A 43,562-nucleotide genomic window follows, 5' to 3' on the forward strand; every position below is an offset into this window, starting at 1 on the left:
CTGTGGAAACACGAGAATAAATACCGAACCTTTCCCCGGTTTTGAGCGGAACGTAATGGTTCCCCCGGAGTTTTCCACGATCTTCTTTACGATAGGCAGCCCCAGACCCATCCCCGAAGTCTTTGTGCTGAAATTGGGAGTAAATATCTGTTCCTGTTTGTCCGGTGGAATCCCTACGCCATTGTCGGTAATTTCCAGCCGCACCAAAGCTCCATCCGTCCGCAACTGAAGGTGAATGATCCCCTCCCGGTTTTCCGGTATTGCCTGGAGAGCATTTTTCACCAGGTTATTCAGCACCCGCGAAAACTGATTTTTATCAGCGTAAATATAAACAGGATGTGGCTCAGTGGTGCAGGTTACGGTGATGCCCCTGGTATTTCCATAAAGCGCAGCAATGTCCCTTATTTCACGGTTCAGTTCCAGTTGCTCGTTGCTGCCTTCCGGCATTTTTGCAAAGGCAGAGAATTCAGTAGCGATTTGGGAAAGCGTATCAATTTGACTGATCAGGATTGCGGTAACCTTCGGCAACAGTTTGTCGAGGCTCTCAGGGTGGTTTTGCCAGGCCCTCTGCAATTGTTGAATATTAAGCTTCATTGGCGTGAGCGGATTCTTGATCTCATGCGCCACCTGCTTGGCCATTTCGCGCCAGGCGCCTTCGCGCTCTGTGCGTGCCAGTTTGTCGGCACTTATCTCCAACTCCTGCAGCATCGCATTATATTCCTGTACCAGTTGCCCGATCTCATCCTCGCCCTTGTAGTCAATCATTTCATTCCACTTGCCTATTTGGGTGCGCCTCATTTTTTCGCGGATGATGGCCAACGGACGCGTTACCGTAGAAGAGATCACAATTGAAATAAAACTCACGAGGATAAACAGGAACACATAGAGATTGATAAGCGTAACCAGAAAGGAGGATATTTCGGTCTTCAGCTCTGTTTCCTGTGAGAAGAACGGAAGGTTAAGAAAAGCGACCACCTTCCTTTCATTGTTTCGGATAGGCGCATAGGCTGCACGATACTCTAGGCGGTTAATATTTTCATTTTGAATAGCGATGGATCTTTTGCGGTATTTAAGATCAAAATACGCCCGGCCATTCATTTTACCTGAGATCAGGTTGCGTTCAAAAATCACGGGTTGAGAGGAGGTAATGAGCGTGCCGGAGGTGTTATACAGATTAATATCGCTTTGATATAAATTGCTCAGATTCAAAACTTCTGCGAATAGCGCATCATTATCCAAAAAGGAAATCTTATGGTTATTCAGCTCTGTTTCCAGGCGGTTCAGTACGCCCCGCGCTTTGTTGCTGAGCATCTCGTTCTGCTCTTCATTATAGCGGTAGCGGATATACCGGGAGGTTGCGAAACCAATGATCAACAATGAAATGAAAATAACGAAGATGGTGGCGATCCGGATCTTGGTGCTGAACAGCAAATTGCGAAACGGATGTATATCTCCTTTGCTGAAATCCCGGAACAGTTCCTTCCGCTCGCCAGGTTTCAGCGAAAGCAGAAAGGATAGGCCGAAGGTGACCAGTAACATGGCTGAAAACAGAAGGAACAGAGAAGAAAAAGTAGCCAACGGGTAAAGCAGGTTTTTCTCTTCTACGCTCACAACCACGAAAGTATGAGGATTCACAGGGTGCAGGAGGTGAGAATATCCATGCGAATTCCAGTGATTGAATGCTTCACCGGGATCATACGGCATATTGCTCTCTACCGGATAAGAATAGTTGCCTGATTGCGAAACCAGCTTGTTATGATTATAAATGGCGGAGGAGTAATTCTGCAAATGCTCTTTTACAGTTGTGCGTTTTTCCAGCAATAATTCGGGGTAAATGCTTTCTTCGAAAAAAGCTTTTTGCTTGAGCAGGATCAGCATCTGTCCCAGTTCAGCAGGACCACGATACACAGGAATTGTGGCAATGTAGGAGGGCACGGCATTGAGATCATTAATAAACCACAACCTGTTCGGAATTACGGGGGTAGCTTTTGCCTGCAGGTTTCGCAGGTAAGCCTGGAGTGGTAGAATGTTGGATTCTTTGAAGGGCTCACCTTCCTTTCCATAAGTCAGCACTTTTGCATCATACTTCCCGAAGTAGCCGCTGAAGTACAATTGCTGGAATCGCTTCGCAAGCATTTCCTTGCCCAGATGAAGACTGGTGAAGTAGCTCTTCACAAAGTTGTCGCTCGCCAGGCGGTCCAGCATATCCTGGAATACATATTCAGCGATCACGTCCCTTTCTGTAGCCAGAGAGGAGGCCAGTAGTTTCTGGTTCTCCAGTTCCTTTCGCTGGCTGAAGGCGGATAATTCGTAAGCCGCAAAGCTGGAAGTGAGGAAAAGCATCAGGATAATGAAGTTAAACTGATACACATGCCTTTCATAACGCACTACAAGCAATAGCGACAACCACATTGCAAGCGGGTAGATAAAAACGAAAATGTCAGGAAATCCGGTAAAAATGAGCACGAGCAGATAAAGGATTCCGGCACTGATGAAGTAGGCATAGCCGCCTTTTCTCCGGGCTACGGTTGCAGCATAGGAGCGATATACCCAAAGCGTGAACAGCACATAGTCCAGAAAAAGCAGGAACAACGCAGCAAAACCTGCAATGCTCAGCCAGTTAAGAGAATAAACATTGGATATATCAAAGGATATATTAGAGTTTAAAATTAAACCTTCAAAAAGGAGGTAAATGCCATACACTCCCAGAAAGGAAATGAAAAGCAGGATGCTGAAGAGCAGGTAGTTTGTCCACCGGCTGGGGAAGTGCGGAAGCGGATAATACCTCACCAGCATATAGACGATCCAGGTGAGCATCAGGTTGAAAATAATGAGATCGCCCAATGATGCAAAAAGGAACGAACTGGCATAATACTGAGGACTGAAAATGGAAAGGCCGAAAACAGCTTCCGGCAGGCGAAAGACCTTCCAGAACAACACCAGTACAAAAAGCGAAATAGAAAGAGACAACCATGCTTTCCCGAATTTCCCTTGAGAAAAGAGCCTTGAAATAAACCGGTAAACCATGAATAGTACCAGGCAGAAACCGAGGAAGTAAAGAAAGGCGATGAAGCTGTCAATATCCGGCCCTGCAATCTGTCGCAGATAAAATAAGTGTTCTCCCTCAATGGATTCAATGGTAAAATCACTTTCAGCAGCTTCAGTTGTGGTTTGGAACATCTGGTCATCCTTTACCACCACGATCTCGTTGCGGAGGTATTTATTCTCAATGGGAAAATTGAACTGAATGGGCGCCAGCAGTGAAATAGCAATCCCATCCTCCCGCAATAAAGATCGCTGCATATACAGGCCATTAGGATAGACCTGAACGGTGAAAGCACCGGTATCCTCGGCTGACGGGGCTGGCGGAACCACCAGATTGTCGCTCCAGAGCTGGAGCTTGCCTTCGCGGTATACGAAGATCAGGAGATCGCTTGACCGTCCGATCCGGATGTAGCTGTCGAACTGGCGATAAAGGTCGCTTGCTCCTTTTGCCGCTAGTTCTGCCAGAAAGCTGCTGGAAATGCGCTCTTTATATAGCACCGCTTCCTGGATCTTCGCAGCCTGCACACTGGCCAGGGATGGAGATACAATATTGCTGCGGCCCAAATCCAGCAATATTGCCGTGAGCAGCAGCAACCCTCCCACAATGAGCAGGATGGTGTTATTTTTTAGTCGCTTAAGCAAAAGTTGAATTTAGCACCTCGCGAAGTTAGAAAACGAGGTAAGATGACCGGCTCCGGCAAGGATAAAGCCGCAGTACATAAAGGATTCACTCCCATATTCCCGGTTGCACAATTTCTACAACGTGTCGGTCAGGATCCCGGAAATACGCGGATTGACGCCCATTTTTCCAGTCTTGCTCGTGTTCTATCGTTATCTCCTTTTCTTGTAATAATTCTTTCCAGGCTTTGTAGTCTTTCGCTTTGCATTCAAAAGCAAAATGCTGATTCCCACTTGCAAAATGGGGAGGCAGATTTTCTTCATTCCTGGTGGCTCCTGCAATAAAGCACAGCAATACAGAAGCACCTGCCCTGAAGAAGATGTGGCGGCCTTCCACGCGGCTGATCACCGGCAAGCCCAGCTTTTTATGATAAAAATCCCAAGCGGCATCCAGATCAGAAATATACAGGCAGGTTTCTTTTATTTGAGTAAAATGTAAAGACATAATTTCAAAACATTAATAATTGAAATTTTTAAACCGGTTTTAAATACCAGAATCTAAAAAAGATCACCGGGCGGGGCTGGTCCATTTGCAGTCCTTTATCCTGAAACGCCAGGGCCATGAGGCATGTTCTGCGGCATAGGCTACGCCAACACGGGCACTGGAAATGATTTGATTTTCGATTATAGTTTCGCCTTCTGCAATCCACAGTTCGCTGCTCCGCAAAGAAATTCCGGTGTGGCTGCGGTTAATGCCCAGCGCCTGAGATAAAGCTCCGGGTCCGGAGGTGAGCGTGGTTTCCAGCTTTTCTTTACTACGTCTTTGCAACATCACGGAAATCCCGGCCAGCGGATCAACCGCCCGAACCAGCACAGCATGTGGAACGCCCTCCCTATTTGTAACAATATTAAAGAGGTGATGAATACCATAGCATAGATAAACATAGGCCACGCCTCCTTCAGCATACATGATCCGGGTGCGGTTGGTGAGCCGCCCATTCCAGGCATGAGAAGCACGGTCAATTTTTCCGGCATAAGCTTCGGTCTCCACGATCTTTCCGGTTGTCAGCTTGCCGTCAAACCGGGTACACAGGATTTTCCCAAGCAAATCCTTGCTTACCTGCACCACATCTTCTCTCAAATAAAAATCTGTTGGCAGCGGTGGTAAATTCAAGCCACTACAATTTTTCCATCTAAAAAAACGGGAACGACCTCTGTCTGGTCAGGCGTGAGGCAGTAGCGAATATCCTTCTCAAGATCAAGGTGGCGCAGGCGGTAGGCATGGGAGGATTTCAGTAGAGCGCCATACAGATCCGCTTTTGAATGCAGGTAGAGTTGTTCGGCAGCAATGGCCGAATCGCAGTGTTCCATGTAGAATTCATCTTTGAGCCTGTGGACGAGGGAGCCGGCAAACAGCGTATCTTCAAGATTGAATTTATTCTTCCAGCCGGCACAGAGTAATATCGTATCCTGATGGCCCTTTTCCAGGTGCCGGATAAGCGCTTCCTGATTAATGAAGGAACCCATAATGCGCTCCTTGGCTTGGGTAGCTTTCAGCAATGCCCGTGTACAATTAGAGGTAGTCAAAACAATGGTCTGGTTCCTGAGATGGGCCTGCCGGAACATCAGCGGGGAATTTCCCAGATCAAATCCTTTTACGATCTCACCGCCTCTTTCGGCTGCAGCCAGGTATCCCTGAGCTTTGTATGCCAGTGCTTGCTGTACTGTCTTTACCGGAATAATGGCTTCTACTCCATAGTCCAGAGCAGCACATATCGCAGTGCTGGCGCGGAAAATATCTATTACCACCACGCGCTTTCCTGCTAAATCATAAAATGGAAGGAGCGCTGGTGTAAAAATAACTTCGAGTTTGCGGGGCGTCTCGATAGAAGGAATATTTTAAAAACGATTGAACGGCAAAATTAACCCGCCTGAGTTGAAGAGGAGGAGCGCTTGTAATATTTGATAAAACCAAATAACAACCGTCTGCTCGTATCAAGAGATTCTATGATCTCCTCAAGTTCCTGCTCGTTTATGTAACGTAGCTTTTCGGCCAGGTAAAGCAGCGTTTCAGTTTCATAAAGAAACGCTTTGGCCTTGGATAGATATTTCAGAGATTCCTTGCCATACTTCCGGCTGGCGGCTGCGGCAATATTGGAAGGTATATAAGTAACGGCTCTCCGGAGCTGAAAGCTCAAGCCATTCGATTCATTTGCAGGAAACTTTTCGGAAAGATCAAAAACGCTCTTTGAAAGATCCAAACCAGCTTTCCAGACTTCAAGTTCGGTAATTTTCATAGATCCAACGGAATTAGTTACGGCCTGTAAAAGGGCAATTTTACAACCACCGCATTAATCCATTTGTTGCGCACTTTAATTCTAATTTTCGTTCCAGGCTCTCCATATCCTTTATCTACATAGCCCAGGGCAATGGGTTTATCCAATGATGGGGAATGGGTGCCGGAAGTAATTTCCCCGATGAGCCGGTCGTCCTCGCCAAAAATCTCGTATTGCTGGCGGGCAATGCTTTTGCCCTCAATTTCAATGGCCACGAGTTTGTTTTTTGTGCCTTCCAGCTTCTGTGCTTCAAGCCAGTCCTTTCCCACAAAGTCATCTGTTTTCAGCTTTGTGATCCAGCCAAGACCTGCTTCCAGGGGAGAAGTCTCATCCGTGATGTCATTTCCATACAGGCAAAATCCCATTTCCAGCCGAAGCGTATCGCGAGCGCCCAGCCCTATCGGTTTTATTCCTGCGCCTTCCCCGGCTTTCATTATAGCGTCCCAGATTTCAGGAGCTGCATTATTGGAACAGTATATTTCAAAACCTCCGGAACCTGTGTATCCGGTGGCGGAAATGATCACGTTGTCATGCCCTGCAAATTCACCTACTTTAAAATGGTAATAAGGAATTTCTTTCAGATCCAGGGGCGTCAATTCCTGCAGGGTACCTAAGGCTTTTGGGCCTTGTACTGCCATCAGCGACATTTTTTCTGAGATATTCTTGAGCGTTACATCCTCAAATGTGTTGTGCTCATTTATCCAGTTCCAGTCTTTCTCAATATTAGAAGCATTGACCACCAGCAGGTATTTGTCTCCACCCATGCAATACACCAGCAGATCATCCACTATACCGCCACGGGTATTGGGCAGGCAGCTATATTGCGCTTTGCCGGGCTCCAGCTTCTTCACGTCATTGCTCGTTACGTACTGAACAAGGCGCTGGGCATCCTTTCCCTCCACAATAAATTCGCCCATGTGGGAAACGTCAAAAATGCCCACGGCACTCCGCACCGTTTGGTGTTCATTTTTAATACCGCTGTAGGAAACCGGCATAATATAACCTGCAAAAGGAACCATCTTAGCTCCCAGATCAATATGTTTTTGGTAAAGGGCTGTCTTCTTGTCCATCGGTTGTTGGTGGCTTTATGAATTTTGTGCGAAGTAAAGGAGAAATTAAAATACCTGAAAAGAAAAGCAAGGGATCAGAGACAATTCTGCGGCAGTTGTAGCAGAAAAATTGTTATGTTTTAAACTAAAATTTGCGGGGGTGAAAACAGATTTGCCTTTTAATAAACAGGTAATTTTGTAAAGTCTTCTTTTATTCCGCCAGCAATCCGAACGAGTTCCCCGCAATCTACACGGGAGGATGAAAGATCATTTAAAAGCAAATTATTCCAATGGAAGTTGTGTATTTTTTTTTAATAAAAACAAAAGTTTATGGGACTACTAGTGCTCATTTTCCATTTTTTGTGAATTTTCAATTATGCCGGTAATCTCATCTACTTATAAAGCTCCGCGCCTTTTTCGGAATGGCCATCTTAATACCATTGTTGCTGCGCTTTTTCGCAAGGTAAAGGGCGTGGTATACGAGCGGGAGCGGATGCAAACCGGGGATTCCGATTTTATTGACCTGGACTGGCACCGGCATGGAAACCGGAAGCTGGTACTGCTCTGCCACGGCCTCGAATCCAGTGCAAACGAAATGTATATGCGCGGCCTTGCCCAAGCTTTTCGTAAGCGCGGCTGGGATGCGGTGGCGATGAATTTCAGAGGGTGCAGCGGAGAACCCAACCGGCAATTCCGCTCATATCACAGTGGAGCCACCGATGATTTGCATGAGGTATTGGAGCATATTCGTAAACGGCAGGAATACCGGCACCTTGCATTGGTGGGCGTGAGCCTTGGAGGAAACGTGGTGCTGAAATATGTTGGGGAGCAGGGGGAAGAAATTGCGTCAGACATTGTGGCTGCAGCCGGACTCTCCGTTCCCTGCGACCTGAAGGCTGCTGCATTGAACATGGCCCGCCCAATCAATCGCATTTATATGAACCGGTTTTTGAAACGGCTCAAACGAAAGATCCTGGAAAAAAATGCAGCCCATCCTGGAAATTTGAATACTTCACAGGTTCACTTGATTACCGATTTTCGCGGTACGGATGATCTTTATACCGCCCCCGCACATGGTTTTGCAGATGCAGAAGATTATTGGGCAGCGTGCAGCAGCAAATTTTTTGTTGAGGAAATAGCCATTCCAGCTTTGCTCATCACTGCGGCTGACGATCCTTTCTTTACGCCCGCCTGTTTCCCCTTTGTAGCCGCTGAAAAAAAACCAAATTTCTACCTGGAGATTCCTGAGCACGGAGGCCATGTAGGTTTTGTAACCAGGAACTTTCCGGAAGAATGGTGGCATGAGACGCGTATTGCAGAATTCATAGAAAAATGCTTTTCAGAAAGAAATGCTTTTATAAATAAAACGGTTAAAAATATTAAATAATGGAAAAAATAAATTTGAAGGAAAAACTCGAACAATTTCAGGAACAATGGAATCCTAAGATTATTGGAGAATTGGACGGAATGCAAATAAAGATTGCAAAGCTAAAAGGGGAATTCGACTGGCACAGCCATGAAAATGAGGACGAAATGTTCCTTGTGTTAAAAGGTCAATTGCAGATACGATTCCGCGACAGGGAGGAGCGATTGAAAGAAGGTGAAATGATCATCATCCCCAAAGGCGTTGAGCATCTTCCCATAGCAGGAGAGGAGGTACACGTAATGCTGATTGAAAAAGCAACGACAGTCAACACCGGAAATTTACGTAATGATCGAACGCGGAATAATTTGGAGAGAATATAAAGAAATAGCAGATCCAGATTGGTTCTTCGCTATTTGCAGAACTGTTCTTTTTATTTTAAATTAATAAAGCTATATATTGTTAAATTAAAACTGGAATTGAAGTAATGGAGATTAATATCCGGCAGGAAATACCTGCTGACTATCGCTCAGTTATTTTGGTAATTGGAAGTGCATTTAAAAATGCAGAATGGAGCAACCAAAAGGAGCATTTGATGGTGCAGCGTCTGAGGAACTCTGCGGCATTTATTCCGGAGCTATCGTTGGTTGCAGAAACGGAAAACAGGGTCATCGGCCATATATTATTGTTTCATATAAAAATTAAGCGTAATCAAAATGAATATCCGGCCTTGGGGCTTGCACCTGTATCGGTGCTGCCGCAATACCAAAGAAAAGGAATAGGCGGAAGGTTAATAAGGAAGGCGCATAGCATTGCCTCGAAGATGGGATTTAATGCTGTAATTTTGGTGGGTCATGCAGGCTATTACCCTCGTTTTGGCTACCGGAAAGCGAGGGATTTTGGAATTTATTTGCCCTTTGAAGTGCCGGATGAATATTGCTTCGTGATAGAATTAAAGGAAAAAGGATTGGAAGGCGTTTCGGGCATGGTGGAATACCCGGATGAATTTTATCAATAGTTCAGGGTTATTAAATTGCGCATATTATTTAAAAATTAAGATAGAATTTTGGGCTCAAATTTATTCAGTTATGATGCAGATTGATGAGGTAAGGGATTTTTGCCTGGCGCTTCCGGGTACAACGGAGGATTTTCCTTTTGACCGCGAAACGCTGGCTTTTCGGATTGGCGGGAAGATTTACGCGCTGATGAATATTGAGGTACGTCCGCTTCGCATTAACCTGAAGTGCACGCCTGATCGGGCTGAGGAGTTGAGAGCTGAGCACCCGGAGATTATTCCCGGTTATCACATGAATAAGCGTCACTGGAATACTGTAGGTCTGGAGGCAGGGCTGGATGATGAATTGTGCAGGGAGCTAATTCGCCATTCCTATGAGTTGGTGCTGGCAGGCTTGCCGAAGAAACTGCAGGACGAGATAAGCCGGGAAACGTCCTAATTTCCTGGATTTTATCAGGGGTCCTTTGAAAGATGCTCCATTCGGTGCTTATGATTCCCGATCACGTTTTCCAGTCGCCATTCCAATCTTTCCACATAAGGATGCTGCCGGACTGCGCAATCGCTTTTTTCGCATAGCGGGCAGGATGAGGGAACGCAGGGATCGGTATGAATGAACAGTTCCACGGAGGTGCTCATCTCGCTGTTGACGAGCGCCTCTATTTTGTCAACGGAATGATGTACCATTTTCAGTTCATAGTACCAGGGCAGGGTCATGTGGCAATCAATGTGAAGATTAGAGCCGTATTGAATGATGCGCAGGTTATGGAAATCTATCCAATCCTCCTCCCGGTTTTCGTTCAGTATCCTTATTACTTGCTGAACAAGTTTTTTGTCGGCTTCATCCATTACGCCAGAAACGGATTTGCGCAGCAGCTTATACCCGGACCAGATCAAGAGGAGGCCGAACAGGACAGCAATCAGGCTGTCAAGCCAATGCAGGCCGGTAAAATAAATTACGGCCAGTCCTGCTACCAGTCCGGCACTGGTCCAGGCATCACTCAGCAGGTGCTTACCGTCAGAGGTAATGGTGATGGAATTCCATTTTCTGCCATTATTTATCAGGATGAGGCCCATCGTCAAGTTTGCAGCACCGGCAAAAACTGAGATGATGATCCCGGTATCCAGGTGCGTAAGAGCGGTTGGTTCAAGCAAGTTATAGATTGATTTTCCTGCCATAGCCAGCCCTGCTACCAAAATAAGGAGCCCTTCCAGGCCAGCCGAAAGAAATTCGATTTTGCCGTGCCCGTAAGGATGACCGGCATCGCGCGGCTTTGCGGCCAGGCTAACACTGTAGAGCGCAAAGCCTCCTGCGGCAATATTCACCAGTGATTCGGCAGCATCTGTCAAAATTGCATTTGATCCGGTAATAATCCAGGCCACAGTTTTGAACAGCATCAGCAAAATGCCCACAGCCAAAGTTGTTTGGAGCAGCCGGATCTTGCGTTTTTCATGCGGGTGAATAATAGAAGCCATGCCGGATATATAAAGGAATGGCAAAAGTAAAGGCTGCAGACTGGATTAACCGGCACCTCCCGGCCGGCAGGAAAATGGGCAGGGCTTTTGGTTTTCACTTTAATTTCCTTTTAACTTTCGGCCGGCAAACTCTTTCTCTCCGACATTCGTCTACCAGAGAGTTATGGCATGAAAATTTTAGAAGGGAGTTAGCCATGTTTGAAGACGAGCAATAAAATTAAAAATCATTAAAAAGAAAGTACTGTTATGAAAAGATTTGCACACTTGCCCTTGCTTATGTTGATGCTGCTTGCAGCGCCTTTAGCGATGGCTCAGTCACAATCCAATGCATCAGGCAAAGCTGAGATTACATTTGAGAATGATGCAATTGACTACGGAAGTATAGAACAAAACGCTAATGGCGAACGGGAATTCCAGTTTAAGAATACCGGTTCACAGCCCTTGATCATTACCGGTTGCAACGGTTCGTGTGGATGCACAGTTCCCGAATGCCCGAAAGAGCCGATTAAGCCAGGCGAATCAGGAGTGATTAAGGTTAAGTATGATACAAACCGGCTGGGTCGGTTTTCCAAAACCATCACTGTTAATTCTAATGCCTCTGAGCCTGCAAGGCTGTTGCGTATCAGTGGTGAAGTGCTGGAGCCGGGTAGCAAGGAAAACGTCAACTAAAAGGGTGGAAGGAAGTTTCCTCTGATCCGAAGTTTTTCAGAAAGGGAAGTATTCTCGTATTTGCGGGAGTTCTTCCCTTTTTTGTTTAGGGTGCCGCCAATGATTTCAATACTAAAACAACTGATTCTTTGACTGATATCCATCAAATCCTGAAGAAGTATTGGGGCTATGATTCCTTTCGCTCGATGCAGGAGGAGATCATCCGCAGCATAGAGCAAGGAAAGGATACGCTGGCATTGCTTCCCACCGGTGGAGGCAAATCAGTCTGTTTTCAGGTCCCGGCACTGGCACAGGATGGATTGTGTATTGTGGTAACGCCCCTCATTGCACTGATGAAGGACCAGGTGGAGAACTTGCAGGCGCTTGGTATAAGAGCGATGGCAGTCTATTCCGGCATGAGCAAAAGAGAGGTGGATGTGGCGCTGGACAATTGCGTGTATGGAAAGGAGAAGTTTCTGTATGTTTCTCCGGAAAGGTTGCAGACCGAGCTTTTCAAGGCCAGGGCTGGGAAGATGCGCATAAATTTGATTGCGGTTGATGAGGCACATTGTATTTCAGAATGGGGCCATGACTTCCGGCCCGGCTATCTCCGGATTGCTGAATTGCGTGAGCTGTTTCCGGACGTTCCGCTTTTGGCACTTACGGCTTCAGCCACTCCGCGCGTTCAGGAGGATATCATGTTGCATTTAAAGTTCAAGGAGAAGCATGTCCTGAAGAAAAGCTTTGAGAGAGAAAACCTCGTATATGGCGTGGTGCATGATGAGGATAAGCGCAGCAAAATGCAGCAGGTGCTGAAAAAAATACCTGGAACAGGAATTATTTACGCCCGCACTCGTATGGGAGCCGTAAAGGCTGCGGAATTTCTACAAAAGCATGGGATCAGTGCAGATTACTATCACGCGGGCCTCAGTAATGAAGAACGCAACAAAAAGCAGGATGCCTGGAAAAAGGGCCGGACGCGTATAATTGTGGCCACCACGGCCTTTGGAATGGGAATAGACAAAGCGGACGTACGCCTCGTGATGCATGTGGAGTTACCTGAGAGCCTTGAGGCATATTATCAGGAAGCGGGGCGTTGTGGCCGGGATGGGAAACGATCTTTTGCGGTATCGCTCATTACAGAAGACAACAGGCTGGACCTGCAAAGCCGCGTGGAGCGCCAGTACGTGCATCCTGATGTTGTAAAGACCGTTTATCATGCATTGGGAAATTATTTTCAGTTGCCGGTAGGTGCCGGTTTGCAGCAGAGCTTTGATTTTGATTTGAAGGATTTCAGCAAACGCTTTGAGTTGCACCCGGTGAAGGTGTATCATGCCCTGAAACAACTGGAGCGGCAGGACTATCTGACTTTCAGCGAGGCGGTTTTCCTTCCGTCAAGATTACGGTTCCTGGTGGATTATAAAACTTTGTATGACTTTGAATTGAAGAACCTGAAATATGATGATTTGATAAAAACGATTCTCCGCTCTTATGGAAACCCTTTTGATACCTATGTGAATATCAGCGAAAAGGAAATAGCGGAAAGAGGTGGGCAAAAGGCGTCCGGAGTAATTAAACAGTTAAAAGCACTTTCTAATCTTGGGGTGCTGGATTATGTGCCGGTAACTGATAAACCTCAAATTACATTTGTGCAGCCACGGCAGGACAGGGATGCGCTTTCCATTGATAAAAAGGATATAGCAAGGAGAAAAAAGATCCAGGAGGAAAAGCTGAAGGCGGTGGTTGATTTCTTCTATAATGACCGGATTTGCCGGGGACGCAGACTGCTGAACTACTTTGGCGAGAAATCAGAAAAAGATTGCGGCCACTGCGATGTGTGCCTTCGAAAACCGGAAGATATGGATGAGGCCGTGCTGGGCCGGCAAATTTTTCAAAAAGTAGTAGGTTTGTGCAAAGAAAAAAGCTACACCCTTCCTGAACTGGTGGAAGAACTTGAGGATGAGGGAAAAACGAAAGCCGTCAGAGCAATTCGCTGGCTGATAGATAATGATTATATAACTGTAGGAGACAAAGACCAAATCATCCTTTCCTGTTGAAAAAGATACTATGTTGCGTCACCAATGATCTCAACTTTGATCAGAGGATGATCAAAATTTGTAGCAGCCTTAGCAAAGAGGGATATGATGTAACATTAACAGGAAGAAAGCTGAAATCTTCCGGTGCGTTGCAACAGCAACCCTACCGCCAGCATCGTATCTATTGTTTTTTTACAAAAGGAAAATTATTTTACTTAGAGTTTAATCTTCGATTAAGCTATTTTCTAATTAAGAATCGCTATGACGTGTTTTGTGCGGTAGACCTTGATACTATATTACCTTGCCTGCTATATTCCGGAATTAGAAATAAAAAATTGGTATATGACGCCCATGAATATTTTACCGAAGTGCCGGAAGTAGTGGCACGGCCCATTGTACAAATGATATGGCAGTGGGTGGCGAGGATATCTATCCCGAGGGCAGATCTTTGCTACACCGTTAGTCCATCTCTTTCAAAGATATTCGAGCAAAAATATCAGCGGCCTTTTAGAGTTATTGCTAATGTTCCGTATCTAAAAGCAGAAGAGCAAAGCAACGCAGGAAAGGAAATGTTCATCTTATACCAGGGTGCGCTGAACCGGGGGAGAGCCCTGGAACCCTTGATAGAAGCCATGCCTGATCTGGACATGGAGCTTCACCTGGTGGGAGATGGCGACTTAACGGACGAACTGAAGAAATTGGTAAATAAATTAAATATCGGAAATAAAGTGAAGTTTTTGGGCAGGATGCGGCCGGAGCAACTAATGGCCTATACTTCGAAAGCCTGGCTTGGCTATAACTTATTGAAAAGGGAAGGCTTGAGTTATTACTATTCATTGAGCAATAAATTTTTCGACTATATACATTCCGGTGTTCCGGTTCTCTGCAGCCCTTTCCCAGAATACGTCAGGATCAATGAAGAATTCCAGGTTTCCTGCTTCAGTGAACCGGTTGCGGCCAAAATTGTGGATTCCGTAAACAGGTTGATTGACGATCCTGGTCTTTATCACCGTCTTCGTGAAAATTGCCTTCAGGCCAGGCAGGTTTATCATTGGGGGCATGAAGAAAAAAAGCTTATCAGATATTACCATGGTCTCTGAAAAACATTTACATATACTCTCATTCGATGTTCCTTATCCTCCGGATTATGGAGGCGTCATTGATGTATACTACAAAATGAAGGCATTTGCCGATCAGGGAATTCATGTGCATCTGCATTGCTACCAGTATGGCCGTGAGGCCGCAAAGCAGTTGGAGGAAATATGCGATGAGGTTATTTATTATAAAAGGAAAATTTATAAAGATCCGTTTTTTAGCAAGGATCCTTACATTGTTATAACCAGGAACAGTGGAGAAATTCTGGACAATCTCCGCAAGGATGATTACCCGATTTTTTTCGAAGGCTTGCACAGTTGTTATTATCTTAACAGTGAAATATTGCATAACCGCTTCAAGGTTGTAAGAATGCACAACATTGAGCATGTTTATTATAAGAATCTGGCAAAAATTGAAAAAAACCTGTTCAAGAAGTATTTTTTTAATACTGAAGCGAATCGCTTAAGGAAATTTGAGAAGCATCTGAAAAAGGCAAACCTTACTGCCGCTATCTCACCGGCAGACCATCAATACCTTAACCTGAAATATCAAAATAGCTTTTACCTGCCGGTATTTCATTCCAACACTCAAGTTGAAGTGCTGCCCGGAAAAGGAGATTTTGTGTTATATCATGGTAATCTCTCGGTTGGAGAGAATAATGAAGCTGCGATATACCTGATCCGGGAAATATTTAACGATCTGGAAATACCGTTGTACATTGCCGGAATGAATCCAAGTTCAGAATTAATTAAGGCAGCAGCAGAGAATCCAGGAGTGAAGTTGTTCTCCAAACTTAACAATCAGGAAATCCATAACTTGATTCAAAAGGCTCAGATTAATATTCTGCATACGCAGCAAAATACCGGTATTAAGCTAAAACTGGTAAATGTGCTTTTTAATGGCCGGTTCTGCATAGTTAACCCCAAAATGGTAGAGGCTACCGGTTTAGAAGATCTTTGCATTGTAGCCCCGACAAAGCAAAAAATGAAGGCATTTGTACAGGAGTATTTTGAGAAAGAATTTCCTCATGAAGAAATAACAAAAAGGAAATGCGTTTTGGAATCAAACTTTAATAACGAAAGAAATACAAAATTGATCATAGATAAGATCAACTTCAATTGAGTTCCAGGATATGTCCATCATTGACTTTCAGGGTGCGACTGGGGTATTTCTCCATAATGCGATAGTCGTGGGAAGCCATAATCACGGCAGTGCCATCTTCACTTATTTTTTTAAGTAATCGAAGAATTTCGTCAGAGATTTCCGGGTCAAGATTACCGGTTGGTTCATCGGCAAGGATCACCTGGGGGTCGTTCAGTAGGGCACGGGCAATTACCACCCTTTGTTGTTCGCCACCTGAAAGAGCGTATGGCATTTTGAAGTGTTTAGTACCCAGCCCCACAAGGTTGAGTACTTCCTGCAATCTCTTTTCTATTAGGTCTTTTCGCTTCCAACCCGTTGCCTTCAATACAAAAGTGAGATTATCTGCGACCGATCTGTCGGTGAGGAGTTGAAAATCCTGAAAAACAATACCGAGTTTTCTGCGCAAAAACGCTGTTTTTCTGCGATTGAGAGCGGTAAGGTCGAAGCCGGCAACTTTTCCTTTTCCGGATGCAAGAGGAAGATCACCATATATTGCTTTAAGAAGACTACTTTTGCCGCTCCCGGTCTTGCCGGTTAGGTAAACAAATTCTCCGCGGCTGACGTTAAGGTTAACATTATTCAGCACAAGTGCATCTTGTTGATAGATTTTAGCATCATGAAGGTACACAACAACGTTTTCCATTTAAACTTGAAGTTTTTGCATTTTTCCAAAAGGAATCGTTTCAATGATACCTTTAATTGTAGAGGTTTGGCTCTCCAATCCGCATTTGGCAAGCGCCTTCTCCGGGCGGTCAGCCCTGAAGTACGCGAGAAGCGTAAAATTTTCATCCCTGATTTGAACATAATCAGGGATTTTGGTTTTGCCTTTAACCTTTATAATATACATATTAGATGAGGGGTTTAAATTCTAAATCAAAAATTTTTTTTTTAGTACACAGTCAGTTAGTTTTGCCACCTCACACAAGTCAGGCAAAGATAAACAAATCAAAAGGACAAGAACATGAGCAAGCTCAAACTGTTTAGCCTTCTCATCATTACCCCGGTGCTCTTAATGAGCTGTGGTGGTATTGGGAAGATGAACAAAAAGTATGACACGATCACGTATGCCGCTGAACCCGAAGCGCTTGAGGTACACGCTGATAGTGTCCGTTATTCCGTAACAGGAACCATTCCCCCCAAATATTTCCACAAGCGAGCTACGATGCGTATTGAACCTACGTTGCGTTACTCAGATCAGGATTTGCCTTTGGATCCGATTTATCTGAGGGGTGAGAAAGCCGAGAAACAACCCGGACAGCCTGGAAAGACGATTTCCAAAAGTGGAGGAGGATCCTTCAAGATTGAAGGCAGCGCTCCTTTCGATTCGTCCATGAACCAAGCCTACCTGATCATCGTCCCTTCTATCAGAATTACGGACGGCAAGTACTCTGACCTTGACAGGTGTATATCACCGCCTGAAGATACACTTCTCTTGGGAACTATTACTACTTCGCTCAGTGTAAAGCCCACTGACAGTTTCTTCCTGGGTGGCAGCACAAAACCAATGAGACGTGATAAAAAAGCAATTTTTTATTATCAAATCAACCGCTCGATCCTGCGTGATACGACCACACAGAAGGAACAGGTCAAGGATCTCCTGACATTTATTTCTGATACAAATAATGTGGTGGATGGCATCTCTATAACTTCTTACGCATCGCCTGACGGAGAAGTTGCGTTTAACAGCAGGCTCTCTGAACACAGAACCAATGCTGCTTATCGCTACATGGTGAGGGAACTGAGGAAACGAAATATTGACCGCTATAATGATACTGCATTCTACCGCAGAGCTTCGATCAAAGAAGACTGGGAAGGTTTCAGAAGAAGCGTGTCAAACTCCAATCTCGAAAACAAGAATGAGGTTCTTCAGATTATTGATTCACGAGATCTATCCAATGAGCAGAAGGAAGAACGCATCCGCAGGGCTGGTACCTGGGATTATCTGGCTGAAAATATTTTCCCACCTCTCAGAAGATCAGAAGTAACAATGCATACCTACGGTAATATCCGGGATCTGGATACCGTACGTGCCGCAGGGGACCGTGCATTAAATAACCTGAATCAGCAAGAGGTATTGGTGTACGCCTTTAATCATCCTGACACATCCGTTAAGCTGAATGCTTATCAGTATTACATGAATACCTACCCTGATGATTGGTTTGGGCCTAATAATTATGCTGTGGCACTAATGTGGACTGAACAGTATGTGAGGGCAAACGAAATACTAACTACATTGCACAACCAGCATCCTGATAATGACACGATTGCATCAAATCTTGGAGTATCCTATCGCTTTGTGAGAAACTACCAGCTTGCTGAAGAGCACCTCAAAAACGCGGAAAGTGGTGGAATGAATGAGGATAATAACCTGGGGATACTTTATATTAAAACTGCCCAGTATGATAAAGCTGTAGAGACATTCCCTGCTGACCAGTGTGATTACAATGCAGCACTTGCTCATACCCTTGCCGGCCAATATGATGAGGCAATCAGTAGGATTGAATGCAAAGTGGATAAAACAGCGGCTGATTTTTATCTTCGTGCTATTGCAGCAGCAAGGAAGGGAGATAAAAGTCTTTTGACTACAAGCCTGACCCGTGCGGTGATGGAGGATTCTTCGTACCGTGAAAAAGCAACAAATGATCTGGAATTCAGAGCCTACAGGGATGATCCCCAGTTCAAAAATGCTCTTCGTTAATTAATCAAATCAAATTATTTTTAATCTTATGAAATTATCAAAAATCCTTTTACTGGCCTTTCTGGCCTTTTCAATGGTCGCTAATCAGTCTTGCAAGAAAAATGGAGATGATGATGTGGTCATTACTGACCCTAAACTTGAAGTGGAGACAGGAAGTGAATTTGTTACCCCAGGTTCAATAGTTGAAATCGCCATTTCTGCCAATTCAGATGTAAACGCAGAGCTTAGCTCTATTGAGGTGCTCTCCAAAAGTGTAGGTTCAGCAACTGTAACTGAGCTTGATACATCTATCAGCAAAACTACTTTTACTTACGATCTGGAATACATGGTGCCATCTGACGCGGCATCCGGTGAAAAGATTGATATTGAGGTGAAAGCCACAGATGATGGTGGCCGCTCCACAACAGAGATTATCACGCTCACGGTTTCCACGCCTTTGCAGATTATTAAGAATCCTCATGCGGCTGACAGCACTTTTAAGGTCTGGAATATACTTGGCCAGCAACCAGGCGCATTTAGTATTCACCTTTTGACTAACCTGACTGTGAATGACACGGATGACCTGAAGGATATGGTTGACCAAACAGTTTCAGCCAGTGAATTTGCCAGAAGCTGGAAGTCGGAAGACGGAGCAATGTACGTAAGGGATAACAACCTTAATTTCGATGGGATCAGTTCAGCCGCTCTGCAGGCCTCTTATGATGCCGGCAGTCCATCAGATGAAATATCCAGTATTGAAGAAGGCGATGTCATTATTGTCAAAATGGCTGAGCCAGGTGCAGGTCTTGCTGTAGTACACATCATTCAAGTAAATGTCACAGCAAGTGATAACAACGATTACATAGGCTTTTACATAAAGAAGTAATTTGTTTCTTTCCTGACTAAAAAAGCCGGCTTATTGAAAAGCCGGCTTTTTTTATGCATTTACCAAAAGCCAATATGAGTTTTTTATATCCTCAATTTTTATGGGCTTTGCTTGCCCTTGCTATACCAGTCATTATTCATTTTTTCAATTTCAGGAGATATAAGAAACTATATTTCCCCAATGTGAGGTTTTTGACAGAGGTAGAGCAGGAGAGCAAATCCCGCAATAAGCTGAAGCACTGGCTTTTGCTTTTGACACGCCTGATGGCCCTATCGCTGTTGGTCCTGGCTTTTGCGCAACCTTTTAATCCGGATGCCGAATCCGCAGCGGTTACCGGCAGAAATGCCGTGAGCATTTATGTAGATAATTCCTTTAGTCTCACAAATGCGTCCGAAGAAGGAACCCTGTTACAGCAAGCGAATAACCTGACAGAGGATATTGCCTGGGGATATGGGGAATCCGATTTATTCAATATTATAACGAACACCACTGAGCATTCCATTACGGCATTTCGCCCCAGAAGGGAATTTATAGATAATCTTCCGGGACTCCAGGAAAGTGCGGTTACCCGTTCCTTGCAGGCAGTAGTAAGCCAGCAGGAGCAATTGTTATCTTCAGCCGATGCACCTAATTATACAAGCTACCTCGTATCCGATTTTCAAAAATCAATGATGGGAGACCAACTGCCGGTATTGGATTCAAATGTGAATTATTATCTCGTGCCGCTGGAAGGCGCAAAAACTCAAAATCTTTATATTGATTCTGCATGGTATGAATCGCCAATCTTTCAGCCGGGGCAGCCTGTGGAGTTGAAGGTAAGAATACGGAATTTTGGCAATGAAGCAGTTACTGACAATTCGATAAAACTTAATGTAAATGGCAGGCAAAAGGGATTGGCTACTTTCGGTGCCGGGGGCGATGAGTCGATTACAGTAAATCTTTCCCATACCGTTGACGAAACAGGATGGAACAGGGGGGTGCTTTCTATAGAAGATTATCCGGTAACTTTTGATAACGATTACTATTTCAGCTTTTTCGTAAAGGAACAGCAGAGAGTGCTGATCGTGAATAACAGTCAGGTAAATCCATTTCTCAGGGCTGTCTTTAGCACTGATCCATATAGCAACCTTACCAACACGACCGCTGGAAATCTTGATTACTCTACATTCCCCGAATATGATCTGATCATTCTTAATGAGCTTCCGGAACTATCATCCGGATTGGTGAGCCAGATTGGGAATTATGTGCGTGATGGGGGAAACCTGTTCGTTGTTCCGCCTGACGAAGAATCCATTGTTATGGAAGGATATAATAATTTACTAGCCTCTCTGAATGCGGGTCAGATGCTGGAATTCTCAAAAAAAGAAGCAAGGGTTCAGAATATAAATTTTGAGCATCCTGTATATCGGAATGTATTTGAGGATATTCCTGAAAACATTAATCTTCCGGTGGTCCAGCAGCATTTTGACTTCCGGGTATTTTCACGCAGCCGCATGGCTAACCTCCTTCCACTTAATGACGGTGGTTTTCTCCTGGCTCAGTTTGATGCAGGCGATGGGAATTTCTACATGGCATCTACTCCTTTCAGAGAAGGATATACCAATTTCCCCAGGCATGGACTTTTTGTGCCAACGCTGTATAAACTCGCTGTATATAAGAACCGGAGCGTCAACCTTGCCTATTTTATTGGTAATGACAACTTGGTGGAGGTGCGCAGAAGTCTTGAAAATAAAGATCAGGTATTAGTACTGCGAAAGGATGAATTTGAGGTGGTGCCTGATCAGCGTTATGTAAACGGTAGGTTTATGCTCACAACAGGCGACAACCTGACTTCGGCCGGCTTTTATGATCTCATTCCTGCAGGACCCTATGTGGAGAGCGTTCCTTTAGCCACACTAGCATTCAATTTCAGCCGGAGCGAATCGGAACTGGATTTTTATTCTGCTGAAGAATTGAAGGAAAGATTTGCCGGCCAGCCAAACGTACGCGTCCTGGAGACAACTGGTCGGGACTTATCGCTTCAACTTGCCGACATAAGTTCCGGTACAGGATTGTGGAAGTGGCTCATCCTCGCGGTTATTATATTTTTGCTGGGCGAAACAATGCTCGTCAAATTTATGCGCAAATGACTCTATTGGGGAAATCAGCAATTCTCTATGCACCGAATCATCCGGGGCATCTTCAAAGGCTTGATATTTTTATCGAAAATGGAATTATTACCAGGATTGCTGATAATATTGAGGCCGAGGCTCACATAAGACTGGAAGCAGACGATCTCTGCGTTTCACCGGGGTGGATGGACATGCAGGTGGATTTTTCAGATCCGGGGAATGAATATAGAGAGGACCTCGAATCGGGAACTGAAGCAGCAGCCTATGGAGGAATGACTACAGTAGCGCTATTCCCCGAAACCGTGCCTCCGCTGGATGCGAAATCACAAATTCAATATATAAAGGGAAAAACAGCCCATCAGCCTGTGACCGTTCTGCCGGTGGGAACCATAAGCAAAGGAATGGAAGGCATAGCACTGTCGGAGATGCTGGATATGTATAATGCGGGCGCAGTGGCATTTGGCGATGGCACCAACGGCCTCACCAATTCAGGGCTTTTGCTGAAAGCGCTGATGTATGTAAAGAGCTTTGACGGAGTGGTGATGGTACATCCTGAAGATCCGGCCATGGCGCCTGAAGGCCTGATGAATGAAGGGGTCGTCAATACTCGACTGGGCCTGGCCGGCATTCCTTCAATTGCAGAGGAGACAGCGGTAGCCAAAGCCATCTCGCTAGCAGAGTACAGCGGCAGCCGGTTGCATTTTACAACTCTCAGCACAAGTGGAAGCGTGGAACTGGTTCGCGAAGCCAAAAAAAACGGAGTGAAAATAACGGCAGGCGTTTCTGTTTTTCATTTGAATTTTAATGAATCTGCGCTCGAAGAATTTGATACGAACCTGAAATTACGGCCCCCACTGCGCCCGGCAAAAGATTGCGAAGCACTGAGAAAAGCTGTAAGGGAAGGGGTTATAGACGTAGTCGTTTCCAATCATCAACCCAAGATTGCCGATAGAAAGAATTGCGAGTTCGCATTGGCCGCTACTGGCGCTATCGGTATCCAAACATTGTTCCCTATGGTACTTCAGGCTTTTGGCACTGAAGATTTATCCTGGCTCACCCAATTGATGTCCATGCATCCGCGAAAAGTACTTGGTCTTGAGCAGCCTCTGATAGAGCAAGGTGCAAAGGCGGACCTTACCTTTTTCTCTCCTTCATCAGTTTGGAAGTTTAATGCAACTTCAAATAAAAGCAAGAGCTGCAATACTCCTCTCTGGGAAACGGAACTTAAAGGAAGGGCACTGGCAATAGCCAACAGAGGACAGGTGAAGTATCTTGATTAGAAGCGGAAATAATAACTTTGGCAGCCGTAGCCACAACTTCTAATATAACTATCATTCATGGCGGACAACAGTCTTTCACTGCAATCACCACCCATAAAGTATGGGATAATAGGGGGAGTATTTTACATATTTGCCGTCACCGTACTGTACGTTTTAGGTGTTTCATATTACACCAACCCTTTCATAAAATTTTTCCTGTTCTTAATAATATGCTTTTTTCCGGTTCGGGCAGGTTTGGAAATGAGGGCGTTAAATGGTGGCTTCATCCAATTTTCCAGTGCCCTGTTCAATATTTTTTTATGTTTTATGATAATTGAAGCTTTTTATGTGATTTACTCATGGATATTGCCAACGGTTATTGATACTGACCTTACGCAGAAAATTGTGGATTATCAGATATTACAGGTAGAGGAAGGGAAAGGATTTATGGGCCGGGAGTTAACTGAAGAACAAAAGCAGATGGCGATAGCTCAGATAGAAAAGGCAGGCGAACAGCCACAGATGCAATGGATCCTGTTGCTCTTGCTGGTATATGCACTTGTGGATTTTGCACTTTCGCTTATAGCTGCGGCCTTTGTTAAAAAAGATCCGGGTATCAACGTTCCAATATCCGATTCTGAATGAACATAAGCCTGGTAATACCTCTGTTAAACGAGGAAGAGTCGCTGCCGGAACTCTCCGCCTGGATTCAGAAGGTGATGGATGAAAACAGCTTCTCCTATGAAATTCTTTATATAGACGATGGCAGCAGTGACGAATCCTGGAAGGTAATCCTTGAGCTGGCAGAGAAAAATCCTGCAATAAAGGGCATCAGTTTCAGGCGAAATTATGGCAAATCAGCCGCCCTGAATGTTGGATTTGCTGAAGCGAAAGGAGACGTGGTAATCACTATGGATGCCGACCTGCAGGATTCTCCCAACGAGATTCCTGAATTGTACCGCCTTATAAAGGAGGAGCATTTTCACTTGATTTCCGGATGGAAGAAAAAGCGCCATGATCCGCTTTCTAAAACCATTCCCACCAAATTCTTTAATTGGGTAACCAGGAAAGTCTCTGGCATTTACCTCCATGATTTCAACTGTGGTCTGAAAGCGTATCATCACGATGTAGTAAAATCTGTAGAGGTTTATGGAGAAATGCACCGGTATATTCCGGTTATTGCCAAATGGGCCGGATTTACCTGCATTGGCGAAAAGGTAGTGCAGCATCAGCCGCGGCAGTATGGCACCACAAAATTTGGTTTCGAGCGCTTCATTAATGGTTTTCTGGATCTGCTCTCAATTACCTTCATGTCGCGATTCAGCAAACGGCCCATGCACTTTTTTGGATTAATCGGTACGCTATGTTTCCTGATAGGGTTTTTCGTGGCGCTCTGGCTCATTCTTGAAAAAGTGATGTATGCCTGGTTCCTGATGGAGAAGGCACGGGGAGTAACGGATCAACCGCTTTTTTACCTTGCCCTGGTGGCCGTAGTTGTCGGAACGCAGCTTTTTCTTGCCGGATTCCTGGGAGAGCTGATCTCAAGAAGCTCCACTTCCCGGAATTATTATCATATCAAAGACAGGGTGCATTAAAGCTGTGAAGCAGTTCCCATGGCCCTGCGCCTTTCCAGCTCCAGCTTTAGCATCTGCAATTCCCGGTGGCTCTGTCCGGTCACTGATGAATTCTCCTCTGCCCTGCGAATAAGATAAGGAACCACTGCCTTTACCGGCCCGTAAGGAACGTACTTCGCCACGTTATATCCGGCCTGAGCAAGGTTGAATGAAATATGATCGCACATGCCATAAAGCTGGGAAAACCACACCCTCGGATCATTCGGAGAAAGGTTCCGGTCCAAAAGAAACTGAGCAAGATATTGACAGCTATATTCATTGTGTGAAGCACAGCAGAGCATTACGCGGTCAATATTACTGATACATAATTCTATCGCAGCATTAAATGCTTCATCAGTTTCCAGCTTGGTTTCATGGATGGGCGATCCATGCCCGTTCTTTTCAGCCCATCCCCGCTCTTTCTCCATATAGGCTCCGCGCACCAGCTTCACACCAAGAAAGTATTTTCCGGCTCGTGCCTCCTCCATATTTTGCTTCAGAAAATCCAGCCGGTCCTTCCTGTACATCTGGTAAGTGTTAAATACGATCGGCCGCTCGCGGTTATATTTTTCCATCATCTCCCGCGCCATTTCATCAATAGCCTGCTGAATCCAGGTTTCTTCAGCATCTACGAAAAGGGGAACCTGCAGCGAATGGGCCTTTTCACAAAGGCGTTCAAATCGCTCGCGATATTTTTCATAATCCTTTGTTTCGGAATCCGTCAGTGCTGCTTTTTCACTCACCTTTCCCAGCAACTCCATGCGGGCGATGGCTGTAGCCTTAAAGACAGAAAAAGGGACTTCATTATTTTCAGCGGCATACACGATAGTATTGATCAATTCCTGCATTGCGCTGGCAATCTCCTCCTCGTCACGGGTATTTTCCACCGAATAATCCAGTACTGTATACATGTTATATTTATGAAGCTTTTTCACCATGATGGTACATTCATTCAGGGTTTCTCCGCCACAAAATTGCCGGAACAGTGTAGCCTTCACCGGAGCAGAAATGGGCAGCCCGGCCTGAAAGGCGAACTTCAGCATAGATTGACCTACACGGGAAAGCGCCTGCATATTCAACAGCCTGAAAAGCCGGTAAGCTGCTTTAAGTTCCTTTGTTGATTTATGAGTAAAAGCCGTCTGGGTATCGGCAAAGTTGATCAGGATCTCGCTCTGCATAATCGTATGAAATATTTACAAAATTAAGGCTTCGGCTACTGCATAGATGGAAATGCGATTTCACATCTCTTCCCGGCCATAATCTTTTCTCCTACCGGCCCGTCTGACCGGATGTGCTAACTTGCGCCCCATTCTACATATTCTTCATATTTATGCGCATCTGGATCGTTAAAGCCATCGTTCAAAAAGCCATCAGCATCCTTCCAGGCAGTTTTTATGTCAATTTCTTTTTTCAGAAATATGTAACACGCGGAGTCCGCCTGAACGAAGAATATTTTGAGGATAAGGTGAGCCATTGCCGCAAACATTGGGACGCCTATTTGAAGTATGGCGGAGACATCCGCCATTGTCGCGCGCTCGAAATCGGAACGGGTTGGTATCCCATCGTTCCTATAAGTCTCTTCTTGTGTGGAGCCGAACGCATCGTGTCGGTTGATATTAATTCGCATATTAGTGACGACCGGTTGCGAACAGTGCTGGCCCGATTTGGAGAATACCACCGGCAGGGCAGGTTACAGCAGTTGCTTCCGCACATCCGGCCAGATCGCTGGGCCAAACTTAATAGCGTCATTGATGAGCGTGAGCACCTGGAATCAAGTGAGATCCTCGGCAAGCTTTCCATCGAAACGATTGTGGCCGATGCCCGGAAACTGCCTTACCCGGAAAACAGCTTCAACCTTATTACATCTAATAATACCTTCGAACATATTTATGAAAATCTGCTTCGGGACATCCTTCCGGAATTTGTACGTATAGCAGAATCCGGTGGCATCATGAGCCATTCAATTGACATGACAGACCACTTTGCACATATTGACAAAAGCATCAACTTTTTTAATTATTTGCGATTCAGCGACAGCCAGTGGAAAATAATTGATAACAGCGTGCAGCCGCAGAGTCGCCTGCGAATTACGGAATACCATGAATTGTACAGGGAATTGAATATTCCCGCTACGGAGGAGCATTGTAAAAAAGGAAATCCTGACGAGCTGAGAGCTACTCCGCTGGATGAAAGATTTAAAAATATTCCGTTTGAAGAATTACTTAAAATACAATGTACGCTTGTTAGCAAACTTTAAATTTAAAAATAAAAGGACAGGATTTTTGGATTTGAATTGCTTTTAGGTTAACATTTATATAAATTAAATTTCCGGAATATAATTTCTTAAAAATGTGGATTTATTTAAGGTCTTAGTAACAACGGAAATTAGACACAAATGCACTAAGGCTCTAAGAATCACAAAGAGTTTTTAGTATGGTGTCTAATTTTATTTTTTTACCACGCTGATCCAAACTCATAACTATTTATTGAATAGGGTTATACTGTTAGCAGACAATTCTTGTTACTAAGAATTATTATGATAATAAATATTAATCGCTCCCATTAAGGATTGTAAAAAAGAACCTGCCAAATTCGTTGAATCCGTCCCATGCGTGTTCCCATCACAGAAAAAATCATAGAGTAAAGATTGCGTTTAAACCTTTGAATTAGAATTGCGTTTTTTAGCTAAAAATATATTTCCATGCAACCAACCAATTACCGCAGGGTATTTCCTCGCCTGGCCTTAATGGCCTTTCTTTTCCTTTCTCTTTTCACCTTTTCCGGCTGCGATCTCATAGTGGGGATCTTTGAGGCAGGTTTCTGGACCGCCATTATTCTTGTCGTCATTATTGTTTTGATCGTGGGCTGGATCATTTATAAAATGCGCAAATAAATCCTGTATTGTAATGGGAAAGGAAAAGCAAGGCAAGCAGGGATTTCCTGAGCAGCAACAGGAGGAGCAGCCGGGAAAGGAGCACCAAATGCATCCCAGGCCGGAGTATGAACCTGCAACCCGCAGCGGGTGCGCACGGATGGAAAATAAGATTGTGCTTATTACCGGGGGTGACAGCGGCATTGGCCGTGCTACCTGTATTGCTATGGCCCGGGAAGGGGCGGATATTGTGTGCATTTATCTTAACGAGGATAAAGATGCACGAAAAACAAAACAGGAGGTAGAGGAGGAAGGCCGCAAATGTTTTCTCATTAAAGGTGATGTGGGCAATGAGCAGTTCTGCAGGCAGGCGGTAAAGAAAACCATCGAGGAATTTGGGAAACTCGATGTAGTGATCAACAATGCTGCGGAGCAACACCCACAGGAGGACTTCCTTAACATCAGCGCGGAGCAGATGGAGAAAACCTTTCGCACCAATATTTTCTCCATGTTTTATATCACCCAGGCTGCTTTGCCACATTTAAAGAAAGGTGCCGCAATAGTGAATACCTCTTCTGTAACCGCATATCGCGGGAGTTGGCATTTGATTGACTATGCCTCCACTAAAGGTGCGATCATCGGATTTACGCGTTCTCTTTCGGCTAACCTGGCCGAAAAGGGAATTCGGGTCAATGCCGTGGCTCCGGGGCCAATCTGGACGCCTCTCATTCCTTCCACTTTCCCGAAGGAAAAGGTGGAGAAGTTTGGTACGGACTCTCCGATGGGCCGGGCCGGCCAGCCGGAAGAAGTGGCGCCATGCTTCGTATTTCTCGCTTGCGATGAATCATCATACATCACCGGGCAAGTGCTGCATCCCAATGGCGGAGAGATTATTGGCGGCTGACATTTTCCACATATCTTTCCTCCGCAAGGAAATAGGATAGCTCTGAAATGAGCCTGAAACCCTTGCTATTGCTGGATTTTGAATTCTGAGTTTATCTGAATCCTACCTTTGTAGCCGTTTATGGCGCGAATTCTTGCATTTGATTATGGAACCAAGCGGGTGGGAATGGCAGCAACAGACCCCGGGCAGTTGATAGCCAGTGGACTGGATACGCTTCATAGCAAAGACGTGATCCCTTTCCTGCAACACTACCTGAAGGAAGAGCAGGTGGAAGCATTTGTGGTGGGCGAACCCCACCAGGCCGATGGATCTCCGGCCGAAGCTGAGCAACATATCCTGCCTTTTATTAACCGGCTAAAGAAGGTTTTTCCTGAAATTCCGGTATACCGCGAAGATGAAAGCTTTACAAGCCGGAGAGCCGTAGAAGCGATGGTGGAGGGCGGAATGAAAAGGAAAAAACGCAGGGAAAAAGAACGGGTTGACCAGATCAGTGCGGTACTTATTCTCCAGACTTTTTTAGAAAAGAAAAGATTTAAAACTGGAATGAATTTTTAATTTTAATCTGAAATTGTAATATAAAAAATGGCGCTTCCGATTGTAGCTTATGGCGATCCGGTACTGAAGAAAAAGGCGATAGATGTTTCGCCTGATTATCCGAAGTTGAAGCAATTGATTGAAGATATGTTCACCACAATGGATGAAGCGGAGGGCGTGGGCCTGGCAGCTCCACAAGTGGGCATATCAATCCGGCTGTTTGTGACGGATGCCGGCAAAATGACGGACGAAGAAAAACAGGACCGGAGGGTATTCATCAACCCTGAAATTATCGAGGAAATAGGAGAAGACCGGTCATTTGAAGAAGGCTGCCTCAGCATTCCCGGTATCAGGGAAATAGTGAAGCGGCCAGAGGCGATTCTGATCGAATATTATGATGAGAACTTTAAGAAGCACCAGGCAGAATTTGATGATTTGCTGGGCCGGATAATTCAGCATGAATACGACCATGTGGAGGGAATCCTCTTCACTGACAGGATCCCTGCCTTCAAGCGGACGCTGCTAAAAAGGAAACTCAACGCGATCACCAAAGGCATTGTACCGGCCAAATACAAAATGCGGTTTCCTAAGAAGAAATAAGCTTTGCTGGTGATGACGCCAGCGGATGTTGCATTTCTATTTCTCAAGCAATTCCACCAGGTCAATGAGATCTTCAAAGTCCTTATAGCCGGGCTTCGATTCCGGTTCTCCCTGCAAATTGATGCCGTGCGGTGTATATCTCTCTAAAATAGGCAGCAGGTTTTCTGTATTAAATGAAAAACCCAGGAGGATCATATAATCTTCGGTGAGTTCGGTCAAGAGTTTTTGGTTTGCCGGTATCTCCAGCCATTTGTTCTGCTGCTCAAAGCTCCCGGAAAACGACAGCAGATACATTTCAACTGCATCCTGGGATGCCTCAATGAAATCTTTCACCTCTTGCGTACTCATCCGGTCCAGCCACAGGTTCTGGATGAGCGGCTTTTCCACCTTTTGTAGCATCTGTACAGGTCGGGGATCTTTCAACTGCACCATGTCCAGCTCCAGCAAATTGCTCAGCGTATTGATTTCTTCGGCATCCTGAATGTCGAACTCTCCCACCATTTTCGGCCCTTCCAGCCAGGCCATGATGGCCGTGGCTTTTTCAGGAGTCAGGTATTGCGGGTGGTTTAACTCAAAGCAGAAACCTGCATAGCTGGCCCCTACGCCTGCTCCATATCGCGCATCGCTCAGGTTATCTATCCTGCCTATCTTCAGATGTGTGATCAGTTCCATCCTGCAAAATTACGGGACAAATCCCCGTTTGGCCGGGGTTTCCCTGAGAACGGTCATCGCATTATAATTTCTTTCATCCTGAAATTCAGGACAGACCGAACCCTCCGGGCAGGCTCTTACCTGGGTAAGAAATATAATTAAGTGGGAGTAAATAGTATTTTTTCGACAATATTTCTTCGCACTGTTCAAGTCAAAAAATGCCACTTTATGAGATTGAAGGCATCTTTTTGTTAGAAATCACTTGCTTGCGCTTAATCTTTCATGCCATGAGAGAAAGTATCTCCTTTGTAAGAAAATATAAAAAATGTTATATTTATTGAAAAAGCTATCTATATTTGTACCCGAAATGACAAAGCGCGCTACGGGAAATACTATGAGTCTTATAGGTAAAAGCTTAGAATCTTACAATCACCTGAAAAAGGTATTAAAAATAGTTGTGGTGCTCGGCCTCGTTTCGATAGGCCTGACGGCTAATGCAGGAGACGCACAGGTTTATGATGTTAGTTCTCGCTTTGGCCAAAACGATTATATAATCCTTAATGCTCCGGGGAAAGCCACTCCTAATGCTGTCTTCAGTATCGGTAATCTTCTCTCAACCGTATTTATTACCGGACAAAATGACTTTCAAAGTGGCTCAGGCGCGGAAGGCTCTGGCATTACGCGCCACCCGGAGATTGAGGTAAATGGCACAGAAGACCATTCAGAGGAAAACAACAGCAATTTTAGTGAGGAACTGGTGCAGTTTGGTGTAACTGCCGAAAACGAAGACGCTATATTATTCTGGGTTACTTCTGCTGAAACCGATAATTTGAAATTTGAGATAGAGCGCTCCACGGATGGAGAAACCTGGGAAAAGACAGGCGAAGTAGCCGGAGCAGGCAACAGCAACAGCTTTCGCAAATACCGGTTTACTGATGCCGGTGCCCTGCAACTGGAGGTTGTTTCTATTTACTATCGCCTCCGGCAGGTGGATATTGACGGTTCTTCTGAAGTTTCAGAAACCCGCCACGTTCAAACCGGTAAAAAAATATTTGCAGGAGAAAATACCTGGTATAATAGAATTGACGGAGATTATAATCTTGAATTTAAAGCCGAAGAAGCCGGCCGCGCGGATATCACGCTGTACGATATAAATGGTCGCGTTTTAGAAAGCCGGACAGAGGTTTTTTCAGCGGGCTATAATCAGGTTCGCATTTCGCTGAACCGCTTCGACAGCAGGCAAATGATCCTTGTCATGAAATCCGGTAATCAGGCCATTTCCCAAAAGATTATTAAGTAATAAAGTTTCCTTATCCAATTTTCTTTTTTTTTTGATTAGTGCGGGGAAGGGTTGATCTGGTATCAGCTTTTCCCTTTTTTATTGAGGTTGATTCTGTAATGGAAAGTGTTTTCAAAACCAGAGATTTGCCGCACTCCTGCAATAAAAAAGTTCCCCTTGCAAACGACTTTGAGTTTTTGGGAAAAGCAATCTTTTCTGAATTACGACCTGATCATTACGGGAGGTGGAATTGTGGGCCTGTCCACCGCAGTGGCTTTTGCAGAGCGATATCCGCAGGCTTCAGTGCTGGTGCTGGAGCGCGGCCTCTTTCCCAGCGGAGCAAGTACAAAGAATGCTGGTTTTGCCTGCTTCGGCAGCCTCACAGAATTGCTGGACGATCTCCAGGCCATGCCACCTGAAGAAATGCTCCGGTTGGTGCAGGACCGGTGGGAAGGTTTGCAACTGCTGCGGCAGCGCCTCGGTGACCGAGCCATCGGTTTCAAAAATTATGGTGGTTACGAGTTGCTGACTGAATTCCAGGCACCGGCCCTCCAGAGATTGGAAGAGGTAAACAAGCTCCTGTACCCGCTTTTTGATGCAAATGTTTTTTCGCTCGCTACCGATAAGCTAAAACATTTTGGATTTGCCACGGGCACAGTGAAGTACCTTGTAGAAAATAGGTATGAGGGCCAGATTGATACGGGAAAAATGATGAAAGCGTTGCAAAAGCTGGCTACTCAGCAAGGCATCGAAATAATCACAGGAGCATCTGTAATAGCTATAAAAGACCAGGGAGAGAACGTTGCAGTATCCGTTCAAAGTGGATGGACTAAACAACCTGTGCAGTTCATTGCCGGGAAAGTAGCCGTTTGTACAAATGCATTTGCGCGGGAACTTTTACCTGATCTGGAGCTTGTGCCGGGGCGGGGACAAGTCCTGATCACGAAACCGGTTCCGGATTTACCTTTTAAAGGAGTATTCCATTATGATGAAGGCTATTATTATTTCAGGAATTATGGCAGCCGGATCATTCTGGGAGGTGGCCGCAACCTCGACAAAAAAGGCGAGGAAACTACAGAGCCGGGGACATCAGCAATAATACAGGACGCGCTGCACCGGTTATTGCGCGAGGTGATTATTCCGGGAAAATCATTTGAGGCAGAACATACCTGGAGCGGAATTATGGCCTTTGGTAAAATTAAAAAGCCCATCATTCGTCAGGTTTCCGCAAATGTGGTAACGGGCGTTCGATTAGGCGGAATGGGCATCGCCATCGGCAGCCTGCTTGGGAAAAGACTTGCCGATCTACTGGAAACTTAGTTTATTAAAAGCCAAAGAAGGCCGCTTTTAAATAAATGACAAAATCCAATTCCATAATATTAAAATGAGCTCCTGAGATCAGAAAAACCATAGTGTTTCCTTGAACCTTCTTAGAGGAGAAATTCCACGTCTATAGGTTTAAAACACCTTAGCGCCTTAGTATCTAAAGTTTAAAGATGTATGGGAGTCAGAAACATCTTAGTGCATCTTTGAGCCTTAGTGCCTTAGTGTCTAAAATTTAAATGATGTATTGGAGTCAGAAACACCTTAGTGCCTCTTTGAGCCTTAGCGCCTTAGTGTCTAATACCCTCCTCAATCACCACCCCCGATTTTACCTAAATGCGTATTCTTAAAACTATCGGGAAACTTTAGTCCGAAGCCAAATATCCGGTCCATGCTTGCATGTCCAAACATAATGAGTCCCGCAGCCTGTAACCATTCCTCGTGCAGTGCTACCCCCGCCCCATACAGCAAAATGGCAATGCCTTTATGATGGAAGAGATTATAGGTAATTGCGCCCGCCCGCGGATTAATAGCATAACCGATCATTCCGGCATCCGGCAAGAGAAGGAGGACCAAAAACCACCACCATTCCAGCGGTAAAGTTGTGAACAGATAGAAGGCCAGTCCGAACATAGCCAGTTCTTCGAGTTTCAGTTGAATTTTCATGCCGGCAAATATAAAAGGCAGGTATTATTTTGAACACTTATTTTTCCAGGATAAACATTAAGGAATAGAGACAAGGCCCGGTAATTATAAAGAAGGATCATTTTCCCTCATTATATTTTATTAATCTTGAAGTAGATTTAGTTCAGCAACTACTACAACCTATGGCCGCGCTAACCCCAAAAAGCAGACAAAGCGGGATCATTATTACCACGGTAATCCTGCTGGCGGTAGCCTTTACCGCATTTTTCTTCATTTATGTGCCGGCCCAATCTGAGGCGCTGAAGGCACGCAATTTCCGCGTCTTGGCAAAGATCACTGAGAATTTCAAGCGGAGCTATGAGGTTTTGCAGACCAATGCCGGCCATCAATCTAATATCCTCAAGATGAACCTGGATCCGGAACCTGAGGAGAAAAAAGATCAGGAGAATCAGGAGGGCCTTTGGCACTCTCAGGTAAAGTATAGCAGGGTAAATTGGGCATCCGAAGAGCAACGGCATTATACTGATAAACAGTCTCGAAAGGCGCTAAATTCATATCTTGAATTAAATGCCAGGAAGACCGTGGAGGAGGCCTGCCCTGTCTGCACAATTTGCGAAGAAAGAAACCTCTCCCAGCAGGAACAGTACTGGAATGATTCGTTGGTGCATTTTACTAACCGTACGAGGATCCGCATTTCCAGGCTTGTATGTGAATCTGAAACAATAACAGATGCCCCGTTAAAGCACGATGAATTTGAGTTTGCAACACTTACTTTTAAAGATGGCAATAATTGGATGAATTTGCTGATCTATGCTGATGCCGGTAAATTTTTTCAACCGCTCCTCCAGCAGGAAGTATTTGACAGCTACCTTATTTTCAATGAAAAGGGCAACGTAGTATATAATGAACTCCCAACAGATGTCAGGATAACCAATAAAGATTCTTTGCTTTTGCCCGCTAATAGCCGCTCCGAACTCCTTTCAGGCGTAGTAAAGGAAGTGGAGATCGGAGGGTCCAGGTATCAAATGTTCGTGCAGCCTTTCAAGGCGGTTGGAGAGGAAAGGTGGATGCTGTGCGGCCTTACTAAGGTGGGAAATTTTGCGAGTTCGAGCATGCATATTTCTACGATGGCAATTATTGTCCTGCTTATTCTTGTCACCATTGGATTGCTGAGCCTGCCATTTCTCAAGCTGAAGCTGCTAAGCAAAAGCGAGCAACTCAAAAAGAGCGACATTACCATTGCAGGCGTGTCGCTTATTGTGGGCATTCCCATCGTGATGCTGCTAACATTGCAGGCATACCGATACATGATCATTGACAAGCAGGACAGCCGGGAGCAGTTGGCCATGCTGAACGAGCGGGTAAAGAACAATTTCCATAAAGATATTCACTCCGCGATAGATGTGCTCTCAATCCTGGATTCCATGCAGGCTGAGGATACGCTCCTGGCGAAGAACCTGGTAAATATCAGCAAAGCACCCGTACTGGAGAGTGATGGTTCTGAACCACCGCAGCAGGAAGCTATAAGCTCCACTGCACAACTGCTGCCCGGGTTTCAGATGATATACTGGACAAACGGTCAGGGAAGGCAAAAGGTGAAATGGACAGCTTCTGAAAGAAATACGCTGGAGATTTCTTTGGCTGGTCGCGATTATTTTAATAAAATAAAACAGCGTCAGGCTTATCGTTACCACGGTAAAAGCATTTACGTTGAATCCATTTATTCCCATCTTTCCGGTGAAAGCTCGGTGGCGGTTTCTATGCCCCGAAACAATAGCTATGACAGCATCGTAGCCCTGCTGGCTGAACCTTTCTCTGTATTCAGCCCTGTGTTCCCAGCGGAATACGGTTTTGCTATTATAGACCAGCAGGGTGAGGTCCTTTTTCATTCTGATAAATCGAAGAATTTACAGCAAAACCTGTTGCAGGAATTCGGCAACAGCAATGCGCTGATATCCGGGATTTCAGGTGGATCAGGTTACGCTTTTCAAACCCAGTATGCGGCAAGAGAGCACCAGGTGTTTATTGCGCCTTTGCAGGAGCTACCTTTCTACGTGGTTACTTTTAAGGATCTTTCGAATATCAGGATGAGCTATGCCGAAATATTAAGTGCCGCCATTTTTTTTATCATGGCGCATTTTATTTATCTCCTTTTATTTGCCCTGATACTGGATATTACGACTAGGCGCTTTACGAGGCTTCGCATCCGCGAGCACCGGTTTACCTGGCTCATTCCCAAGCTTTATAAAAGCAGGGCTTACCAACTCACCCTTGCCAACCTGCTGCTGATCATATTGCTTTTACTATTGTTTTTTGTAATCAGGATCCACGATCCGCTCATCAGTATGATCCTGGCTTTTCTTGCTACTACCTATAGTACCACAATCGTTTATTTTAATATTAAAAGAATCAGAGGTACGGCTATTTTTAAAAAAAGATTTTTACCCTTTACTATTACTTCTATAAGTTTTATTTTATTATTTAATTTGGTGGCATTGGAGCAGGATGGCTTTTCATCCTCTTTCTTTTTGCTGATTCTTTTCCAGTTGCTCATTTTATTGCTGACCTTCCTGTTGCCGCGGTATTTTCCGCGCGATAAATGGACCGACAGCTACAGAATTATTTACCGGCTGGTGCTCACTTGCTGGCTGATTATCGTAAGTGCCCTGCCGGCTTATATTTTTTTCAAAGTAGCGTACCAGAACGAAAAAATATTGCTGTTAAAATATCATCAGGTGGAGTATGCCGAAAAATTAAATGAATGGTTTGGAAAAAAGGGCTATGAAGCAGGCAGTGAAGAAGATACATTAACAGGAAATGCATTTTATTTTTTAAAGGATGAAAATGTATTTTTCTATCAACCGGATGCGGATAAAAAAGGATCTTTAGGTTTTATTCACAGTTTATTTAATGATAGCCACGCAAGGGAGAAAGGTGGTTCAATCTTCCAGACATTATTCATACAAGGGCGTCCGCGATTTAATGAATTTGCAGCGCGCAGCCAGAACATGATCCTTGACGATCCGGATCATGATGTTTTTGCATGGGAGCCAGGAAAGGAGCAACTACTGCTAAATTATAATTTTTACAGGAACGCAGACAGTGGGTCGGTTACAATGCAAAACCTGTATTTAGCCTCCCCTTTCCCTTATGGTACGCTATTGTTTTTCTCAGCCGGTGCCCGGGAAAAAATAGTTACAGGGATGTTTATATTTTTAACACTGGTTGGCATTCTACTGTTAATTGCGTTGATTAAATTTATTTTAAGGCAGGTATTTGTAGATACTTTTTTTGAAAATGATGATGAGTATCAACTGGATCAAAACCTTATCAAAAATATCCGGGATCAGGAGAAACTGCATCTTTTGTATATAGGGCTGCCTGGCAGTGGCAAAAGCGATTATATTAAAGAGGCATTTGCAGGGAAGCGATACGAGGAATTGGATATTGTGGATCTCGGACTTAATCCCGGTGGCTGGGAGGATGCAGTGAACCAGGCAAAGAATTCAGATGCGGATACTGTGGTAATTGATCATTTTGAATACAACAGCAAAAACCGCGGGATCAATATTCAAAAATTAATGCTGCTGGAAAAACTGATGCATCTCCAGGATAAGCGATTAATTATTGTAAGCGCTACGCATCCCCTTGAAATTCTGGAAGATCTGAAACGTAAACCTGTAGATGAAAATAATTCGGATGCTTCCGGTGAAAAGTGGGATCCGGAAGCAACGTTTGATCGATATATGAATTTGCTGAACAATTTTTATAAAATATATTTTCCATTGCGAATTGCCGAAGGGGAGACACCCAAGGTTGATGCCTGGGATGAAGACTGCATAACGCTGATAAAGGAGGAATGTAAACATGGGAAGTATCTTCATCGCCTTCAGAATGAATTGCTTAATGAGGTGAGAATACAGGAGGCATCCGGCACTCAATTTAGAAATGATGAAATTATCCTTAAAATTCAAAGCCTGGCAAAAGTGTACTATTATTCTATATGGAATTCATTAAATAAAGAAGAAAAGTATGTGCTCTATGATGTAGCCGAGGATGGCGTTGTTAATCCAAAAAATACTGAGCCTATTACAAGGCTTCTGAAAAGAGGATTGATTATTCATGATGGCTCCATCAGGGTTATGAATAAGAGTTTCAGGAATTTTATTCTCACGGTCGTTAACCGGGCCGAAGCCATGCGAATGGAGCAGGAGCTAAAAGAAAACGGAACCTGGAGCAAGGTGCGCGTTCCACTGCTGCTGGTAATTTTAGGAATCGCATTGTTTTTATTCCTCACGCAGCGGGAAGCCTATAATCAGGTATTCACCTTTATAACGGCTTTTGCGGCTGGCATCCCGTTGCTTTTCAAGGTGCTGTCTTCCTTTCCCGGTAGCAAAGCTGCGGGGAATAACAGCTAAAAACGACACTTGGAAGTTTGGTTCAAAAACATAGATGCACCACGTTTGCCGGATTTTAATTGTGAAGGTTTTTGAATGCCTGCATTAATTATCCCTCCTCAATTTTTTGTCATCAGCGCATTTGCAATCCATTGAAAGGCAAAAAACCCAACACCATAAACGATGGCAATGCGGTCGGCTGCGGGATGGCCGGCAAAGAAAGCAGCAACGCCAACTGCGCCAATAATGCCGAGTAAAACGATGAAAGCACGTAGCATCAACTGCTTGTTCTTTTTCGCCTGTAAATAAAATTGCGACAAAGGAACCATCATAGTGAGGCCATAAATACCCAGCGCTGCAAATCCTGAGGCCTGGGTAGCCACAAAACCAAAGGCCCCGGCAATTCCTGCAACAAGCGCCACTGCGGTGAAGTGGGAGGCCATGCGTTCCTCATGGGAGAGGACATAGCGTCCATAGCTGTTAAACCGCAAAATCAGGTTCAGCAAGGGCGATATGAACCAGGTGGAAAGTGCAAAGATGATGTAGAGAATAATGAGCGGCAACAGCACCGGTGTCCATTCAGGATTCTTATCCATAAACGTGCGGAGTACCTTGAAGATGACGTAGAAGCCAATGATGATGGCCCACTGCATCCCCCGTTTCTGATTGCTGATCCAGAAGAAATATTTCAGCATCAAACGATAAATCAGGTAACGGGCTTTCAGGGCTTGCACCATTCCGCTTCTTGCAAATTCTGAATTGGGCTCGCGTTTCAATGCTTCCTGGAAATGATGGAGTGCCTGCCTGTGGTTTCCTTTTTCAAGATGGTTCCAGCCATAAGTGGTGTGGCTCATCGCATTTTCAGGATCCATGTGCAGTGCCCTGTCAATGGACTCAAAAGCCTGCGCCTTGCGGTTCATCTTAATGAGAATGGTAGAGCGCAGGTTGAGGCAGGTAAGGTGGTCGGCATCAATGGCCAGGCCTCTTTCAGCGGCTTTCAGCGCATCTTCATATTCCTTTCTGTCCAATAGAACAGCCGCCAGAATTCCGTAGTAATGGGCATTTTCAGGATTGAGCCGGATGGCCTCGCGAATCTCTTTTTCAGCTTCCTGATCCTTATCCTGTTTATAAAAGATCTGGGCTTTTACATAATGCACATGAGCATCAGCAGGGTCCAGGGCAATGGCCCGGTTCACCAGTGCTTCAGCCTCGTCAAGCCGTTTCTGCTCTGACAGGGCAATGGCGAGCAGCGTAAGGCCGCCTGCATTTTCCGGGTGCCCGGCAAGGACATTTCTGAGCTCCTGCTCTGCCTGCACATAGCGCCCCTGCTCCAGCAGCAGCAATGCGCGGGGAAAAGAAGCATTATCCATTACTTCTTAATTTTCAAATACCGGAGAATGTCATCATAAAGTCCGCTGTCATTGGCATACAGCGCATAATTACGGGCTGATCCGAACCACTCCTGGGTAGAAGGCCGCATTTTCTTCACTGCCTGAAGCATGTCTTTGGTGGTAATGGGTTCGGCAATGCCGGTTTTAAAGGATGACTGCAGTTTTTCCTCTATAGCCATGTCCATTGCAGCGCGCAGATCAGCACCGGAGAATTCTTCCGTTTTCCGGGCAATGGCTTCATAATCTATATTGTCCACCGGTTTTTTTTGCAGCAATATTTTCATGATCGCAATTCGTCCGGCAACATCAGGCGGAGGAACGAATACAATGCGGTCAAACCTGCCGGGTCTCCTGAATGCCGGATCGAGATGCCAGGGTGCATTGGTGGCGGCAAGGATCAGCAGCCCTTCATTGTCAGCATCCACGCCATCCAGTTCTGAAAGAAACTGGTTGATAAGATGGCGGCCGCTGCTCTGCCGCATATCACTGCGGCTTGCTCCCAGCGCATCCACCTCGTCAAAGAATAACACACAGGGCGTGTTGGCGCGCGCCCCTTCAAACAGTTCATGCAGGTTGCGCTCGCTGCTGCCTATCCACATGTCCAGAATATCATTGATGCCAACGCTCATAAAGCCGGCATTTACCTCACCTGCTGTAGCCCGCGCCAGGTGGGTTTTTCCACAGCCGGGAGGGCCATAAAGTAAAATGCCGCCCCCGGTCTTTTTCCCATAAGCTTCATAAAGTTCAGGATGCTGCACCGGGCGAATGATCTTCAGCTCAATCTCGCGCTTTACGTCTTCCATCCCGCCAACATCGCTAAAGGTGATGTCCGGCTTTTCCATCTCGCGAAAGATCTCCTCTTCGCCATCAAAGTCAAAATCATCATCATCGTCATCATCGTCAAAAAGAGGCGTTGCCGCACGCTGACGGAGGCGGGAGTCCAATTCATCATCGCGGAAGTCCGGATCCTGCTTCAGCAATTGCTCATATTGTTCCTGGGCCTCAGCCACTGAACCTTCTCTGAGAAATGCTTTACTCAGCATCAGCCGTGCGTCCCTGTTCTGCGGAGTAACCCTTACCAGTTCCTCAAGGATGATGATGGCGGTTGACCCTTCCTTTTTCTGCAGGTAGGTTTTAGCCAGCCCCAGTTTGGCCAGGGTATTTTGTGGTTCCAGCCTCAGAACTTTTTTATATTCCTTTTCAGCCTCCTGAAGTTTGGATTGCACCAGTAAAATAGCAGCAAGATGCAGCAACAGCGGCACATTATCCGGTGAATGTTTCAGCGCCTCCCGAAGGTTTTTTATATCATTATCGGCCATGTTTCTTCGGATTTAAATATTAACGGCAAAGGTAGGTATTGATTCAGGTTTGTCAGGAGTGTCGATGACGGAACAAAAGGCTCATCTGGCAATTTGGGAAATGAAAAATTTAAAAATGAAGAATGAAAACGGCATTACTAAAAGTTGCTTTATTTAAAAATCCTATTTGGGAATGTTCAGGGAGAATTGAATTTTTGGCAAAAGGGGATTTTGGATGCTTTTAGAGTTAACGTTTAAAAGAAGCATTTGCGCCAATGCCATTAAAAGAAATAATATTGAATTATTAAAAATCAGCACGCAGGCAGGATGAATGAATCCACGTCCGGCTCTCTGGTTTTCTTTGATTAAGCATGGCCAATATCAGCCATTCCGTCCGGAAGATAGTATAGCCGCAGAGCGGCTTTAAGCGTACTTTTGCACCCTTGTTAGGGGAAAATTTACATGAAAGATTTTATTATAAGCAGGGCGACAAACGCTAAGAATGACATATTTAGCGGCCTTACTGTTTCGCTTGCACTGATACCTGAGGCAGTGGCGTTTTCTTTTGTGGCCGGGGTTGATCCGTTGGTGGGACTATATGCAGCTTTTATGGTCGCGCTGATCACTTCAATTTTTGGAGGCCGTCCCGGAATGATAAGCGGTGCAACCGGAGCCCTGGCGGTGGTAACCGTAAGCCTGGTGGCAGAGGGCAACGCAATGGGTGCAGAAGGTGAAAACCTGGGGTTGTATTACCTTTTTTGCACGGTGATCATGATGGGAATAATCCAAATGCTGATGGGAGCGCTAAAACTTGGAAAACTGGTGCGGCTTATTCCTCATCCGGTGATGATGGGTTTTGTTAATGGACTGGCCATCGTCATATTTCTTTCGCAATTCAGCATGTTTAAGGAAGTTACCAATGGTGAATCTGTATGGATGGGCGGCACCGATCTTTGGTGGATGCTGGGCCTGATAGCGCTTACAATGGCTATTATGTATTTTCTGCCCAGAATCAGCAAGAAATTGCCGGAGGCGCTTATTGCAATCCTTGTCGTATTTGTGGTAGTGCTTATCGGGAAGCTGGACGTGGCTACAGTAGGCAGCTTTATAAAGGAAGGTGGTGGGCAGGGACTGGATGGCGGGCTTCCGCAATTTCAGACAGCCATCTTCAGCAAAATTCCATTCACCCTGGAAACGCTCCTCTTCATTGGCCCCTATGCACTGATCCTCGCAGCCATTGGTCTTATTGAATCGCTGATGACGCTGAACCTTGTGGATGAACTTACCGAAACGCGCGGGAACGCCAATCGGGAATGCCTGGCGCTTGGAGGTGCCAATATTGTTACCGGTTTTTTTGGGGGTATGGGAGGTTGTGCCATGATCGGACAATCCCTTATAAATATTAAAGGCGGAGGGAGGACCCGGCTTTCCGGAATTACAGCAGGACTGGCACTGCTGGGGTTTATACTTTTTGCGGCCAATCTTATTGAGAAGGTGCCACTGGCTGCTTTAGTCGGTGTAATGTTCATGGTTGTAATAGGCACTTTTGCCTGGAGCAGTTTCAGGATCCTCCCCAAAATTCCTAAGAGCGATGCTTTTGTGCTGATCACCGTTTCTGCCCTCACGGTAATTTTTGATCTGGCGCTGGCGGTTTTGGCAGGCATCATCATCAGCGCCCTCGTTTTTGCCTGGGAAAGTGCAAGACGGATAAGAGCACGCAAGCACTTTTTAGAAGATGGAACCAAAGTTTATGAAATATGGGGGCCGCTTTTCTTTGGCAGTGTACAGGTCTTTAACAGCAAATTTGATGTGCAGAATGATCCTGATAAAGTTGTATTTGATTTTATGGAATCCCGCGTGGCAGACCATTCAGCGCTGGAAGCATTATTCAACCTCGTGGAAAGATATGAAGCTGCCGGCAAATCACTGAAAATAAAGCACCTTAGCGAGGAATGTCAGCAATTGATGATCAAGGCATCGCCTAAGCTTGCCAGGGTTATTGAGGAAAGCGTGGAAGATCCCCGCTACCATGTAATGGCTAAGGCAAGAATATAATACTCCTTTTTTTTGACCATTTTCCAGCCTCATTATGGCTTAAAACAGGGAGATAAAAAACAGGAATTTGCCCTAAATTGCGCCTTCCAGGCTATTGGCATTCAGCACAGGTAAACCACTTTTTCTTACCACCCCTTTATAGCAACCTCGTGAATAAGATCATCCGGATAGCTTCTGAAAAGCTGGAATCTCTCCTGTCCCGCATGAGAAACGCTGACCGGGTCAGGTATACATTCTTTGGAGTATGCTTTGGATTAAGCTTCCCTTTGATCTCCACTTTAATTGACCTGCACGTAAGGAACCTGGATTTTACCTTTGTAAATCTGCGTACCGTTCAGGAGGAGCAACCCCTGCATTGGATTATTAATACGGCTCCGTTTTTCCTCGGCATCTTCGCTTTTTTTATTGGGGTAAAGCAGGAAAATGTTCGCAGGGCAAATACCAAACTTTTGAAGGTGCTGGAAAATACGCTGCCCAGGGAAGTCGCCACTGAAATATTGAAGAAGGGTTTCGTGACACCCAAATATTATGAGCACGTAACGGTGATGTTTGTGGATATAAAAGGCTTTACGCTGATGGCTGCCGAGACAAGTCCCAAGCAGGTGGTAAAGGACCTTGATACATATTTCAGCATGTTCGATGAAATTGTGGCTAAATACAATGTGGAAAAGATCAAGACCATTGGCGATGCTTTTATGGCTGCCGGGGGGCTGCCCGTACCCGGGCGAACCAATACCACAGAGGTAGTGCAGGCCGGAATTGAAATAAGGAACCAGACGGTAGCGCTGAACGAGCAACGAAGGAAGAATGGCGAGCGCACGTATGATGTACGGGTGGGAATTCATGCAGGACCGGTGGTGGCCGGTGTGGTAGGCAAAAACCGCCTGGCCTATGACGTGTGGGGCGATACGGTAAATACAGCCGCCCGCATACAAAGCAATGGCGAAGTATTGAAAGTGAACATTTCAGAAACCATCTTCAACCTCGTTCGATACGATTTCAATTGCAATTTTAATGGGCAAATAGAAGCCAAAGGAAAAGGATTGCTCAACTTTTATACAGCCGAATCAAAGGACCGGGCCATTATTGGTTTTGCGCCAAAGCAAAGTATTCCAAAACATGCATGAGGCGAATTAGCCAATAGCTTTGAATTATTAAGGGAGTTTCAATTTATTTAAGTTTGAGTTTTATAAGAGGGTGTAATTTAAACTCTGTCTTTTGAGAAGTGAATAATTTTTTTACACTA

At 45.1% G+C, this 43,562-nt stretch carries 38 protein-coding genes (1 of these 38 only partly in view); 24 read left to right on the plus strand and 14 right to left on the minus strand.

Annotated features, from left to right (window positions below):
• The 6 genes from WD077_03770 to gcvT form a co-directional block, all read right to left on the minus strand.
• A protein-coding gene (locus WD077_03770) for an ATP-binding protein (GenBank protein MEX0966331.1) crosses the window boundary here: on the minus strand, positions 1-3,687 show its 5' portion. 45 nt of this gene lie to the left of the window's left edge; only the first 3,687 of its 3,732 coding nucleotides appear in the window; its start codon is at positions 3,685-3,687; the stop codon falls past the left edge of the window.
• Between the two features lie 85 nt (positions 3,688-3,772).
• The gene (locus WD077_03775; GenBank protein ID MEX0966332.1) at positions 3,773-4,168 is read right to left on the minus strand and encodes a VOC family protein; all 396 of its coding nucleotides are present in this window, start codon (positions 4,166-4,168) and stop codon (positions 3,773-3,775) included.
• 63 nt (positions 4,169-4,231) lie between these two features.
• Positions 4,232-4,837 (minus strand): DNA-3-methyladenine glycosylase, encoded by a 606-nt coding sequence (locus WD077_03780; protein ID MEX0966333.1) that lies wholly within the window; start codon positions 4,835-4,837, stop codon positions 4,232-4,234.
• Positions 4,834-5,559 (minus strand): 2-phosphosulfolactate phosphatase, encoded by a 726-nt coding sequence (locus WD077_03785; GenBank protein MEX0966334.1) that lies wholly within the window; start codon positions 5,557-5,559, stop codon positions 4,834-4,836. The genes WD077_03780 and WD077_03785 overlap by 4 nt, the downstream gene beginning before the upstream one ends.
• 26 nt (positions 5,560-5,585) lie before the next feature.
• The gene (locus WD077_03790; GenBank protein ID MEX0966335.1) at positions 5,586-5,960 is read right to left on the minus strand and encodes a four helix bundle protein; all 375 of its coding nucleotides are present in this window, start codon (positions 5,958-5,960) and stop codon (positions 5,586-5,588) included.
• 17 nt (positions 5,961-5,977) lie between these two features.
• Positions 5,978-7,069, minus strand: a complete 1,092-nt coding sequence (gene gcvT / locus WD077_03795; protein ID MEX0966336.1) for a glycine cleavage system aminomethyltransferase GcvT — start codon at positions 7,067-7,069, stop codon at positions 5,978-5,980.
• Between the two features lie 355 nt (positions 7,070-7,424).
• Between gcvT and WD077_03800 the strand changes: the two genes are divergently transcribed.
• The 4 genes from WD077_03800 (at position 7,425) to WD077_03815 (ending at position 9,865) form a co-directional block, all read left to right on the plus strand.
• A complete protein-coding gene (locus WD077_03800) occupies positions 7,425-8,435 on the plus strand; it encodes an alpha/beta fold hydrolase (protein ID MEX0966337.1) in 1,011 nt (336 codons plus the stop codon).
• Positions 8,435-8,794 carry a cupin domain-containing protein gene (locus WD077_03805; protein MEX0966338.1) on the plus strand — a complete coding sequence of 120 codons (360 nt, stop codon included), beginning with the start codon at positions 8,435-8,437 and terminating at the stop codon, positions 8,792-8,794. The genes WD077_03800 and WD077_03805 overlap by 1 nt, the downstream gene beginning before the upstream one ends.
• A 104-nt stretch (positions 8,795-8,898) precedes the next feature.
• Positions 8,899-9,429, plus strand: a complete 531-nt coding sequence (locus tag WD077_03810) for an N-acetyltransferase (protein MEX0966339.1) — start codon at positions 8,899-8,901, stop codon at positions 9,427-9,429.
• Between the two features lie 70 nt (positions 9,430-9,499).
• Entirely contained in the window at positions 9,500-9,865 is a 366-nt protein-coding gene (locus WD077_03815) for an MmcQ/YjbR family DNA-binding protein (protein MEX0966340.1), read from the plus strand.
• Positions 9,866-9,879: 14 nt separating this feature from the next.
• On the opposite strand, the gene WD077_03820 is transcribed toward WD077_03815, so the two are convergent.
• Positions 9,880-10,899, minus strand: coding sequence for a cation diffusion facilitator family transporter (locus WD077_03820; GenBank protein MEX0966341.1), 1,020 nt, complete (start codon positions 10,897-10,899; stop codon positions 9,880-9,882).
• Positions 10,900-11,145: 246 nt separating this feature from the next.
• On the opposite strand from WD077_03820, the gene WD077_03825 reads away from it, so the two are divergent.
• The 4 genes from WD077_03825 (at position 11,146) to WD077_03840 (ending at position 15,800) form a co-directional block, all read left to right on the plus strand.
• A complete protein-coding gene (locus WD077_03825) occupies positions 11,146-11,568 on the plus strand; it encodes a DUF1573 domain-containing protein (protein ID MEX0966342.1) in 423 nt (140 codons plus the stop codon).
• 128 nt (positions 11,569-11,696) lie between these two features.
• On the plus strand, positions 11,697-13,604 hold the full coding sequence (locus tag WD077_03830) for a RecQ family ATP-dependent DNA helicase (GenBank protein ID MEX0966343.1): 1,908 nt from the start codon (positions 11,697-11,699) through the stop codon (positions 13,602-13,604).
• On the plus strand, positions 13,601-14,683 hold the full coding sequence (locus WD077_03835; GenBank protein ID MEX0966344.1) for a glycosyltransferase: 1,083 nt from the start codon (positions 13,601-13,603) through the stop codon (positions 14,681-14,683). Before WD077_03830 ends, WD077_03835 begins: the two co-directional genes overlap by 4 nt.
• Entirely contained in the window at positions 14,643-15,800 is a 1,158-nt protein-coding gene (locus WD077_03840) for a glycosyltransferase family 1 protein (GenBank protein MEX0966345.1), read from the plus strand. Before WD077_03835 ends, WD077_03840 begins: the two co-directional genes overlap by 41 nt.
• Here the strand turns inward: WD077_03840 and WD077_03845 are convergent.
• Positions 15,793-16,464, minus strand: a complete 672-nt coding sequence (locus WD077_03845; GenBank protein MEX0966346.1) for an ATP-binding cassette domain-containing protein — start codon at positions 16,462-16,464, stop codon at positions 15,793-15,795. The genes WD077_03840 and WD077_03845 overlap by 8 nt on opposite strands.
• The gene (locus WD077_03850; protein ID MEX0966347.1) at positions 16,465-16,668 is read right to left on the minus strand and encodes a fructose-6-phosphate aldolase; all 204 of its coding nucleotides are present in this window, start codon (positions 16,666-16,668) and stop codon (positions 16,465-16,467) included.
• 114 nt (positions 16,669-16,782) lie between these two features.
• On the opposite strand from WD077_03850, the gene WD077_03855 reads away from it, so the two are divergent.
• The 6 genes from WD077_03855 to WD077_03880 all read left to right on the plus strand — a co-directional run bounded on the left by WD077_03855 (position 16,783) and on the right by WD077_03880 (position 24,349).
• The gene (locus WD077_03855; GenBank protein ID MEX0966348.1) at positions 16,783-18,519 is read left to right on the plus strand and encodes a hypothetical protein; all 1,737 of its coding nucleotides are present in this window, start codon (positions 16,783-16,785) and stop codon (positions 18,517-18,519) included.
• A 28-nt stretch (positions 18,520-18,547) separates the two neighbouring features.
• Complete coding sequence (locus WD077_03860) at positions 18,548-19,384, plus strand: hypothetical protein (protein ID MEX0966349.1); 837 nt, start codon at positions 18,548-18,550, stop codon at positions 19,382-19,384.
• A gap of 74 nt (positions 19,385-19,458) precedes the next feature.
• Entirely contained in the window at positions 19,459-21,513 is a 2,055-nt protein-coding gene (locus WD077_03865) for a BatA domain-containing protein (GenBank protein ID MEX0966350.1), read from the plus strand.
• On the plus strand, positions 21,510-22,775 hold the full coding sequence (locus WD077_03870) for a dihydroorotase (protein MEX0966351.1): 1,266 nt from the start codon (positions 21,510-21,512) through the stop codon (positions 22,773-22,775). The genes WD077_03865 and WD077_03870 overlap by 4 nt, the downstream gene beginning before the upstream one ends.
• A 57-nt stretch (positions 22,776-22,832) precedes the next feature.
• A complete protein-coding gene (locus tag WD077_03875; protein MEX0966352.1) occupies positions 22,833-23,399 on the plus strand; it encodes a DUF4199 domain-containing protein in 567 nt (188 codons plus the stop codon).
• Positions 23,396-24,349 (plus strand): glycosyltransferase family 2 protein, encoded by a 954-nt coding sequence (locus tag WD077_03880; protein ID MEX0966353.1) that lies wholly within the window; start codon positions 23,396-23,398, stop codon positions 24,347-24,349. The genes WD077_03875 and WD077_03880 overlap by 4 nt, the downstream gene beginning before the upstream one ends.
• On the opposite strand, the gene WD077_03885 is transcribed toward WD077_03880, so the two are convergent.
• Entirely contained in the window at positions 24,346-25,545 is a 1,200-nt protein-coding gene (locus WD077_03885; GenBank protein MEX0966354.1) for a proline dehydrogenase family protein, read from the minus strand. The two genes, WD077_03880 and WD077_03885, sit on opposite strands and share 4 nt — an antisense overlap.
• Before the next feature lie 152 nt (positions 25,546-25,697).
• On the opposite strand from WD077_03885, the gene WD077_03890 reads away from it, so the two are divergent.
• The 5 genes from WD077_03890 to def all read left to right on the plus strand — a co-directional run bounded on the left by WD077_03890 (position 25,698) and on the right by def (position 29,277).
• A complete protein-coding gene (locus WD077_03890; GenBank protein ID MEX0966355.1) occupies positions 25,698-26,624 on the plus strand; it encodes a methyltransferase domain-containing protein in 927 nt (308 codons plus the stop codon).
• 444 nt (positions 26,625-27,068) lie between these two features.
• The gene (locus WD077_03895) at positions 27,069-27,260 is read left to right on the plus strand and encodes a hypothetical protein (protein ID MEX0966356.1); all 192 of its coding nucleotides are present in this window, start codon (positions 27,069-27,071) and stop codon (positions 27,258-27,260) included.
• 13 nt (positions 27,261-27,273) lie between these two features.
• Complete coding sequence (locus tag WD077_03900; GenBank protein ID MEX0966357.1) at positions 27,274-28,143, plus strand: SDR family oxidoreductase; 870 nt, start codon at positions 27,274-27,276, stop codon at positions 28,141-28,143.
• Between the two features lie 120 nt (positions 28,144-28,263).
• The gene (gene ruvX / locus WD077_03905; GenBank protein ID MEX0966358.1) at positions 28,264-28,698 is read left to right on the plus strand and encodes a Holliday junction resolvase RuvX; all 435 of its coding nucleotides are present in this window, start codon (positions 28,264-28,266) and stop codon (positions 28,696-28,698) included.
• A gap of 27 nt (positions 28,699-28,725) precedes the next feature.
• Positions 28,726-29,277 (plus strand): peptide deformylase, encoded by a 552-nt coding sequence (gene def, locus WD077_03910; protein ID MEX0966359.1) that lies wholly within the window; start codon positions 28,726-28,728, stop codon positions 29,275-29,277.
• Positions 29,278-29,313: 36 nt separating this feature from the next.
• Here def and WD077_03915 read toward each other — a convergent pair whose 3' ends face one another.
• On the minus strand, positions 29,314-29,949 hold the full coding sequence (locus WD077_03915; GenBank protein MEX0966360.1) for a hypothetical protein: 636 nt from the start codon (positions 29,947-29,949) through the stop codon (positions 29,314-29,316).
• Between the two features lie 316 nt (positions 29,950-30,265).
• On the opposite strand from WD077_03915, the gene WD077_03920 reads away from it, so the two are divergent.
• A complete protein-coding gene (locus tag WD077_03920) occupies positions 30,266-31,228 on the plus strand; it encodes a hypothetical protein (protein ID MEX0966361.1) in 963 nt (320 codons plus the stop codon).
• Between the two features lie 156 nt (positions 31,229-31,384).
• Complete coding sequence (locus tag WD077_03925) at positions 31,385-32,527, plus strand: FAD-dependent oxidoreductase (GenBank protein ID MEX0966362.1); 1,143 nt, start codon at positions 31,385-31,387, stop codon at positions 32,525-32,527.
• 312 nt (positions 32,528-32,839) lie between these two features.
• On the opposite strand, the gene WD077_03930 is transcribed toward WD077_03925, so the two are convergent.
• The gene (locus WD077_03930) at positions 32,840-33,196 is read right to left on the minus strand and encodes a DUF4260 domain-containing protein (GenBank protein MEX0966363.1); all 357 of its coding nucleotides are present in this window, start codon (positions 33,194-33,196) and stop codon (positions 32,840-32,842) included.
• A 161-nt stretch (positions 33,197-33,357) separates the two neighbouring features.
• Between WD077_03930 and WD077_03935 the strand changes: the two genes are divergently transcribed.
• Positions 33,358-37,593: a cache domain-containing protein gene (locus WD077_03935; GenBank protein MEX0966364.1), complete on the plus strand. Its 4,236-nt coding sequence runs from the start codon at positions 33,358-33,360 to the stop codon at positions 37,591-37,593.
• 98 nt (positions 37,594-37,691) lie between these two features.
• Here WD077_03935 and WD077_03940 read toward each other — a convergent pair whose 3' ends face one another.
• Both WD077_03940 and WD077_03945 read right to left on the minus strand, forming a co-directional pair.
• Positions 37,692-38,942, minus strand: coding sequence for a tetratricopeptide repeat protein (locus WD077_03940; GenBank protein MEX0966365.1), 1,251 nt, complete (start codon positions 38,940-38,942; stop codon positions 37,692-37,694).
• A complete protein-coding gene (locus WD077_03945) occupies positions 38,942-40,282 on the minus strand; it encodes an AAA family ATPase (GenBank protein MEX0966366.1) in 1,341 nt (446 codons plus the stop codon). The genes WD077_03940 and WD077_03945 overlap by 1 nt, the downstream gene beginning before the upstream one ends.
• Positions 40,283-40,723: 441 nt before the next feature.
• On the opposite strand from WD077_03945, the gene WD077_03950 reads away from it, so the two are divergent.
• Both WD077_03950 and WD077_03955 read left to right on the plus strand, forming a co-directional pair.
• Positions 40,724-42,316, plus strand: coding sequence for a SulP family inorganic anion transporter (locus tag WD077_03950; GenBank protein MEX0966367.1), 1,593 nt, complete (start codon positions 40,724-40,726; stop codon positions 42,314-42,316).
• A 149-nt stretch (positions 42,317-42,465) separates the two neighbouring features.
• Positions 42,466-43,443, plus strand: coding sequence for an adenylate/guanylate cyclase domain-containing protein (locus tag WD077_03955; protein MEX0966368.1), 978 nt, complete (start codon positions 42,466-42,468; stop codon positions 43,441-43,443).
• The last annotated feature ends 119 nt before the right edge of the window (positions 43,444-43,562 follow it).

It is taken from the genome of Bacteroidia bacterium, assembly GCA_040880525.1.
In the GTDB taxonomy this organism is placed as follows: Bacteria; Bacteroidota; Bacteroidia; order CAILMK01; family JBBDIG01; genus JBBDIG01.

Excerpts from the sequence above, each read along its gene's own strand:
- WD077_03775 (MEX0966332.1), bottom strand. The coding sequence starts at position 4,168 with ATGTCTTTACATTTTACTCAAATAAAAGAAACCTGCCTGTATATTTCT.
- WD077_03790 (MEX0966335.1), bottom strand. The coding sequence starts at position 5,960 with ATGAAAATTACCGAACTTGAAGTCTGGAAAGCTGGTTTGGATCTTTCA.
- gcvT (MEX0966336.1), bottom strand. The coding sequence starts at position 7,069 with ATGGACAAGAAGACAGCCCTTTACCAAAAACATATTGATCTGGGAGCT.
- WD077_03800 (MEX0966337.1), top strand. The coding sequence starts at position 7,425 with ATGCCGGTAATCTCATCTACTTATAAAGCTCCGCGCCTTTTTCGGAAT.
- WD077_03805 (MEX0966338.1), top strand. The coding sequence starts at position 8,435 with ATGGAAAAAATAAATTTGAAGGAAAAACTCGAACAATTTCAGGAACAA.
- WD077_03810 (MEX0966339.1), top strand. The coding sequence starts at position 8,899 with ATGGAGATTAATATCCGGCAGGAAATACCTGCTGACTATCGCTCAGTT.
- WD077_03815 (MEX0966340.1), top strand. The coding sequence starts at position 9,500 with ATGATGCAGATTGATGAGGTAAGGGATTTTTGCCTGGCGCTTCCGGGT.
- WD077_03820 (MEX0966341.1), bottom strand. The coding sequence starts at position 10,899 with ATGGCTTCTATTATTCACCCGCATGAAAAACGCAAGATCCGGCTGCTC.
- WD077_03825 (MEX0966342.1), top strand. The coding sequence starts at position 11,146 with ATGAAAAGATTTGCACACTTGCCCTTGCTTATGTTGATGCTGCTTGCA.
- WD077_03840 (MEX0966345.1), top strand. The coding sequence starts at position 14,643 with ATGAAGAAAAAAAGCTTATCAGATATTACCATGGTCTCTGAAAAACAT.
- WD077_03845 (MEX0966346.1), bottom strand. The coding sequence starts at position 16,464 with ATGGAAAACGTTGTTGTGTACCTTCATGATGCTAAAATCTATCAACAA.
- WD077_03850 (MEX0966347.1), bottom strand. The coding sequence starts at position 16,668 with ATGTATATTATAAAGGTTAAAGGCAAAACCAAAATCCCTGATTATGTT.
- WD077_03855 (MEX0966348.1), top strand. The coding sequence starts at position 16,783 with ATGAGCAAGCTCAAACTGTTTAGCCTTCTCATCATTACCCCGGTGCTC.
- WD077_03860 (MEX0966349.1), top strand. The coding sequence starts at position 18,548 with ATGAAATTATCAAAAATCCTTTTACTGGCCTTTCTGGCCTTTTCAATG.
- WD077_03865 (MEX0966350.1), top strand. The coding sequence starts at position 19,459 with ATGAGTTTTTTATATCCTCAATTTTTATGGGCTTTGCTTGCCCTTGCT.
- WD077_03870 (MEX0966351.1), top strand. The coding sequence starts at position 21,510 with ATGACTCTATTGGGGAAATCAGCAATTCTCTATGCACCGAATCATCCG.
- WD077_03875 (MEX0966352.1), top strand. The coding sequence starts at position 22,833 with ATGGCGGACAACAGTCTTTCACTGCAATCACCACCCATAAAGTATGGG.
- WD077_03880 (MEX0966353.1), top strand. The coding sequence starts at position 23,396 with ATGAACATAAGCCTGGTAATACCTCTGTTAAACGAGGAAGAGTCGCTG.
- WD077_03885 (MEX0966354.1), bottom strand. The coding sequence starts at position 25,545 with ATGCAGAGCGAGATCCTGATCAACTTTGCCGATACCCAGACGGCTTTT.
- WD077_03890 (MEX0966355.1), top strand. The coding sequence starts at position 25,698 with ATGCGCATCTGGATCGTTAAAGCCATCGTTCAAAAAGCCATCAGCATC.
- WD077_03895 (MEX0966356.1), top strand. The coding sequence starts at position 27,069 with ATGCAACCAACCAATTACCGCAGGGTATTTCCTCGCCTGGCCTTAATG.
- WD077_03900 (MEX0966357.1), top strand. The coding sequence starts at position 27,274 with ATGGGAAAGGAAAAGCAAGGCAAGCAGGGATTTCCTGAGCAGCAACAG.
- ruvX (MEX0966358.1), top strand. The coding sequence starts at position 28,264 with ATGGCGCGAATTCTTGCATTTGATTATGGAACCAAGCGGGTGGGAATG.
- def (MEX0966359.1), top strand. The coding sequence starts at position 28,726 with ATGGCGCTTCCGATTGTAGCTTATGGCGATCCGGTACTGAAGAAAAAG.
- WD077_03915 (MEX0966360.1), bottom strand. The coding sequence starts at position 29,949 with ATGGAACTGATCACACATCTGAAGATAGGCAGGATAGATAACCTGAGC.
- WD077_03930 (MEX0966363.1), bottom strand. The coding sequence starts at position 33,196 with ATGAAAATTCAACTGAAACTCGAAGAACTGGCTATGTTCGGACTGGCC.
- WD077_03935 (MEX0966364.1), top strand. The coding sequence starts at position 33,358 with ATGGCCGCGCTAACCCCAAAAAGCAGACAAAGCGGGATCATTATTACC.
- WD077_03940 (MEX0966365.1), bottom strand. The coding sequence starts at position 38,942 with ATGGATAATGCTTCTTTTCCCCGCGCATTGCTGCTGCTGGAGCAGGGG.
- WD077_03945 (MEX0966366.1), bottom strand. The coding sequence starts at position 40,282 with ATGGCCGATAATGATATAAAAAACCTTCGGGAGGCGCTGAAACATTCA.
- WD077_03950 (MEX0966367.1), top strand. The coding sequence starts at position 40,724 with ATGAAAGATTTTATTATAAGCAGGGCGACAAACGCTAAGAATGACATA.